The organism is Clostridium saccharoperbutylacetonicum N1-4(HMT) (assembly GCF_000340885.1).
GTDB lineage: Bacteria > Bacillota > Clostridia > Clostridiales > Clostridiaceae > Clostridium > Clostridium saccharoperbutylacetonicum.
On record NC_020291.1, the window covers coordinates 152501 to 209494 of the forward strand.

The following is a 56994-nucleotide window of genomic DNA, read 5'->3' on the forward strand; positions in this document are numbered from 1 at the left end:
TACCACTATCATCGTTAATATCGAGGGTGTGACGGAGAAGGATAGGATGTGCTAGCTATTGGATGCTAGTCTAAGCGTTTAGGGAGTTGGGATTGGCAAATCCGTTCCAACAATTCTGAGGCGTGATGGGGAAGGTTCTACGGAACCGAAGTATCTGATTCCATGCTTCCAAGAAAAGCATCTAGAGAGAGAAGTAGTGCCCGTACCGCAAACCGACACAGGTAGATGAGGAGAGAATCCTAAGGCCGACGGAAGAATTGCAGTTAAGGAACTAGGCAAATTGACCCCGTAACTTCGGGAGAAGGGGTGCCTGCGAAAGCAGGTCGCAGAGAATAGGCACAAGCAACTGTTTAACAAAAACACAGGTCTCTGCTAAAGCGAAAGCTGATGTATAGGGGCTGACGCCTGCCCGGTGCTGGAAGGTTAAGGGGAATACTTAGCAGTAATGCGAAGGTATGAACTTAAGCCCCAGTAAACGGCGGCCGTAACTATAACGGTCCTAAGGTAGCGAAATTCCTTGTCAGGTAAGTTCTGACCCGCACGAATGGCGTAATGACTTGTGCACTGTCTCAACTGCAAATCCGGCGAAGTTGTAGTGCGAGTGAAGATGCTCGCTACCCGCGATTGGACGGAAAGACCCCGTAGAGCTTTACTGTAGCTTAGCATTGAATTTCGGTATTGTCTGTACAGGATAGGTGGGAGACTGGGAAACTAGGGCGTCAGCTTTAGTGGAGTCGTTGTTGGGATACCACCCTGATAGTATTGAAGTTCTAACTGGATGCCATGAAACTGGTGACAGGACATTGTTAGGTGGGCAGTTTGACTGGGGCGGTCGCCTCCTAAAATGTAACGGAGGCGCCCAAAGGTTCCCTCAGAACGGTCGGAAATCGTTCGAAGAGTGCAAAGGCAGAAGGGAGCCTGACTGCGACACCTACAAGTGGAGCAGGGACGAAAGTCGGGCTTAGTGATCCGGTGGTACCTCGTGGGAGGGCCATCGCTCAACGGATAAAAGCTACCTCGGGGATAACAGGCTGATCTCCCCCAAGAGTTCACATCGACGGGGAGGTTTGGCACCTCGATGTCGGCTCGTCGCATCCTGGGGCTGAAGTAGGTCCCAAGGGTTGGGCTGTTCGCCCATTAAAGCGGCACGCGAGCTGGGTTCAGAACGTCGTGAGACAGTTCGGTCCCTATCCGTCGCGGGCGTAGGAAATTTGAGAGGAGCTGTCCTTAGTACGAGAGGACCGGGATGGACTGACCTATGGTGTACCAGTTGTTTCGCCAGAAGCATAGCTGGGTAGCTAAGTCGGGAAGGGATAAACGCTGAAAGCATCTAAGTGTGAAGCCCCCCTCAAGATGAGATTTCCCATAGCATAAGCTAGTAAGACCCCTTGAAGACTACAAGGTTGATAGGTCAGAGGTGTAAGTATGGTAACATATTTAGCTGACTGATACTAATAGGTCGAGGGCTTGACCAATAAGTTAAGTTGTAAAAAATACATTAATAATTATATGCAATTTTGAAAGAACATATCTTTCAAAAAACTGTTAACTGAATAAATCTCGTGATGATGGCATAGAGGTGACACTCCTTCCCATTCCGAACAGGAAAGTTAAGGTCTATAACGCTGATGGTACTGCATGGGAGACTGTGTGGGAGAGTAGGAAGTTGCGAGGTAAGATGGCTCGATAGCTCAGTCGGTAGAGCAGAGGACTGAAAATCCTCGTGTCACTGGTTCGATTCCAGTTCGAGCCACCATAATGGCGCTATAGCCAAGTGGTAAGGCAGAGGTCTGCAAAACCTTTATTCCCCAGTTCAAATCTGGGTGGCGCCTCCAAATTGTAAAAATAGCTTATATACTAACTTAAAAGAGTAGTATATAAGTTATTTTTTTGTTTCTGAAATAATAAATAGGACTCATAGTTAAAGCCATATGAATTTTACTTTCATATGGCTTTCTGCAAAATAAATTATATAGTATGTACTGTATTGAAAAATTCAGTTTTAACTTCTTTGAGTAATGATTCATTTTCTATTAAATCTATAGCAGTTAGTACAAGAGAAGTAGCAACAATATCACATTGTTTTAAAGCAAAAGTAGAAATAGTAGCTTTAGCAAACTCAATACTACCATATTTAATGGTCGTATCATTTATTATGGAGATATATGGATGTATGCAAGGAACTTTATGGCTTACATCACCAATGCTCAGTCCAGCATAAATATCTCGTGGTGGGTTTATGTTTATTATTCCACTTTCTTTTAAGTTATGACTAAATAATCGGTTTAATGTGCGATTTGTTACGAGTTCTTTATTAGGATACTCGTATAAGAAGAATTTGTTAGGAATATTCATAAGTTTAGTTACTATTCTGGCTATTTCTATTATCTTATTATGTGCATAGTTGGCTGTTGCTGTATTAGATGCTCTAATACATAATTTAATTTCAGTTTCCGATGGCAATAGTAAAGTTGTATATCCATTGTTTGAGATGACTGTATTTATATCTAAATTATCAGGAAATTCTTTTTTTATAGAGTTTAAAATATTAATAGTTAAAAGAGCAGCATCTAAAGATGTATATGAATCTTTATTTAGAAATGTCAATTTATTTTTACTCAGAAATTTCAGTCCTAATGGAATAATGGCCGATGAAGAGCCACTTTCACAGGTAGAAGTATCAGGATGTACTAACATTACAACATCTATATCATCAAATACACCTTGTTTAACCATAATTCCTTTAGTTCCACCAAGGTATTCGCCAGGACATCCAATTAAAATTACAGAACCTCCAATATCATTAATGATATTTCCTAAAGCTAAAGTAGCTGCAACAGACATCGCTGTAACCATATTATGTCCAGTAATATGACCTTCATTTTCTATTGAATCATATTCGCAGAGGTAACATATTTTGGGATGTCCTTTTCCTTTTTTTGCAATAAAAGCATTTTTTATATTTAAGAAATTTTTTTCTATTTGAAAATTATATTTATCTAACAAATCGCAAATATAGTTAGAAGCTTTTACTTCATTGTAACTACTTTCTGGGTGCTTATATAAGTAGCTGCACAAGTTTCTAATATCTTCATTGCATGTAGAGAGAAAAGAAATAATCTTTTGTTTCATAAACTTAAATTTTTTTACTTAACACAAACAAAATAAAACTAATAGACTATATGTAATATATAGATTTAACTATGTTTGTAGTAAAATCTCCTTTCATAATATTATTTTATTGATAGAGTGAAATATTATTTTTATTAATTATTAGTATTACCAAAAAGTAAAAAAATATTTGTTTAGATATTTTTAGTAGATATGTTTGTATTAAAGGCGTTTAATTTGTTAATAATTTTATAATATCAATGAAATTAGGAGGATAGAGTTATGAAAATTTTAAATAACTTATGTTTTATGTGTGGAGAAAGCACTAGTGATGGTATAATATTAAATGGAGAAAAGATTTGTAAGGCTTGTGAGGATAAAATTGTGAATATAACGCCGAAAAATTTGAATTATGATACTTATAAAGATCAAATTAAAATAATTTTGTTTAATCAACAAGTTTAAATCAAACTATTCTCAGATCAATATTCTTGAGAATGAGGTATTTGTTATGAAAAAAGGTTTATTTATAGTTTTTGAAGGGGGAGAAGGCTCTGGAAAAACAACAGCAATAGAAGAAGTATATAAATGGCTTATTGAGGAAGGAATAAAGTGCATACAAACAAGAGAACCTGGTGGCATTAAAATATCTGAACAAATAAGACAAGTTATATTAAACAAAGAAAATGTGATGATGGAAGCTCGAACAGAAGCATTACTATATGCCGCTGCAAGAAGACAGCATCTTGTAGAAAAAGTAATACCTGCCTTAGAAAAAGGAGTAATAGTACTTTGTGATAGATTCATAGATTCTTCATTAGCGTATCAAGGTTATGCAAGAAACTTAGGAATTGAAGAAGTCATGAGCATAAATAAATTCGCTATTGGAGAATATATGCCTGATATATCTATATTATTTGATCTTGATCCTAAAATTGGATTGGAAAGAATAAGCAATAATAATTCCAGAGAAATTAATAGATTGGATTTAGAAGAATTAGATTTTCATCAGAAGGTTAGAGATGGGTATAATATTGTTTATGAAAGAAATAAGGATAGAATCATAAAAATTGATGCAGAGCAATCAAAAGAAAATGTTATTAAGCAAATAAAATCTATATTAGATTCAAAAATAAAGTCATTGATTAACTAAATAATAAAAATGGTCATATTTGTGGTAAAATAATAATAAAAATAATAAATTATTATTTGAGGGTGGGGAATTATAATGAAGTTAGTAATTGCAATTGTTCAAGATGAAGATTCAATAGATGTTACAGAAGCATTAACAGAAGAAGATTATAGAGTTACAAAATTAGCAACAACAGGAGGATTTTTAAAATCAGGGAATACTACTTTAATGGTGGGAATAGAAGAAGAAAAAGTTCAAGCTGTTATTGATATTATTAAGAATATATGTAAAAAAAGAAAAGAAACAATAGTTACATCAAGTGCATTTGGAGGGAATGAAGGTGGGTATACACAGCAATATCCTATACAAGTTGATGTAGGTGGTGCAACTATATTTGTAATTGATGTAGATCAATTTGTTAAAATATAATTCCAAGGAGAGAGTGCATTGAGAAAAATAATAGGTCATAAAAATATTATAAACAATATAAATAGTAGGCAATTGAATGATTCGTTTTCTCATGCAAATTTGATAGTTGGAGATGATGGAATTGGAAAGAGTATAATAGCAAAATATCTTTCTAATGCTATTATAGAAGAGAAGAATAATGCAGAGAGTGTTGATATTGTAAGGTACTATCCTTCTTCAAGTTCTTTTGGAGTTGATGATGTAAGAAATATAATACTTGAGGTCAATAAAAAACCATATGAAGGAGATAAAAAAGTACTAATATTATATAAGTGTGATAAATTAACAATTCAAGCTCAAAATGCTTTACTTAAGACTATTGAAGAGCCACCTAGTGGCGTGTACTTAATATTATTAAGTGATTCTTTAGAAATAATATTAGACACTATAAAATCTCGTTGTCAAATATATAAGTTAACGCCATTGAAAAAAACAGAAATATCAAACTATATTGAGGATAATTATGCTAACTTAGATTCTGATATTAAAAAGTCTGCATTAGCTTATAGTGCAGGAATACCTGGGAATGTAGATAAGCTTATAAACGATGAAAAATTAAAAAAGCTAAGAGAAATATGCATTGAGATATTTGAAGACATTTTGAGTAGAGATCAAGGATATACATTAAAATATGGAGAATTATTAAAGAATGCTAAGGATGATAAGTTTGAATTATTAAATATACTTCTGTCATATTTGAGAGATATTATGCTTTTTAAAGAACTAAATAATGATGAACTTATTGTTAATTTTGATAAAGTAGATAAAATAAAGGATATATCGAGGAGAATATCTTATAAAAAGTTAAATAATATGTTAGAATACATAACAGAAGCTAGAATAAATTTTAATAGTAACACAAACTATTCAATGACCATAAGTGTTTTGCTTATGGGATTTGCGGAGGTATAATTGATGATAAAAGTTATAGGAGTAAGGTTTAAAAAGGCAGGAAAAATCTATTATTTTAGTCCATCAGAACTCAAGATTAATAAAGGTGACTATGTGATAGTAGAAACAGCTAGAGGAATAGAATTTGGCGAATGTGTTATAGGAATTAAAGATATAAACGAAGAAGATATAGTATCACCATTAAAGAATGTTATAAGAATTGCGGATGAAAATGATATAAAAAAACATAGAGAAAATAAAGATAAAGAAAAAGAAGCATTGGAAATATGTTTAGGAAAAATTCAAGAACATCAGTTAGATATGAAATTAATTGATGTTGAATATACATTTGATAATCATAAGGTTATATTTTATTTTACGGCTGATGGTAGAGTTGATTTTAGAGAATTGGTTAAAGATTTAGCTACAATATTCAAAACTAGAATAGAATTAAGGCAAATTGGTGTAAGAGATGAGGCTAAAATGATTGGTGGACTTGGACCATGCGGAAGATCAATGTGCTGCTCAACATTTTTAGGGGATTTTGCATCTGTTTCTATTAAAATGGCAAAAGAACAGAACCTTTCTTTAAATCCTACTAAGATATCAGGGATATGTGGAAGGTTAATGTGCTGCTTAAATTATGAGCAAACTACATATGAAAATATAAGAAAGAAATTGCCTAAGGTGGGATCTATAGTTAAAACTGAATTTGGGAATGGCGAAGTTATAGGCAATTCGATAGTTAAAGAAATAGTAAAAGTTAAAATTAAAAAAGGTGACGAAGAAGTAGTTGAAGAAATTAAGATAACAGATGTAGAACTTATTTCAGGAAAATATGAAGATACAATTGATGAAAATAATATAAAACTAGTAGTTGAATCAGAAGAAGATAAAACACTATTAAAAAATCTTATTAATGAAAAGTAGGAGGAATTTCTATGAAATCTGTTATTAAGATTTGTAATATGGAATCAAATAAAGATGCTAAGGTAATTCAAGAAATAATTGTTAATAATTCAGGTGTGATAGCTACAGAAATATCATTATCAAAGAAAGAAGTAACAGTAATATATAATGATAGTTTTTTGGCATTTGAAAAAGTTATAAATTCAATAGAAGACTTGGGATATATTATTATATAATTTAAATATTATTATATGTGAGAAAAAATAAATTTGTATCTGATATAAAATGCTTTAAAAAGATTAGAATACATGATAAAATGTAAGAGGTTAATCGCCACAATTTATTAGGAGGTGTTCTAGATGGCATTTGTTATTAATGATTCATGCGTTAGTTGTGGAGCATGTGCTGGAGAATGTCCAGTTAGTGCTATAACTCAAGGGGATACTCAATTCGTTATCGATGCAGATACTTGTATTGATTGTGGAAACTGTGCTAATGTTTGCCCAGTAGGAGCTCCAAACCAAGAGTAATAAAAAAAGATCGTCTTTTTAGACGATCTTTTTTATTTTTATAATTTATATAAAGTTTTAAAATTGCTTTTATGGGCATTTTAATAAAATACATTCTGGTTCGTAATTAGGATTTAAATTTGAAGTGTCTAAAATATTGGAATTAATTTTTTTCACATATTTTTGAGATAAAATAAAATTTTTAGGATCATCTAAATTTAAGGAAGTCTTATTGGTTTTATAATTCATTGGAATTATATATTTAGGTGAAATCAGTTTGCAGAGTTTTGTTGCTTCAAAACCATTTAGAGTAAAGTTACCATCAATTGGGATAAGCAAAATATCAATATTTTTTAAATTTTCTAATATAGATGAAGATGGGATATGACCCAAATGACCTAAATGACAGAGGGTATATTTATCTTCTTTAAATATATAAATAATATTAGAACCTCTTTTGTGCCCATTACACTTATCATGAAATGAATTAAACCCTTCTATTTTAATATAATTCATATCAAAGATTCCGGTTTGATTAATTAATTTAGTTGTATTGTTTGTAGTATTTAAATATGAAGTATCAAAATGATTATGACTAAATGTGATTAAATCACATTTTGGAAAAACATTTTCATATCCAAGGTTATTATCGAATGGATCGATTAAAATTCGTTTTCCAATAGATGTTTTTATTAGAAAGCAAGAATGTCCATACCAAGTTATTTGCATAAAACCACCCCCTACAAATTTTGGTCTATTGTATAGTATTAACACATAAAAATAGAAATAATCAATAATGTGTATTTACACTTTTAAAAATAAAATAAATATAGTATAATAATTATCACAAAGTCAAAGTAAGTCAAAAACAAAAATATTATTAAGGTTTAAGTAGGTGATTTTATGGCAAGACTTTCAGATATAATAGAAGAATTTATAAAACAAATGTTTAATGAAAATGCAAATAATGTGGTTTTTATACAAAGAAATGAATTGGCAGATCAATTTAGATGTGCACCATCTCAAATAAACTATGTACTAACAACTAGATTTACTTACGAAAGAGGATATTTAATAGAAAGTAAGAGGGGTGGAGGCGGTCATATTGCGATAAAACAATTGGAATATGACGATTTAAACAAAAGAGAAGAATTGATAAATCAAAGTATAGGAGATACAATAACATATCACAATGCAAATGCATTGGTCAATCACTTATTAGAATCTGGCATTATTGAAAAAAGAGAATGCGAGATAATGAAAATAGCAGTAAATGATAGAAGTTTAACTTCAGCAGATAATAAAAATAAAATAAGAGCCGATATTTTAAAAGGAATGATTATGATAATTTTATCTTAAAGGTGGGGATATATATGTTGTGTGAAAAATGTAGGAAAAATGAGGCGAAAATAAATTTAGTTACTATAATGAATGGACAAAAACAAGAAGTGTGGTTATGTGAGAATTGTGCAAAAGACATAGCAAATGTTCCATTTTTTAATCCTATATTAAAAAATATCAATTTGCCACTACAAGGAATGATTACAGAAATATTATCTAATGCAGATATGAATAAAAGTGATGTAGATAGTAATAAAATAAAAGAAACTGTTTGTTCAAATTGTGGATTAACTTATGATGAATTTAAAAAGTCAGGAAGGTTAGGATGCGCAAATTGTTACAAGGATTTTCAGGTTGTTCTTGAACCACGAATAAAGAGTTTGCAATTAGGGATAAAGCACATAGGAAAAATTCCTAAAATTAAGGGGAAAGAATTAGTTCAAAGACAAAGACTTAAAGGATTAAAGGAGGAAATGCAGCAATTAATATTGACGGAAGAATACGAAAGAGCTGCTATCATAAGGGATGAAATCAAAAAGTTGGAGTTATATATATTAGAAAATGGACTAAAACATGAATTTAATGTAAAGGAAGGTGAATGGAATGATTAATTATGAAGATGGACAAATAGGAATAGTATTAAGTAGTAAAGTATTACTTGCTAGAAATATTAATGATTTACCATTCCCGAATAAGTTGAATTACATTAAAGGGAGAGAGAATAGTAAAATAATATATAACACACTTAAAAACGAATTTATAGATGAAGAAATTACAATGCATGAAATTTGGAATACAAAAAATGATTTCAGTAAACAATATTTAGATAGGAATTTAATTAGTGAAGAACTATTAAAAAATTTTGATAAGGGTGCATTTATTGTTAATAAAAATGAAGATGTTAGTATTATGATAAATGAGAAGGATCATATAGGTATTCAATGTATTAGTGGAGGATTAAATTTAGACGAAGCTTTTAGCAGAGCATCAATCATTGATGATAAGTTAGAAAAGAATTTTGAATATGCGTTTGATGAAAATTTAGGATATTTAACAGCTTCACCAGAGAATGTTGGTACGGGAATGAAGGCTTCTGTGATATTGCATTTACCAGCAATTACAATGAGTGAGGAAATTAAAAATATCTCAAAAAATCTTAATGAAAGTGGGATGATAATAAAGGGTGTTTATTTGGATGGAAATAAGGTGCATGGAAATCTATATAGAATAGCAAATAAGGTATCATTAGGATTGACAGAAGAAAATATCATACGAAAATTAAAAGAAGCCGTTCTTAGTGTAATTACAGAAGAAAATAAATTTAGAGAGATACTACTTAGTAAATGCAGATATGAGCTAGAAGATAGAGTATTTAGAGCTTATGGAATATTAAAGAATGCAATTCTTCTAGACTTTAAAGAAACTATAGATTTATTATCTAATGTTAGATTGGGAGCAGAATTAGAGATTTTAAACATGAATAAAAATAAATTAGATAACTTATTCACACATGTAAGTGATTCAGCACTGCAAAATTACTTTGGAAAAGTTTTAGATGAAAAAGAAAGTAAGCATGAAAGAGCAAATTTTATAAAAGAAGTATTAGCCTGATGAAAGATAGGAGGTAAGTTATATGGAATATAATAAATTAACAGAAAGGGCTCAAGCTGTAATTTTAGAAGCTGAAAATGAATCTGAAAAATTTAAGCACGGATATGTTGGGACAGAACATATGCTGCTTGGAATATTAAAAGAAGATGGATATTCTGCAAAATTACTAAATAAACATGGCATTGATAGTGAAAAGATTAGAGCAATGATACATAGATATTTAGGATATGGTGATATTAAAAAAACAGATGATAATATATTACTAACACCAAGAACAAAAAGATTGGTTGATGAAAGTTTTGCAGCAGCTAAAAAATTAAATCATAAATATGTCAGTCCAGAACACATTTTGTTGGCGTTACTTAATCAAGAAGAGGGGATGGCTTATACAATTCTAAAAAGTTTAAATCTTAATTTTGCTATTATAAGTGAGGAGTTACTTGCATTTTTATCAGGAAATTATGAAGATAAAGTTAGTGATAAAAATACGATGGAAAATAAGAAGGCAGATACTCCTATGCTTGATAAGTATGGAAGAGATCTAACAGCATTATCAAAAGAACAAGGATTGGATCCTGTTATAGGAAGAGATAATGAAACTCAAAGGTTATTAGAAATTCTTTGTAGAAGGATTAAAAATAATCCATGTTTAATTGGGGAACCAGGAGTTGGTAAGACAGCGGTAGTAGAAGGATTGGCTCAAAGAATTGTTGAAGGAAATATTCCCGAAATACTAAGAAGTAAGAGAGTTATTTCTTTGGACTTAACGTCAATGATTGCAGGAGCAAAGTATAGAGGAGAATTTGAGGAAAGACTAAAAAAGACAATGGAGGAAATTATCAAAGATAAGGACATAATTATTTTTATTGACGAGATTCATACTATAATTGGTGCTGGAGGTGCCGAAGGCGCTATTGATGCATCAAATATACTTAAGCCAGCTTTGGCTAGAGGAGAGATTCAATGTATTGGAGCAACTACTATAGATGAGTATAGAAAATATATTGAAAAGGATTCTGCATTAGAGAGAAGATTCCAACCTATAGTAGTAGGGGAACCTTCAAAAGAAGAAACTTTAGAGATATTAAAAGGCTTAAGAGATAAATATGAAGCACACCATAGGGTTGAAATTACAGATGAGGCTCTAGAAGCAGCTGTTAACTTGTCAGATAGATATATAACAGATAGATTTATGCCAGATAAAGCTATTGATTTAATAGATGAAGGGGCTGCAAAAGTAAGAATACAAAGTTTGACAGCACCACCAGACCTAAAAGATTTAGAGGAAAGAATTGAAAATATAGGCAAGGAAAAGGAAGATGCTATTAGGGTACAAGATTTTGAAAGAGCAGCTAGTTTAAGAGATAAAGAGAGAGAGTTAAAAGATCAGCTAAACAATATGAAGAATAATTGGGACACACAAAATTCAATTAAGACACTAGTTGTGGATGCAGAAAAAATAGCAAGCGTAGTAGCATCTTGGACAAAAATACCAATAAGGAAATTAACAGAGTCAGAAAGCGAAAGATTATTAAATTTAGAAAACATACTACACAAAAGAGTTATAGGTCAAAATGAAGCTGTAAAATCTATAGCGAGAGCTGTAAGAAGAGCAAGAGTTGGCATAAAGGATCCAAATAGACCAATTGGAAGTTTCATATTTTTAGGACCAACAGGAGTAGGAAAAACTGAACTATCTAAGGCACTTGCAGAAGCTATGTTTGGTGATGAAAATAGTATTATAAGAGTAGATATGTCAGAATATATGGAAAGCCATTCTGTTGCAAGATTAATAGGTTCTCCTCCAGGATATGTAGGGTATGAAGAAGGTGGCCAACTTACAGAAGCTGTTAGGAGAAAACCATATTCAATAGTTCTCTTGGATGAAATTGAAAAAGCTAATCCAGAAGTATTTAATATATTGCTTCAAATTATGGAAGATGGAAGACTCACAGATGGTAAAGGAAAGGTTGTTAATTTTAAGAATACAATAATTATAATGACCTCAAATGTTGGAGCTCATCAAATTAAAAAACAAAAAAGCATAGGGTTCAGTAGTAATTCAAATAATAATGAAGAAACTGAATATGAGAAAATGAAGGAAAACATATTAGGGGAATTAAAACAAAAATTTAGACCTGAATTCTTGAATAGAATAGATGATACTATAGTATTCCATAAGCTAAGTGATGATGATTTAAATCAAATTATTGATTTGATGCTTGCATCAATCAAGGAAAGACTTGAAAGTAGGGATATCTATCTAAATTTTGAGGATAATAGCAAGAAGTTTTTGTTAAATAAAGGAATTGATTTGGATTATGGAGCAAGACCTTTAAGAAGACTTATTATTAAAGAAGTAGAAGATAAGCTAAGTGAAGAAATTTTACAAGGAAATATACGAATTGGAGATAGAGTTAGCGTAAGTCAATTAGAAAATAAACTTGTTTTTAGAAAATCTGTTAAAAATGATTTGGAGATGAATAGAAGCTAATCTGTAATTGATGGACTGTTTCAAGAATGAAATTTATCATAGACTGAAATGGTCCATTTTAATTAAAAGAAATTTATTTAGGTAGCATAAAGATATTTATAGGAGTGAATAAAAAAGGAGACATTATATGAAAAAGAAAACATTATATAGGTGTTCAAATTGTGGTTTTGAGAGTATAAAGTGGTTGGGGAAATGTCCAACATGTAGCAGTTGGAATACACTGGAGGAAATTACAGTTGAACTTAAAAATACAGATTCTAGAACACGCCAAACATCTAAAAAAAGTATAAAGAAGCTTTATGAGGTAGTATCTAGTAAGAGTAATAGGATAGTTACAGGTATAAATGAATTTGATCGTGTAATGGGTGGAGGAATTGTTAAGGATTCAATTTCTATTATAACAGCTAGACCAGGAGCAGGAAAATCAACACTGCTTTTACAAATTTCAAATTGCATTGCTAAAGAAGGATATAAAGTAATTTATGCATCTGGAGAAGAAAGTGATAGTCAGATAAAAAATAGAGCAGATAGGATTCTTGATAAAATTCATGAAAATATATGGGTATTACAAGAAAATAATCTTGATAATGTACTAGATGCTGTGGAAGAAATAGATCCTGATATGGTAATTATAGATAGTATCCAAACATTCACCATGGAAGCATCATTACCAGCAAGAGCAGGATCTCCAACTCAAACAATGGAATGTGCTAATGCGTTGCTTCATGTTGCAAAAAATGAGAAGAGGCCTAGAGCTGTTATTATAGTAGGGCAAATGACAAAAAATGATGAATTAGCTGGGTTACGAGCATTAGAACATTTAGTGGATACTGTTCTTATTATAGAGGATGATAATGATGAAGAATTACGTGTACTTGTAAGTTCAAAGAATAGATTCGGTGGAATTGAAAATGGATTCTTTCAAATGCGAGAGGAAGGAATTGTTTCAATAGATAATCCATCAGAATTTTTCATGACAAAACGTGAAGAAGGTGAAGTAATATCAGGGAGTGCATTGACTGTCATCAAGGAAGGGACAAGATGTATTATAACAGAGATAGAGAGTTTAGTATCTAAGAGTTTTACTCCATATCCAACTAGAATAGGTGAAACATTAGGTAAAGATAAGTTAAATACATTAATATCTATTTTAGAACAGCGAGGTAATATAAATTTATATGATAAAAATGTTATCATAAAAACTACAGGTGGTATAAAGATAAGAGAGCAAGGTATAAATTTAGCTGTAATAATGAGTATAGTTTCATCAGTGAAACAACAAGGGATAGAATCGAATATTGCTTTTATTGCTGATGTAGGATTAACTGGAGAACTTAAAAAAGTACCATCCTTAGAAAGTCGGATTAAAGAAATTGAGAGAATGGGATTCAAAAAGGTTTATGTGGCTTATGATTCATTTACAAAAACCAATAATTTTAAAAAAATACAAATATTCGAGCTAAAAACATTGATAGATGTAATAAAACATGTGTACAATTGTTAATATAATATTAAAAAAATAAAATTTGTATTTAGAAGATAAAAACATTTTTCTACAAAATAATTTATTATAATTTAATTTCATCAAATATCATTGAGAGATTATAGTTATTATAGTATTATAGTCTAAGAGATTTATATTTTAGTATTAATATTTCTAAGTGAAAAATAGTTTTAGAATGAGAGTTTTGTTAACGAGAGATAATAATTTTTTATGAAAATGGGTGAGTGTATGAGAATAGAAAAGGGAATAGGAATAAAGAATGTATTAAAAATAATGTGCCCAGGCACTCAACTAAGGGAAGGACTTGAAAATATATTAAGGGCAAAAACAGGTGGTTTATTAGTAATTGGTGATGATGAAGAAATTATGAAATTAGTTGATGGAGGTTTTTATATCAATTCAGAATATACTCCTTCATATGCATATGAGTTAGCTAAAATGGATGGTGCAATTGTAATTTCTGCTGATTTAAAAAGAATTGTATGTGCCAATGCTCAATTAATTCCGGATTCCTCCATACCAACATATGAAACTGGTACTAGGCATAGGACAGCTCATAGGGTAGCTAAACAAACTAATAATGTAGTTATTGCAATTTCTCAAAGGAGAAATATAATAACTATGTACAAAGGTGATATAAAGTACGTTTTGAGAGAGAGTAGTGTGATTTTAGGTAAAGCTAATCAAGCACTTCAAACATTAGAAAAGTATGTTTCTGTACTTGAAAGAGTTGTAAATAATTTAAATTTACTAGAATTTCAGGACTTAACAACTCTTTTTGATGTAGTTACAGCTGTTCAAAGAACTGAAATGGTAATGAGAATAGTTGAAGAAATTAATATGTATATATTAGAACTTGGAAATGAAGGACGATTAATATCTATGCAACTTAATGAGTTGGTGAAGCATATAGAGAGAGATGGAATATTACTAATTAGAGATTATTGTAAGGATGCATTACAATATAATGAGGTATATGAACATATTCAAAAACTAAATTCGTCAGAATTGTTAGATTTAGATGCAATTTCACGAGCATTGGGATATAGTGCAGTTCCACTGATGGATACATTAATATCTCCAAAGGGATACAGGGTGTTAAGCAAAGTTCCAAGGATACCATCTAATGTTATAGATAACTTAATTAAGGAATTTAAAGAACTTAGTAATATAATAGATGCTGATATTAATGAACTAGACAATGTTGAGGGAATCGGAGAAGCTAGAGCTACTGCAATCAAGGATGGATTGAAACGAATAAAGGAACAAGTATTATTAAAAAAAGAAATATAGTCTAGAATAGAACTGTCTTAAAATGAAAGTTGGTTAATAAATGAATCTATATATTTTAATTTATTACAGCTATGCTTTAGGTCAGTCTCTTTTTATAGGAGATTACTTCGTAAACTTAATAATTTATTCATTTTAGATATAGGATAATATATGTTATAATTAATATTGTTGAGATAATATATATAAAGTGATTAAAATATCACAAATGTGTAAATGATTAGAAGGAGGTGAAACATGTGTTAAAGAAATTAGTAAGAGGTATTTTTTTTATAATTGGAATTATAATAGGATACTTTATATCGGAACTATTATTAACGATACCACAAATTGAGAGTTTAAGCTATCTTTCAAGTACTGTAGGGATGGTTATATTTGTAATTGTTATATCTTTTCTTTTTGGACTTATATTTTATATTTTTTCACCTAATATATATAAAGGAATTGCTAATTTAATTGAGTATATTGAAAAAAGTATGCAGAAAATGAGCATAACAGAAATATTATATGGAACTTTTGGAGCAGTTATTGCTTTGATTCTTATGACTTTTATTGCAGAACCAATAAACAGTGTGCCTAAAGTAGGACCTATCATATTGATTTTATTAAATGTATTAGCAGCTGTGATAGGTGCAGAAATAATGATTAAAAAGAAAGATGATATAACTGCACTTCTTCTTAATTTTAAGAAGCCTGCAATTAAAGAAAAGAAAGCTAAGGAATCAGGTAAAGATTCTATAAAAGGAATACCAAAAGTATTAGATACATCAGTTATAATTGATGGGAGAATATTTGATATTTGTGAAACTGGATTTATTGAGGGTCCATTGGTGATACCTAATTTTGTGTTAGATGAGTTGAGACATATTTCTGATTCTTCTGATTCATTGAAAAGAAACAGGGGAAGAAGAGGCTTAGATATACTAAATAAAATACAAAAAGAATTATCAATTGAAACTCAAATTGTGGATGATGATTTCCCTAAGATTGCTGAAGTAGATGCAAAATTATTAAAATTAGCGCAAAAGATGGATGGAAAAGTTATAACTAATGATTATAATTTAAATAAGGTAGCTGAATTTCAAGGTGTTCCAGTATTAAATATAAATGAATTATCAAATGCAATAAAACCAGTAGTTCTTCCTGGGGAAGAAATGAGGATTGATATCGTTAAGGATGGTAAAGAGTCAAGCCAAGGGGTTGCGTATTTAGAAGATGGAACTATGATTGTTGTTGAGGGAGGAAGAAAATATATAGGACAAACAACCGATGTTATGGTTACTTCAGTTCTTCAAACGGCAGCAGGAAGAATGATTTTTGCAAAACCTAAAGAGAATTAAAATTAAGGAGATTTTTCAGGATGGTTAGCGCAATTGTATTAGCAGGTGGAAGAGGCAAGAGAATGGGATGCTCTAAAAGCAAGCAATATATTGAATTAGAAGGAAAGCCAATTCTTTATTATACATTAAAACAATTCATAGATAATAAATATATTGATAAAATTGTTTTGGTAGTTCCTGAAGATGAAAAAGAGTATTGTAAGAATGAAGTTTTGGACAAATATGGGCTCATAATTCATAAAATTGTTGTTGGTGGTAAGGAGAGGCAGGATTCGGTATATAACGCTTTAGATCAATTAAATGGATCGGATATAGTTTTAATACATGATGGCGCTCGACCATTTGTTTCACAAAGAGTCATAAATGATGCTATTAAATATACTAGAATTTATGGAGCGGCAGCTCCAGGTGTTAAACCTAAAGATACAATTAAAATTAGAGATGAAAAGAATTTTTCAGTAAATACCTTAGAAAGAGATAGTCTTGTTGCAATTCAAACTCCTCAAGCCTTTGACTTTAATCTAATATATGAATGCCATAAAAAGGTTAAAAAAAGTAAAATAGTAGTTACTGATGATACTGCTGTGGTAGAGAATTTTGGAAACAAAGTATATATATATGAAGGTGATTATACCAATATAAAAATAACAACTCCAGAAGATTTAGTTTTTGCAAAGCATTTTGCGAGAATGGTATAATTAGTGTGTATTGACAGGCAAAATCTGAGAAGTTATAATAAATTAAAATTAAATTAAGTTTATAAAGCGATGATGAAGAATAGTAGAAGTCATTTTTTATAAGAGAAAAAGTCCGTAGGCTGAAAGACTTTTAAGCAGAGCTTCGAACCAGCTTTTGAGCATAGATAAAAACTATCGGTTTAATACCGTTATCATTATTAGAGAACAAATTTAGGTGGTACCGCGATGATAAGTTCGCCCTAATATATTTATTAGGCGGACTTTTTTATTTTGGGAAATTATAAATTAAATGATAGTTTTACAAGCGATTAATAAAGTGAATTTTTAGGAGGAAATGTTCAAATGAAAATGTCTAATATGTTAATATCTACATTGAGGGAAGTGCCAGCAGAAGCAGAGATTGATAGTCATAAATTGATGCTGAGAGCAGGGATGATAAGAAAAATGGCAGCAGGTGTATATAATTATATGCCACTTGGATTAAGAGTATTAAAAAAAATAGAAGATATAGTAAGGGAAGAAATGAATGCAACAGGGGCACAAGAATTTTTGGCTTCAGCCATGATTCCAGCAGAATTATGGCAGGAGTCAGGTAGATGGGATGCTTATGGAGCAGAAATGTTCAGATTGAAAGATAGAGGGGAAAGAGATTTTTGTTTAGGACCAACCCATGAAGAAGTATTCACAGATATTGCTAGAAATGAAATTAAGTCTTATAAGCAATTACCACTAAATTTATACCAAATTCAAACTAAATATAGAGATGAACGCAGACCAAGATTTGGTGTTATGAGATCAAGGGAATTCGTAATGAAGGATGCATATAGCTTCGATAAAGATCAACAAGGATTAGATTTTGTTTATGACAAGATGCATGACGCATATGTTAAAATATTTAATAGATGCGGTTTAGATGCTAAGTGTGTTGCAGCAGATTCTGGAGCAATAGGAGGATCAAACTCAGCAGAATTTATGGTTAAATCAGAAGTTGGAGAAGATGATGTAGTATTCTGTACTGAATGTGACTATGCAGCTAATATTGAAAAAGCATCTTCTCCTGCTGAAAAAGAGGAAAAGCAAGAATTGATGGAAATAGAAAAAATAGCTACTCCTAATAGTAGAGGAATAGAAGAAGTATCAGCATTTTTAAATGTATCTTCAATAAAAACAGTTAAAACTTTATTATATAAAGTTGACGAAAAAATTATTGCTGTATTTGTAAGGGGAGACCGAGAAGTTAATGAAGTTAAAGTAGCTAATGCTGTTGATGCTTCAGGAGACATGGAGATGGCATCTCATGAAGAATATATAAATGCAGCTGGTTGTGATATTGGATTCGCTGGACCTGTCGGAATAAAAGCTGATATTGTGTTAGTAGATGAAGAAGTTAAAAATATGTACAATTTTATTTCTGGAGCTAATGAAACAGGATATCACTTGAAAAATGTAAATTATGGAAGGGATTTTGAAGGAATAGTTGGTGACTTTAGAAAAGTTGTTGAAGGCCAAAAATGTCCTGTTTGTGGTGGAATAGTTACTATTGCAAGAGGAACTGAAGTTGGGCATATATTTAAGCTTGGAACAAAATATTCAGAAGCTATGAATGCTAATTTCATAGATGAGGATGGGAAAGAAAAACCATTTATTATGGGGTGCTATGGTATTGGTGTTACTAGAACAATGGCGTCAATCATTGAACAACATCATGATGAGAATGGTATAATTTGGCCATTATCCGTTGCTCCATATCATGTTTCAGTTATTCCTGTAAATATTAAGGATGAAGAGCAAGTTGAAGTAGCTAAGAATATTTATGAAGATCTAGTAAATATGGGTATAGAAGTACTTTTAGATGATAGAAATGAAAGAGCGGGAGTGAAATTTAAGGATTCAGAGTTAATGGGAATACCGATGAGAGTAACTGTTGGTAAGAAAATTGGCGATGGAGAAATAGAATTTAAACTTAGAAATGGTGAAATGGAAGTGATGAAAATAAAAGATGTTTGTAATATAATAAAAACTGAGTTTGATAAAAATAATATAAAGTTAAAATAAATTTTTAGGAGGAAAGTTAATGAAGGTCTATAATACTTTAACTAAGCAAAAAGAAGAGTTTATACCGATTATCCCAGGTGAAGTTAAGATGTACGTGTGTGGGCCTACTGTATATAATTTCTTTCATATTGGTAATGGGAGGACATTTATAGTATTTGATACAATTAGAAGATACTTGGAATACAGAGGATACAAGGTTGAGTTTATTCAGAATTTTACTGACATAGATGATAAGATGATTAATAAGGCAAATGATGAAGGAATTACAGTAAAAGAACTAGGGGATAAATATATAAATGAGTACTACCAAGATGCAGATGCTTTAAATATTGAAAGAGCTAGTGTTAATCCTAGAGCAACGGAGTACATCAAAGACATAATAAAATTTGTTGAAGAACTAATTGCAGCAGATTTTGCGTATGAAGTAGATGGAGATGTATATTATAGCACAAAAAAATTCAGTAACTATGGACAATTGGCTGGTCAAAATTTGGAAGATCTACAAGCTGGAGCAAGGATTTCTGTTGATGAACGAAAAAAAGACCCAATGGATTTTGCTATATGGAAAGCACAAAAACCAGGTGAACCTGCATGGGAAAGTCCATGGGGATTAGGAAGACCGGGATGGCATATAGAATGTTCTTGTATGGCAAAGAAACTATTGGGGGACACTATTGACATTCATGCAGGTGGTATGGATTTGAAATTCCCACATCATGAAAATGAAATAGCACAAAGTGAAGCTGTAACAGGAAAGAAATTTGCAAATTATTGGTTACATGCTGCATTTGTTAATGTTGATAATAAAAAAATGTCAAAATCACTAAATAATTTTTTTACAGCAAGAGAGATTCTTCAAGAATATGATGCAGATGCAATAAGATTTTTAATGTTATCAGGACATTATAGAATTCAAATAAACTTTACAAAAGAACTTTTAGATTCTGCTAAAGCATCAATAGAAAGGTTATATAACTGTATAAATAATCTTGAGAATTTAAAGGATGAAGTTAGTAAAAAGACTATGGATAATGGGGAAGATGATTATTTAAAATCACTATCAAAATATAGAGAAAAGTTTATAGAGAAAATGGATGATGATTTTAATACAGCAGATGCAATTTCAGTATTATTTGATTTAGCTAAAGATATAAATAACAATGTAAATATAAATTCTTCAGCTGAATTATGTGAAGAGACAAAGAAATTAGTAAGAGAACTTGGAAAGCCGTTAGGGATTCTTCAGACATATATGAAAAAGGATTTAGAAGCTGAAATTCAAGAACTTATTGATAGAAGGCAACAAGCAAGAAAAGACAGAGACTTTGCTTTGGCAGATAAAATAAGGGATGATTTAAAGAGTAGAAATATAATTTTAGAGGACACACCACAAGGTGTTAGATGGAAAAAGATTGATTAATTAAAGAAAGGGTTGCAATTTTGCAGCCCTTATTTAAAAGGAGAATTAAAATGTTAGATGATTTAAGAATGAAGGAATTTTCAAAGGAGGAGGCAAGACTATTAAATCCACTTCAATTAGCATTAATAGGTGATGGTGTATATGAAATATTTATTAGAAATTATATTTTGACAAAAAATTCAGCATTGTCGGCTAATAAAATTCATATTAATGCAATAAAATATGTTAAGGCTAAAAGTCAAGCAAATATAATGCATGAAATTGAAAAAGATTTAGATGAAGAAGAAGAAGGAATTTATAAAAGAGGAAGAAATGCAAAGTCACAAACAGTCCCTAAGAATGCAGATGTAAGAGACTATAGAATGGCTACAGGATTTGAGGCATTAGTAGGATATTTATACTTAATAGGAAATAGAGAACGATTGAAAGCGATATTTAATCAATGTATTAACATAATAAAATGATTTCTATATTTTAGAAAAAAGGATGGGTGCATATGGAAGGGAAAACTAAGGAAATGAATGCAAAAGGCAAGTTTGATAAATTTGAAAAGAATAAAGGCAGATCTGAATTGAAGAATAATGATTTTACTAAAATAAAGAACAAGGATAGAAAAGAAGCAAGGAATGAAATTCAAGAAAGAGAAGATATAGTTATTGGAAGAAATGCTGTTATAGAAACTTTAAAAGGTGAAAGAACAATTGAAACCTTATACATATCAAATAGTAAATTAGAGGGATCTATAAAAACAATCGTTAGTTTAGCAAAAGAGAAGAGAATTTTAATTAAAGAAGTTGATAAAAGAAAACTTGATTCTATGTGTGAAGGAGAGGCTCATCAAGGAGTGATAGCTAAAATAACACCATACAGGTATTCTGAAGTGTCAGATATTCTAGCATTTGCAAAAGAAAAGGGAGAAAGCCCATTTATTGTAATATTAGATGAAATTGAAGATCCACATAATTTAGGTTCAATAGTAAGAACGGCAGAATTATTCGGAGTTCATGGGATTATTATTCCAAAAAGAAGAAGCGCATCTGTTAGTACAACGGTCTATAAATCATCAGTAGGTGCAATAGAACATGTTAAAATAGCTAAGGTTACTAACATAAATACAGTAATAGAAGAATTGAAAGAAAAAGGTATTTGGGTCTATGGTGCGGATATACGAGCTGATGAATATAGTTATCAAGTAGATTTTAGTGGCCCTTGTGCAGTTATAATTGGAAATGAAGGAAGAGGAATTTCTAAGTTAACAGTTCAAAAATGCGATAAATTAATAAAAATACCGATGGTAGGTAAGATTAATTCTTTAAATGCATCTGTAGCCGGTGGTATAATTATGTATGAGGTTTTAAAGGGACGATTAAAATAGAAAGAGGTATATCGTGAAAACTATTTTTGTAGATGGGTATAATGTTATAAACAGTTGGCCAAACTTAAAGCAAACCAAAGATTTTAGTTTTGAAGCTGCAAGACAAATTCTAATTGATAAATTACATAATTATGGAGTTTTTAAGGCTTGTAAGATAATTTTAGTTTTTGATGCTCACAAGGTCATAGGGAGTCTTGAAAAAAAAGAAGAAGTAAATAAAAATATTTCTGTAGTTTTTACTAAGGATGGAGAAACAGCAGATAATTATATTGAGAAAAAAGTTAATGTTCTAGGAAGAAAGCATGAGATTGTTGTTGTTACATCGGATAGTCTAGAACAGCAAATTGTTTTTCAGCGAGGTGCAGTTAGAATGTCATCCCTAGAATTTTACAATGAGGTGCTTAAGGTAGAAAAATCTATAAAAATAAAAGCTGACAAAAATAAAAATCAACATAGAAATAGTATAAGCGATAATATAGATGAAAGAACAGCAGAAATATTAGAACAAATTAGAAGAGGCAAGTAAATTCAGTTGACTAACTTAAATTAACTGGGGTATAATTGTTTAAATGATTGGTGAGTTTAATGCAGAAGAGAGTTGAGAATACGCAATTGGAAGGTTTTTTAGATTTTAAAGATAAGCTAGATGAAGAAATAGTCGTGAAAGCTAAAAATGGGGACAATAGAGCTCAAGAATATTTGATTTCAAAATATGAGAACTTTGTAAAATCAAAGGCTAAAGCATATTTTTTAATTGGAGCAGACAAAGAGGATATTTATCAAGAAGGAATGATAGGCCTATATAAGGCTATTAGAGACTTCAATCCAGAAAAGTCAACATCATTTAAGGCTTTTGCAGAAATATGTGTGGTTAGACAAATTATAACTGCAATAAAAACAGCTACAAGACAAAAACATATTCCATTAAATACTTATGTGTCATTAAATAAACCAATATATGAAGAAGAATCTGAAAGAACTCTTTTAGATGTATTAGTAGGATTAAAAATTTCAGATCCTGAAGAATTAATGATAAGTAAGGAACAAATGGATTATATTGAAGAAAAAATATCAAAGGTGCTTTCTGATTTGGAGTTAGAAGTTCTTACATCGTATTTAGATGGTAAATCATATCAAGAAATTGCAAGTAACTTAGAAAGACACTCAAAATCTATTGATAATGCATTGCAAAGAGTAAAGAGAAAATTAGAAAAATGCTTGGATTTAAAGTGAGAATTTATATTGACAAATATAAAGAAAAATAGTAAACTTTATAATTGGTATATCACAGAATATAGCAATTTTGAACGCTCACATAGCTCAGTCGGTAGAGCGTCACCTTGGTAAGGTGGAGGTCGTCGGTTCAATCCCGATTGTGAGCTCCAAACAATAAAAATAAAAAACACTAGGCTAAGTTTATCACATGATAATTAAGGGAGGAAAATTACAATGGCAAAAGCAAAGTATGAAAGAAGTAAGCCACACGTTAATATTGGAACAATAGGTCACGTAGACCATGGTAAGACAACATTAACAGCAGCAATAACAACAGTATTAGCAAACAAAGGATTTGCAGAAGCATTTAACTATGCAGATATTGATAAGGCTCCAGAAGAAAAAGAAAGAGGAATCACAATCAATACAGCACACGTTGAATACCAAACAGAAAACAGACACTATGCTCACGTTGACTGTCCAGGACATGCTGACTATGTTAAGAACATGATCACAGGAGCAGCACAAATGGATGGAGCTATCTTAGTTGTATCAGCAGCAGATGGTCCAATGCCACAAACAAGAGAACATATCTTACTTGGATCAAGAGTAGGTATCCAATATATCGTAGTATTCTTAAATAAAGCAGATATGGTAGATGATCCAGAATTATTAGAATTAGTTGAAATGGAAGTTAGAGAATTATTAAGTGAATATGACTTCCCAGGAGACGATATTCCAGTAATAACAGGATCAGCATTAAAAGCATTAGAAAACCCAACAGATGAAGAAGCAATTAAGCCAATCATGGACTTAATGGAAGCAGTAGATAGCTATATCCCAACTCCAGAAAGAGCAACAGATAAAGCATTCTTAATGCCAATCGAAGATGTATTCACAATTACAGGAAGAGGAACAGTTGCAACAGGAAGAGTTGAAGCTGGAATACTTCACGTAGGAGATGAAGTAGAAATCGTTGGATTATCAGAAGAAAAGAAGAAGGTTGTAGTAACTGGAATCGAAATGTTCAGAAAGTTATTAGACGAAGCGCAAGCAGGGGATAACATTGGAGCATTATTAAGAGGAGTTCAAAGAACTGATATTGAAAGAGGTCAAGTATTATCAAAACCAAATTCAGTACACCCTCACACAAAATTTGTAGGTCAAGTATACGTACTTAAGAAAGAAGAAGGTGGAAGACATACTCCATTCTTCGATGGATATAGACCACAATTCTATTTCAGAACAACAGACGTTACAGGATCAATCAAATTACCAGACGGAATGGAAATGGTAATGCCTGGAGATCACATTGATATGAATGTAGAATTAATCACTCCAATCGCAATGGATGAAGGATTAAGATTCGCTATCAGAGAAGGTGGAAGAACTGTAGGTTCTGGAGTTGTTACTAGTATAGTAGAATAGGGAACTAGAAATCATCACGATAGGGCTAAGTTTTATAACTTAGTCCTATTTAAAGGATGATTGACAATTGAAATATTCTATGATATTTTATAAAAGTGACATTTTAAACAATGCAAATTAGGGAAAAGCAAGAAAATAAATTTCTTGATTTAATATATGAAAAACTGGAGGTGCAGTCATGAGAACAAAAATAACTTTAGCATGCACAGAGTGTAAACAAAGAAATTATGATTCAATGAAAAACAAAAAAAATGATCCAGATAGATTAGAAATGAAAAAGTATTGTAAATTCTGTAAAAAGCACACTCTTCATAGAGAAACAAAATAATTAGCAGTAGTCATGACATATAGTTATTAAATTTAAGGATGTGAAGATATGTCAGTAAAAGATAATGCAAAGACTGAAAAAGCTGTTAAAAATAATGGTTTGCTTGGTTTTTTCCGAGAGGTTAAGGTAGAGGTTAAGAAGAAAATAACTTGGCCTTCGAAAGATGAGACAAAGAAAGCATTTATTGCAGTTATAACATTCACGCTAATGTATACAATATTAGTTGGTGGGTTTGATTTTATTTTCAGAAACCTCTTTGATATGTTTTTAAAATTAAAATAAAAGGAGGTTAGGGTGGTGTAAAACTGCCTGATAAGTATGAGTGATAGAGCAAGATGGTATGTAGTACATACATACTCAGGATACGAAAATAAAGTTAAGGCAAACTTAGAAAAAGCAATTGAAAACAGAAATCTTGAAGCATTAATCCATGATATACAAGTACCTATGGAAGAAGTGGTTGAAGAAAAAGATGGAAAACAAAAAGTTTCATTAAAGAAAAAGTTTCCTGGATATGTGCTTGTGAAAATGTTAATGGGTGATGAAGCTTGGTACGTTGTTAGAAATACTAGGGGCGTGACAGGATTTGTTGGTCCAGGATCTAAACCAGTTCCTCTGTCTGATGAAGAAGTTGAATCAATGGGTGTATTAGAAATGCCAGTTGATATTGATTTGGAAGTAGGGGAAAGCATAAGAATTATCTCAGGACCATTAAGAGATTCAGTGGCTACAATACAAGAGATAATTGTTGAAAAACATAAAGTGAAAGCTTTAGTAGAGATGTTTGGCAGGGAAACTCTTGCTGAATTAGACTTTAATCAAGTTGAAAAATTAGTTTAAATATAACTAATTTTAATTAAGTGGGAGAACTAAAAGTTCGTTATACCACAGTAATAGGAGGAATAACAAAATGGCTAAGAAAGTAACTGGAATGATTAAACTTCAACTTCAAGCAGGTAAGGCAACACCAGCTCCACCTGTAGGTCCAGCTTTAGGTCAACATGGTGTAAACATAATGGGATTCTGTAAGGAGTTCAATGCAAAAACTGCAAATCAAGCTGGTTTAATAATACCAGTAGTTATCACAGTTTACCAAGATAGATCTTTTAGTTTTATACTAAAGACTCCTCCAGCAGCAGTTCTAATCAAAAAGGAATTAGGGTTAGAAAGTGGTTCTGGAGTACCTAACAAAACAAAAGTTGGTAAATTAACACAGGATCAATTAAGAAAGATCGCTGAAACTAAGATGCCAGATTTAAATGCTGCAAATGTTGAATCAGCAATGAGAATGATTGCTGGAACAGCAAGAAGTATGGGCGTAACTATTGAAGAGTAATTCTTAAAAATAAGTGGGAGGTCAAAACCGTTAATACCACAGAGGAGGCAAATTATGGGAAAAAAATACATTGAAAGTGCAAAGCTTATAGATAAGAGTGCATTATATAATCCAGTAGAAGCATTAGACCTTACATTAAAAACTGCAAAGGCTAACTTTGATGAAACTATTGAACTACATGTAAGATTAGGTGTAGATCCAAGACATGCTGATCAACAAGTAAGAGGTGCTGTTGTATTACCAAACGGAACAGGGAAAACAGTAAGAGTACTTGTATTTGCAAAAGGTGATAAAGCAGCAGAAGCGCAACAAGCAGGAGCAGATTTTGTTGGAGCTGAAGAATTAGTTCAAAAAATTCAAAGTGAAAATTGGTTTGATTATGATGTTGTTGTTGCAACTCCAGATATGATGGGTGTTGTTGGTAGAATTGGTAGAGTATTAGGACCAAAGGGATTAATGCCAAATCCAAAATCAGGAACAGTAACATTTGATGTTGCTAAAGCGATTGAAGAAATCAAAGCTGGTAAAGTTGAATATAGAGTTGACAAAACAGCTATAGTTCACTGCCCAATTGGAAAGAAATCATTTGGAACTGAAAAGTTAAAGCAAAACTTTACAGCATTAATGGATGCTTTAGTTAAAGCAAAACCAGCAGCTGCAAAAGGACAATACTTAAAATCAGTATCAGTTTCAAGCACAATGGGACCAAGTGCAAAAATTAATCCTACAAAAGCTTTAGATTAATATTGACTTAATGGATATTAAGTAGTATAATCTTAATGTTGTAAAAAAGAGAATATTTTCCCCGTAGACAGTGGGTGCGAAAGCATAACGATATACTACCCACCTAGGTTGATTATAATAGATGTATTATAGACCTTCCTGTCTGCGGGAAGGTCTTTTTGATAAAAGAAGCAGTTTTAAACTGTGAGGAGGTGGACTACAATAATGAATAAAAACAGAGAACTTAAAGAAGCTAAAGTTGCTGAAATTAAGGAAAAATTAGAAAAATCAAAAGCTGTTGTTCTTAGTAAGTATCAAGGGTTAAATGTAGAAGAAGATACTGCTCTTAGAAAAAATTTAAGAGAAGCTGGCGTTGAATATAAAGTATATAAAAATACTTTGGTTATTTTAGCAGCTAAAGAATTAGGCTTAGATGGTATAGTAGAACATTTAGAGGGACCTGTATCTATTGCGTTTGGTTATGAAGATGTAACAGTAGCAGCGAGAGTTCTAAATGATTTTGCTAAAGATCACAAGAAGTTAGAATTAAAAGCCGGTATTGTAGAAGGTGAAATCTATGATGCAGATAAGATTAAACAACTTGCATCAATACCATCAAAAGAAGTTCTTATTGCAAAACTTCTTGGAAGTATCAAGTCTCCAATATCAAGCTTTGCACGTGTATTAAGTGCTATTGCTGATAGTAAGGGAACTGAATCTGCAGAATAATAAGCAGAAAAATAAAACAATAATTAATTTAAAAAAATTTCGGAGGTGCTATTAAAATGACAAGAGAAGATATAATTCAAGCAATAAAAGAAATGAGCGTTTTAGACTTAAACGAATTAGTAAAGGCTTGTGAAGAAGAATTTGGAGTAAGTGCTGCTGCTGCTGTTGTAGCTGGTGGAGCTGTAGCTGGTGGAGCTGCTGCTGAAGAAAAAACTGAATTCGACGTAATATTAGCTAGTGCAGGAGATAACAAGATTAAAGTTATCAAAGTAGTAAGAGAAATAACTGGATTAGGATTAAAAGAAGCTAAAGAAATAGTTGATGGAGCTCCTAAGACATTAAAAGAAGGCGTTTCTAAAGAAGAAGCTGAAGACATGAAAGCTAAAATAGCTGAAGTTGGAGCTACTGTAGAAATCAAGTAATTTATTTAATATAAAAAGGTGCTTTTTAAGCACCTTTTTTAAGCTGCATTTATAAAGCTATATAAAATGCTTTTTGTTTATGAGTATTTTATATAGCTTTATAAATTAAAAAAGATATAGTTAAGTGAATTAATGAAATAATATTTCTAGTGTTTTTTATAGTATTTCTTGACGAGATAAAATGCATATGGTATTATAATATAATGTATTATTCACTATGGGATATTATATGTTTATAGTGGAAATAAAGAGTATAACCTGGTGAATAATGGTTATACTATAAAAAGACGCTGTCCGAAAGCAAAAGTCCTTAGGGAAAGTATGCTTTTGGCTATTTTAGTTTATTTTATACAAGGGGTGAAAATTCATGGTACATCCTGTCAAAGTTGGAAAAAGAACAAGAATGAGTTTTGGTAAAGTTAATGACGTTACTGAAATGCCGAATTTAATTGAGGTACAATTAGATTCATATGAATGGTTTTTAAGAGAAGGGCTGCATGAAGTATTTGATGATATTAATCCTATCACAAACTTCACAGGGAATTTAGTGCTTGAGTTTGTAGATTACAAGCTTGATATGGAAAATATCAAGTATTCTGTTGAAGAATGCAAAGAAAGAGATTCAACATATGCAGCACCATTAAAAGTTTCGATTAGATTACAAAATAATGAAACAGGTGAAATTAAAGAACAAGAAGTGTTTATGGGTGACTTCCCATTAATGACAGAACAAGGTACCTTTTTAATTAATGGTGCTGAAAGAGTTATTGTAAGTCAGTTAGTAAGGTCGCCGGGAGTATATTACAATTACTCAATAGATAAGAGCGGTAAGAAATTATTTTCATCAACTGTAATCCCTAATAGAGGAGCATGGTTAGAATATGAAACAGATTCTAACGATATCATTTATGTAAGAATTGATAAAACTAGAAAATTATCGATAACTATTTTAGCAAGAGCAATGGGATTAGGAAGTGACCAAGAGTTATTAGACTTTTTTGGAGAAGAAGAAAGATTTAGAGCTTCAATAGAAAAGGATAATACTAAAACAAAAGAAGAAGCTTTACTTGAAATATATAAGAGATTAAGACCAGGTGAGCCACCAACTGTTGATAGTGCAATATCATTAATTGATACATTGTTCTTTGATGCAAAGAGATACGATCTATCTAGAGTTGGTAGATACAAATTCAATAAAAAACTTGCGTTGAATTTAAGAATTGCTAATCAAGTTGCAGCTACTGACATTGTTAATCCACAAACTGGTGAGATTATGGTTGAAAATGGCCAGAAGATAAGCAGATTAATGGCTGAACAAATTCAAAACGCTGGTATAAAATCTGTTGATGTATTAATAGAGGATAAAGTTATTAGAGTAATCAGCAATAATTTTGTTGATTTGAAGAAACAAGTTTCATTTGATGTTTCTGATTTAGGAATAAAAGAAATGGTACACTATCCAACATTAAAGGAAATATTAGATAATTTCTCAGATGAGAAAAGCATTAAAGAAGAAATAAAGAAAAATATTAATAAGCTTATTCCAAAACATATTATAAGAGACGATATATTTGCAACTATTAGTTATGAATTAGGATTAGCTTATGGAGTAGGTTATGTTGATGATATAGATCATCTAGGAAATAGAAGATTAAGATCTGTAGGTGAATTATTGCAAAATCAATTCAGAATTGGTTTATCTAGAATGGAGAGAGTAGTTAAAGAAAGAATGACTATTCAAGATCAAGAAGCAATAACTCCTCAAATGTTAATTAACATAAGACCAGTAGCAGCGGCTATTAAAGAATTCTTTGGTAGTTCACAATTATCGCAATTCATGGATCAAACTAATCCATTATCAGAACTTACACATAAAAGAAGATTATCAGCGTTGGGGCCAGGAGGTCTTTCAAGAGAAAGAGCTGGTTTCGAAGTAAGAGACGTTCACCATTCACATTATGGTAGAATGTGTCCGATTGAAACACCAGAAGGTCCTAATATAGGATTAATAAATTCATTGGCTACTTTCGCAAAGGTTAATGAGTATGGCTTTATTGAAACACCGTATAGAATTGTAGATAAAGAAAATTCGAGAGCTACTGATGAAATTAGATATTTTACAGCTGACGAAGAAGATCAATGCTTAATTGCTCAAGCAAAAACACCGATGGCTGAAAATGGTCAATTCATAGAAAAAAGGGTTACAGTTAGGCATTTAGATGATGTTTTAGTTGTCCCAGCAACAGAAGTTGATTTGATTGACGTATCTGCAAGACAAATGGTATCTGTAGCAACTGCTATGATTCCGTTCCTTGAAAATGATGATGCTACAAGAGCACTTATGGGATCTAACATGCAACGTCAAGCAGTTCCATTGTTAAATCCACAAGCACCAATTGTTGGAACAGGAATAGAGTTTAAAGCAGCTGTAGATTCAGGTGTATTGCCAAAGGCAAAAAATGCAGGTGTTGTTACTTATGTATCAGGTAGTGAAATTAGAATCAAAAGAGATTCTGATGGAGGAACTGATATATATAAGCTATTAAAGTTTAAGCGAAGTAACTCTGGAACATGTATAAACCAAAGACCTATAGTTGATTTAGGAGAATTGGTTTACAAGAACCAAGTAATTGCAGATGGTCCGTCTACAGATTTAGGAGAAATTGCACTAGGTAAGAATATAAGAATGGGATTCATAACTTGGGAAGGTTATAATTACGAAGATGCTATGCTTATTTCTGAAGAATTAGTAAGAGAAGATGTATTTACATCTATGCATATAGAAGAATATGAATGTGAAGCAAGAGATACTAAGCTTGGACCAGAAGAAATCACAAGAGATATTCCAAATGTAAGTGAAGATGCTCTTAAAGATGTAGATGATAGAGGTATCATAAGAATTGGTGCAGAAGTAAGATCAGGAGATATATTAGTTGGAAAAGTAACACCTAAGGGTGAAACTGAACTAACTGCAGAAGAAAGATTATTAAGAGCAATCTTTGGTGAAAAAGCTAGAGAAGTTAGAGATACATCTTTAAGAGTACCTCATGGAGAAGCTGGAATAATAGTTGATATTAAAGTTTTTACAAGGGAAAATGGGGATGAATTAAATCCTGGAGTAAATGAACTTGTAAGATGTTATATCGCACAAAAAAGAAAAATATCTGTAGGAGACAAAATGGCTGGGCGTCATGGTAATAAAGGGGTTATCTCTAGAATATTACCAGAAGAAGATATGCCGTTTTTACCAGATGGTAGACCGCTTCAAATATGCTTAAATCCACTTGGAGTACCTTCGCGTATGAATATCGGGCAAGTACTTGAAGTACATTTAGGTTGGGCAGCTAGTCATTTAGGTTGGCATATAGCTACACCAGTATTTGATGGAGCTACTCAAGAAGAAATTACAGAATGTTTGGTAAAAGCTGGATTTAATGCTAATGCTAAAACTGTATTATATGATGGTAGAACAGGAGAGCCTTTTGACAATCTAGTAACTGTAGGTATAATGTATATATTAAAACTTCACCATTTGGTAGATGACAAAATACATGCAAGATCTACAGGTCCATATTCACTAGTTACTCAACAGCCATTAGGAGGTAAAGCTCAATTTGGAGGTCAAAGATTTGGTGAAATGGAAGTTTGGGCTTTAGAAGCATATGGTGCGGCGCATACATTACAAGAAATATTGACTGTTAAATCAGATGATGTTGTAGGTAGAGTTAAGACATATGAAGCTATAGTCAAAGGTGAAAATATACCTGAACCAGGAGTTCCAGAATCATTTAAGGTTCTTATTAAAGAACTTCAAGCATTATGCTTAGATATTAAGGTTTTAAATGATGCAAATGAAGAAGTGACTTTAAAAGAATTTGTTGATGAAGATATGGCAAACCTGGAAGTTAACATAGAAGGTACTGAAGAAGTAATTATGCAAGAACCAGAAGGAACAATAGCTGATGATAGTTATGATCAAAATCCAGATGAAGATATAGATGATATTGATTATGATGAGAGTGTCGATATTGAAGAGCTTGAGACAGAATTAGAACTAGATGATTTTAATGATGAACACTAATATTGAAGGGAGGATTTACCCTTGTTTGAATTAAATAATTTTGATGCAATACAAATTGGCTTAGCATCTCCAGAGCAAATAAGACAATGGTCAAGAGGAGAGGTTAAAAAGCCTGAAACAATTAACTACAGAACTTTAAAGCCAGAAAGAGATGGTTTGTTCTGTGAAAGAATTTTTGGACCAATGAAAGATTGGGAATGTCATTGTGGAAAATATAAAAGAGTAAGATATAAAGGCATAGTTTGTGATAGATGTGGAGTTGAAGTCACAAAAGCTAAAGTTAGAAGAGAAAGAATGGGGCATATAGAATTGGCTGCCCCGGTATCTCACATTTGGTACTTTAAAGGAATTCCATCAAGAATGGGATTAATTTTGGATATGTCACCAAGAGCTTTAGAAAAAGTTTTATATTTTGCATCTTATATAGTAATTGACCCAAAAGAAACTCCGTTATTGAAGAAACAGCTTCTTAACGAAAAAGAATATAGAGAAGCTGTAGATAAATATGGAGATGAAAGTTTCGTAGCTGGAATGGGAGCAGAAGCTATTCAAGAATTGCTTAGAGAAATTGACTTGGAAAATGGTTCAAAGGAATTAAAGGAAGAACTTAAGCAAAGTACTGGGCAAAAAAAGGTTAGAATTATAAGAAGACTTGAAGTAGTAGAATCTTTTAGAAAGTCAGGAAACAATCCAGAATGGATGGTTGTAAATGTAATACCAGTAATACCACCAGACTTGAGACCTATGGTTCAATTAGATGGGGGAAGATTTGCAACATCTGATTTAAATGACTTATATAGAAGAGTTATTAATAGAAACAACAGATTGAAGAAACTATTAGATTTAGGGGCTCCGGATATAATAGTAAGAAATGAAAAAAGAATGCTTCAAGAAGCTGTGGATGCACTTATCGATAATGGTAGAAGAGGAAGACCAGTAACTGGACCAGGAAATAGACCTTTAAAATCATTATCAGATATGCTTAAAGGTAAGCAAGGAAGATTTAGACAAAACTTACTTGGAAAAAGAGTTGACTACTCAGGTAGATCAGTTATAGTTGTTGGACCAGAATTGAAAATGTACCAATGTGGATTACCAAAAGAAATGGCTATAGAGTTATTTAAGCCATTTGTAATGAAGAAGTTGGTTCAGGATGGAATTGCTCATAATATAAAGAGTGCTAAAAGAATGGTTGAAAGAGTATTGCCTCAAGTATGGGATGTTTTAGAAGAAGTAATTGCAGATCATCCAGTATTGCTTAACCGTGCGCCTACTTTACATAGACTAGGTATTCAAGCATTCCAACCAGTTTTAGTAGAAGGTAGAGCTATTAAGTTGCATCCACTAGCATGTACAGCTTACAATGCAGACTTTGATGGAGATCAGATGGCTGTCCATCTTCCACTTTCAGTTGAAGCACAAGCTGAAGCAAGATTTTTAATGTTAGCAGCAACAAACATTTTAAAACCATCAGATGGTAAGCCAGTATGTGTACCAACACAAGATATGGTTTTGGGATCATACTATCTAACTATGGATAGAAATGAAGCCAAAGGTGATGGTATGGTATTCTCTAGTAAAGACGAAGCTATAATGGCATATCAAGTTAAGGAAATTGACATCCATGCTCAAATAAATGTTAGAATGTTTAGAACTGTTGATGGAGTTTCAAAGTCTAAAATAATCAAAACAACTGTTGGAAAGATTATATTTAATGAATCTATACCGCAAAACTTAGGCTTAGTTAATAGAGAGAATGAAGAAGAAATGTTCAATTTAGAAGTTGATTTCTTGGTTACTAAAAAGTCTTTGGGAAAAATAATCGATCAATGCTATATGAAACATGGTCCAGTTAAGACATCTATAATGCTTGATAATATCAAAGCTTTAGGATATCATTATTCATCAATTGGAGCTGTTACAGTTGCATCATCAGATATAATAGTACCAGATTCTAAATATGAATTACTTAAAGAAGCAGATGAAACAATTGAAAAGATTGAAAAGATGTATAAAAGAGGATTCATTTCAGATGAGGAAAGATATGAACGAGTTATAGAAAAATGGACTCAAACTACTGAAGATGTTGCTAATGCATTAATGGATAGTCTTGATAAGTTCAACCCTATATATATGATGGCTGACTCAGGAGCCAGAGGATCAAAATCTCAAATCAAGCAATTAGCTGGTATGAGAGGACTTATGGCAAGTCCATCTGGTAAGATTATCGAGTTACCAATTAGAGCTTCATTTAAAGAAGGATTAGATGTTCTTGAATATTTCTCATCTACACATGGTGCTAGAAAAGGTAATGCAGATACAGCTTTAAAAACTGCGGATTCAGGATATTTGACAAGAAGACTTGTTGATGTATCACAAGATGTTATAGTAAGGGAAGAAGACTGTGGTGTAGAAGATGGAATTGTTGTAAGTGAAATAAAAGAAGGCAATGAAACTATCGAAGAATTAAGAGAAAGATTAATTGGAAGATATACTGCTGAAGATATTATTGATCCTAATAATGGAGATGTGATTTATCCAAGAAATGAATATATGGATCCATATGCAGCAGATAAGATTGTTTCAGCAGGAGTTAAGAAAGTAAAAATCAGATCAGTATTTACTTGTAAATGTAAAGTTGGAGTTTGTGCTAAATGTTATGGTATGAACATGGCTACTGCTAAAAAGATTGATATAGGTGAAGCTGTTGGAATAATAGCTGCACAATCAATTGGGGAACCAGGAACTCAGCTTACTATGAGAACATTCCATACAGGTGGAGTTGCTGGAGCAGATATTACCCAGGGGTTACCTAGAGTTGAAGAATTATTTGAAGCTAGAAAGCCAAAGGGACTTGCAATTGTAAGTGAAATTACTGGTAGTGTAAAAATGGAAGAAACGAAGAAAAAGAGAACAGTGATAGTTATGAGTTCAGATGGTGAAGAACGTAGCTATGATATACCGTTCGGTTCGAGATTAAAAGTGAATGAAGGAGATTACATTGAAGCCGGAGATGAAATTACAGAAGGTTCGGTAAATCCTCATGATATTATGAGCATAAAAGGTATAGATGGAGCAAGAAGATATTTACTTTCGGAAGTTCAGAAAGTTTATAGACTACAAGGTGTTGATATTAATGATAAGCATTTAGAGGTAGTTGTTAGACAAATGACTAGAAAAATAAAAATTCTTGAATCAGGAGATTCAGATTTATTGCCAGGAACTATGATTGATATGTTTGATTTTCATGAGGAAAATGCTAGAGTTAGAGAATTTGGCGGAGAAGAAGCAAAAGGAGAACAAACTCTACTAGGTATTACTAAAGCAGCATTAGCAACTGATAGTTTCTTATCGGCGGCTTCGTTCCAAGAAACCACAAGAGTATTAACGGAAGCAGCAATTAAAGGAAAAGTTGATCCTTTAGTTGGATTGAAAGAAAATGTAATAATTGGTAAGTTGATTCCAGCTGGTACTGGAATGATGAGATATAGATCTTTAAAAGTAGAAACAGATAACCAATTAGTAGAAGAAGCAGTTACAGAAGTGGTTGAAGAATAGAATTTAATTATATTGACATATATAATGTTAAATGATAAAATACAGTTTGTGTGATTTCATATGTGAGATCACGCAAATATGTGTTAATATAATAATTCTAATAGGTAAACTTTACATTACGTTGAACTGTTGGTTTAGTATGTATTTAATACATAACTATAATTTAATTATTTGCGTTTATCTTAATTTAAAAATAGATAAATAAATTATTGGGAGGTGAAAAGATGCCAACTATTAGCCAATTGGTAAGAAAAGGTAGAAAGACAACAGCAGTTAAGTCAACTGCACCAGCACTTAAAGAATGTCCACAAAAAAGAGGAGTATGTACAGTAGTTAAAACAACAACTCCTAAGAAACCTAACTCAGCGTTAAGAAAAATTGCCAGAGTAAGATTGACAAATGGATATGAAGTAACTGCATATATTGGTGGAGTGGGCCACAACTTACAAGAACATAGTGTTGTTCTAATAAGAGGTGGAAGAGTTAAAGACGTTCCTGGTGTTAGATACCATATTGTAAGAGGTGCATTAGATTGTGCTGGAGTAGCTAACAGATTACAAGGAAGATCAAAGTACGGTGCTAAGAAACCTAAACAAAAATAGGCTTTTTAATTAAAAATAGTGCTTATCTTCAACATGAGTTATAGATTTGAATTTCAGTTTATATAGATGTAAAAGATGTAGCGCTTTGCGGTGTTATAAAAATGCCGAGTACCGATGAACTTAAATTTAAAATGTTAAGGAGGGAAGAAAAGTGCCAAGAAAAGGACATATTGCAAAAAGAGATGTATTACCAGATCCAGTGTACAATTCAAAAGTTGTTACTAAATTTATAAACAGCATAATGGAAGATGGTAAGAAGGGTGTTGCCCAAAAGATATGCTATGAAGCATTTGAATTAATGGCAAAAAGAAGTGGAAAAGAAGCTTTAGAGGTATTTGAAGAAGCTATGAATAACGTAATGCCATTACTTGAAGTTAAAGCTAGAAGAATAGGTGGTGCTACATATCAAGTTCCAATAGAAGTTAGACCTGAAAGAAGACAGACATTAGGAATAAGATGGATGTTAATAGCAGCAAGAAAAAGAGGCGAAAAGCTAATGAGTGAAAGAGTTGCTGGTGAATTATTAGATGCATCTAATAACACAGGAGCAGCTGTTAAGAAGAGAGAAGATACTCATAAAATGGCAGAAGCTAATAAAGCATTTGCTCATTACAGATACTAATAAAAATAAAACTGTTTTGGCGTATGCTAAGGCAGTTTTGTCAAATTAAATTAAATTTACTCGTTGAGAGGAGGACAAATAAATGGCTAGAAAATATCCTTTAGATAAGTTTCGTAACTTTGGTATAATGGCTCATATTGATGCAGGTAAGACAACTACTACTGAACGTATATTGTTCTATACAGGAGTGAGTCATAAAATAGGAGAAGTTCATGATGGTGAAGCTACAATGGACTGGATGGTTCAAGAACAAGAAAGAGGTATAACAATTACTTCTGCAGCAACTTCATGTTTCTGGAAAGAACATGAACTTAATATTATAGATACTCCTGGTCACGTAGACTTTACTGTTGAAGTTGAAAGATCATTAAGAGTACTTGATGGAGCTGTTACAGTTCTTGATGCAAAGAGTGGTGTTGAACCACAAACTGAAACTGTTTGGAGACAGGCAGATAAGTATGGTGTACCAAGAATGATATATGTAAATAAAATGGATGCAACAGGTGCTGACTTCTTTAGATGTATTCAAACAGTTAAAGATAGATTGAAAGCAAATGCAGTACCAATTCAAATTCCAATAGGTAGTGAGCAAGGTTTCAAGGGAATGGTTGACCTTATAAAAAATGTTGCTTTTATATTTTATGATGATCTTGGAAAAGATATGAGAGAAGAAGAAATTCCAGCTGAATATGTTGAGCAAGCTGAAGAATATAGAAGTGCAATGATAGAAGCTATTGCTGAAACAGATGAAGAATTAATGGAAAAATATTTAGAAGGTGAAGAGCTTACAATTGAAGAGTTAAAAAATGCTTTAAGAAAAGCTACAATTGCTAACGAAATATATCCTTGTATTTGTGGTTCTTCATACAAAAACAAAGGTGTTCAAGAAATGATTGATGGAGTTGTAGATTACTTGCCATCACCATTAGATGTTCCAGCGATAAAAGGAACAACACTAGATGGAGAAGAAGATCATAGAAATTCTTCTGACTCTGAACCATTATCAGCTTTAGCATTCAAGATAGCTACTGATCCATTTGTTGGTAAATTAGCGTTCACAAGAATATATTCAGGTGTAATGCAAAGTGGTTCATATGTTCTTAACTCAACAAAAGGCAAGAAGGAAAGAATTGGTAGACTTGTTAAGATGCATTCAAATTCAAGATCTGAAGTTGAATCATTAGAAGCAGGGGAAATTGGTGCAGTAATTGGATTAAAGAACACTACAACAGGTGATACTTTGTGTGCAGAAAATAGTCCAATAATTCTTGAAGCTATGGAATTCCCAGAACCAGTTATAAATGTAGCTATTGAGCCAAAAACAAAAGATGCTCAAGAAAAGATGGGGATGGCATTAGCTAAGTTAGCAGAAGAAGATCCAACTTTTAAGACTTGGACTGACACAGAAACAGGTCAAACAATTATTGCAGGTATGGGAGAACTTCACTTAGAAATTATCGTTGATAGACTTCAAAGAGAATTTAAGGTTGAATGTAATGTTGGTGCTCCTCAAGTTGCATATAAAGAAACAATTAGAAGTGCTGTTAAAGCTGAAGCGAAATACGCTAAACAATCAGGTGGTAAGGGACAATACGGTCATGCTGTAATTGAAATGGAACCAACTGAAGGTGAATATGTATTTGAAAATGCAGTTGTTGGTGGTGCTATTCCTAAGGAATATATTCCAGCTATTGACAATGGTATTAGAGAAGCAGCTTTAAATGGTATTATTGCTGGATATAACGTTATTAACTTCAAAGTTAAGTTAGTACATGGTTCATACCATGAAGTTGACTCATCTGAAATGGCATTTAAGATTGCAGGATCTATGGCATTTAAGAATGCTATGGCGAAAGCAAGTCCAGTACTTCTTGAACCAATGATGAAAGTTGAAGTAACAGTTCCAGAAGAATATATGGGAGATGTTATTGGAGACATCAATTCAAGAAGAGGTAGAATGGAAGGAATGGAAGCTGTTAATGGAGCTCAAGTTATTAGAGCATTTGTTCCATTATCAGAAATGTTCGGTTATGCTACTTCATTAAGATCTAGAACTCAAGGTAGAGGAGTTTACTCAATGGTATTTGATCATTATGAAGAAGTACCAAAGAATATCCAAGAACAAATTGCTGGTAGCAGATCTAAATAATAAATGATTTTGTATCATGTTGTATAAAATTTTCTTGATTTTGAATAATTTTTATATAACATGATAAAAAACTGAATAATAGATATGGATATTAAAATATCTATAAGTTATAATATTTACGAAAAGATTCTTTAAATTAATGTCTATTAAGGGAGGAAAATTACAATGGCAAAAGCAAAGTATGAAAGAAGTAAGCCACACGTTAATATTGGAACAATAGGTCACGTAGACCATGGTAAGACAACATTAACAGCAGCAATAACAACAGTATTAGCAAACAAAGGATTTGCAGAAGCATTTAACTATGCAGATATTGATAAGGCTCCAGAAGAAAAAGAAAGAGGAATCACAATCAATACAGCACACGTTGAATACCAAACAGAAAACAGACACTATGCTCACGTTGACTGTCCAGGACATGCTGACTATGTTAAGAACATGATCACAGGAGCAGCACAAATGGATGGAGCTATCTTAGTTGTATCAGCAGCAGATGGTCCAATGCCACAAACAAGAGAACATATCTTACTTGGATCAAGAGTAGGTATCCAATATATCGTAGTATTCTTAAATAAAGCAGATATGGTAGATGATCCAGAATTATTAGAATTAGTTGAAATGGAAGTTAGAGAATTATTAAGTGAATATGACTTCCCAGGAGACGATATTCCAGTAATAACAGGATCAGCATTAAAAGCATTAGAAAACCCAACAGATGAAGAAGCAATTAAGCCAATCATGGACTTAATGGAAGCAGTAGATAGCTATATCCCAACTCCAGAAAGAGCAACAGATAAAGCATTCTTAATGCCAATCGAAGATGTATTCACAATTACAGGAAGAGGAACAGTTGCAACAGGAAGAGTTGAAGCTGGAATACTTCACGTAGGAGATGAAGTAGAAATCGTTGGATTATCAGAAGAAAAGAAGAAGGTTGTAGTAACTGGAATCGAAATGTTCAGAAAGTTATTAGACGAAGCGCAAGCAGGGGATAACATTGGAGCATTATTAAGAGGAGTTCAAAGAACTGATATTGAAAGAGGTCAAGTATTATCAAAACCAAATTCAGTACACCCTCACACAAAATTTGTAGGTCAAGTATACGTACTTAAGAAAGAAGAAGGTGGAAGACATACTCCATTCTTCGATGGATATAGACCACAATTCTATTTCAGAACAACAGACGTTACAGGATCAATCAAATTACCAGACGGAATGGAAATGGTAATGCCTGGAGATCACATTGATATGAATGTAGAATTAATCACTCCAATCGCAATGGATGAAGGATTAAGATTCGCTATCAGAGAAGGTGGAAGAACTGTAGGTTCTGGAGTTGTTACTAGTATAGTAGAATAGGAAATCTTATAAAAGCAAGGCATTTTACCTTGCTTTTATTTTACTAAAAATTGAAAAAATAAAAACAATCAATGTTAAGAGAATAAAGTCAAAAGTTGCTTGAAAATTACAGTAATCTGAATAAAAGTAGATTATAAAACAATAAATAAAAAAAGTTTATAAAATGTAAAAAAAAGCTTGAAAACACTATATAACAATAGTATAATTAAGAAGTTGCATAGCATACAGCTAAGAATTAAGAGGTTGCCGGGCTTCCGGGTAATTCTTAATGAGTAAGTTTGGATCTAGAATCCAACGACAGGGATTAAATCTGATGTCGGAGTGTTGCGAAACACCTGGAACAGTTTACAGAGGAATTGCTGTTGTGCGTTCGAAGTAAAACGTACATAAAAAGGAGGGAAATGAAATGTCAAAGCAAAAAATAAGAATTAGATTAAAAGCATTTGATCACACAATATTAGATCAATCCGCTGAAAAAATCGTTGAAACTGCTAAAACAACAGGCGCGAAGGTTGTAGGTCCAGTACCATTACCAACTGAAAAAGATGTTGTTACTATATTAAGAGCGGTTCATAAGTACAAAGATTCAAGAGAACAATTTGAGATAAGAACTCATAAGAGATTAATCGATATTGTTAATCCATCACCAAAAACTGTTGATGCATTAATGAGATTAAATCTTCCAGCAGGTGTTGATATAGAAATCAAGCTATAATACTGGAATAATATAAAAACGGCTAGTTATGATTGTTAACAGTCCGCTAATTAGTTTGGGAGGTGTAAATACATGAAAAAAGCTATAATAGGAAAGAAAATAGGAATGACACAGATTTTTGATGAAAAAGGAAAAGTGATTCCTGTAACTGTAGTTGAAGCTGGTCCATGTGTTGTTGTTCAAAAGAAAACATTAGAAAATGATGGTTATGAAGCAATACAAGTTGGTTTCGATGAAATTAGAGAAAAATTAGCTAATAAGCCAAGAAAAGGCCAATTTGCTAAAGCAGGAGTTAGCGTAAGAAGAACTCTTAAAGAATTCAGAATTGATGATATAAATCAATATGAAGTTGGAAATGAAATAAAAGCTGATGTATTTGAAGCTGGAGAAAAGGTTGATGTGTCTGCAGTATCTAAGGGAAAGGGTTTCCAAGGAGCTATAAAGAGATGGAATCAACATACAGGAGATATGACTCACGGTTCTAAGTTTAAGAGAGCACCTGGTTCAATGGGAGCTTCATCAGATCCATCTAGAACATTCAAAAATAAGAGAATGCCAGGACATATGGGATCTGTTAATACAACAGTGCTAAATTTAGAAGTTGTTAAAGTAATAGCTGAAAAGAATTTAATACTAATAAAGGGTGGAATCCCAGGGCCTAACAAAGGTACAGTAGTAATTAAAGATGCAGTTAAAGCTTAATTTCTGTAAGGAAAGGAGGAATTAGAATGCCTACAGTAGGAGTATTTAATAAAGAAGGAAACAAGGTTGCAGATATGGAACTTAATGAAAGTGTATTTGCAGCAGAAATCAATGAATATGCATTACATCAAGTAGTAGTTGCATTATTAGCTAACAAGAGACAAGGAACTCAATCAACTAAAACTAGATCTGAAGTTAGAGGAGGCGGAATCAAGCCTTGGAGACAAAAGGGTACTGGAAGAGCAAGACAAGGTTCTATCAGAGCACCACAATGGATCAAAGGTGGTATTGTGTTCGCACCAAAGCCAAGAGATTATAGAGTTTCAGTTCCAAAGAGCATGAGAAAAGTTGCTATGAAATCTGCTTTAACTAGCAAGGTTCAAGATAATCAAATGATCGTTCTTGATTCGTTGAATTTCGAAGCACCAAAAACTAAGAATATGGTTGAAATGTTAAAAGCTTTAGAAGCTAAGAAAGCATTAATTATAACAGCAGAATCTAATGAAGTTGTTTATAAGTCAGCAAGAAATATTCAAGGAATAAATATTATTCCAGCAAACAACATCAATGTATATGATTTATTAAAGTATGAAAAATTAATCATTACTAAAGATGCTGTATCAAAAATTGAGGAGGTGTACGCATAATGAAATTAACAAGCCATGATATAATAAGAAAGCCAATTATCACTGAAAAAAGTATGGCGTCTATGGCCGATAAGAAGTACACTTTCATAGTTCATGTTGATGCTAATAAATCTCAAATAAAGAGAGCTGTGGAAGAAGTTTTCAACGTTAAAGTTGAATCAGTTAATACTATAAACGGTATAGGTAAAACTAAAAGAATGGGCGTACATGTTGGTAAGAGAGCAGATTATAAGAAAGCTGTTGTTACATTAACTGAAGAAAGCAATGGAATTGAATTCTTCGAAGGAATGCAATAATAGTATAGTAAAGCCATTATTGGTGATAAACACCAGAGAAGCTTAAAGAAGGAGGGAATTTTAAATGGCAGTTAAAAAGTTTAACCCGATTACACCAGCAAGAAGACAAATGACTATGCCAACTTTTGAAGAAATAACTTCACAAGAACCGGAAAAGTCACTTCTTGTTGCGTTAAAAGTTAAAGCAGGTAGAAATAATCAAGGTAAAATCACTGTTAGACATCGTGGTGGTACCGTTAAAAGAAAATACAGAATAATAGATTTCAAAAGAAATAAAGATGAAGTTTCAGCAAAGGTTGCAACTATAGAATATGATCCAAACAGAACTGCATATATTGCACTTGTTGTATATGCAGATGGAGAAAAGAGATATATTCTTGCACCAGCAGGATTAAATGTTGGAGATGTTATTGAATCAGGAGTTAATGCTGATATCAAACCAGGAAATGCTCTTCCATTAAAGAATATCCCAGTTGGTACAGTAATTCATAATATAGAATTACAAAGAGGAAAAGGTGGCCAATTAGTTAGAGCAGCAGGAAATTCAGCTCAATTAATGGCTAAAGAAGGAGATTATGCAACTCTTAGATTACCATCAGGTGAAATGAGATATGTTAGAATCGAATGTAGAGCTACAATTGGAGCACTTTCTAATGCAACTAATGATATAGTTAATATCGGTAAAGCTGGTAGAAAGAGACATATGGGATGGAGACCAACAGTAAGAGGATCTGTAATGAACCCTAATGATCACCCTCACGGTGGTGGTGAAGGTAAATCACCAGTTGGTAGACCAAGTCCAGTTACTCCATGGGGTAAACCAGCACTTGGATATAAGACTAGAAAAACTAAAAAATATTCAGATAAATTTATTATCAAAGATAGAAGAACTAAGTAGTTTGAGGGGAATAATAAGTTCTCTTCAAAACTTAGAACTTAGTGCTTAGGAAGGGAGGCATATTAGTGAGTAGATCAACAAAGAAGGCACCTTTCGTTCATGAAGGGCTTTATAAGAAGATTGAAGAAATGAATGGTACTGGAGAAAAAAAGGTTGTTAAAACTTGGTCAAGAAGTTCAACAATTTTTCCACAATTTATTGGGCATACAATAGCTGTCCACGATGGAAGAAAGCATGTACCAGTATATATATCAGAAGATATGGTTGGCCATAAGTTAGGTGAATTTGTATTAACTAGAACTTATAAAGGTCATGAAGCAGATAAAACATCAAAAAGATAGCCTGGAAAGGAGGATCATAAATGGAAGCTAGAGCTATAGCAAAATATATCAGAATGTCTCCAACAAAAGTGGGAGTGATTCTTGATTTAATCAGAGGAAAACAAGTTAATGAAGCTTTTGCGATTTTACAATATACTCCAAGAGAAGCAGCAGTAGTAATAAACAAAGTTTTAAAATCAGCTGTTGCAAATGCTGAAAATAATTTGGAATTAAATGCTGATAACTTATATGTTTCAGAATGTTTTGTTGGTCAAGGATCAACATTAAAGAGATTCCAACCTCATGCTCAAGGTAGAGCATTTAAGATTTTAAAGAAAACAAGTAACATAACAGTAGTTGTTAAAGAAAGAGCATAATATAAAAGGAGGGAAAAGCAAGTGGGACAAAAAGTTAATCCTCATGGCCTTAGAGTAGGCGTTATCAAGGGATGGGATGCAAAATGGTATGCAAATAAAAAGAATTTTGCTGATAATCTTATTGAAGATAATAAAATTAGAAAATTTGTTAAAAAAGATCTTTTTGCAGCAGGTATTTCTAAAATTGAAATTGAAAGAGCTGCTAAGAGAGTTAAATTAAACATATATACAGCAAAGCCAGGTGTCGTTATAGGCAAAGGTGGATCAGGAATTGAGAATTTAAAGAATAAATTAACTCAATTTGTTGAGAGTAAAAATGTTTTAATAAACATAGTTGAAGTAAAAAGTGCAGAAGCTGATGCTCAATTAATGGCTGAAAATATTGCTGCACAATTAGAAAAGAGAATTTCATTCAGAAGAGCTATGAAGCAAACAATGCAAAGAGCTATGAAACATGGAATAAAAGGTGTAAAAACTTCATGTTCTGGTAGATTAGGTGGAGCTGAAATAGCAAGAACTGAACATTATCATGAAGGAACAATTCCACTACAAACATTAAGAGCTGATATTGAATATGGATTTGCTGAAGCAGATACAACATATGGAAAAATCGGAGTTAAAGTGTGGATTTATAATGGAGAAGTTCTTCCAACTAAGAAAGTAGAAAAGGAAGAAGCTAACGCATAGGAAAGGAGGAATAGATCATGTTAATGCCTAAGAGGGTAAAACATCGTAAGGTGCAACGTGGCAGAATGAAAGGTAAAGCAACAAGAGGTAATTTCTTAGCTTATGGCGATTACGGAATTCAAGCATTAAGCTGTGGATGGATAACTAGTAATCAAATTGAATCTGCCAGAATTGCTATCAATAGATACATTAAAAGAGGTGGAAAACTTTGGATAAAGATTTTCCCAGATAAGCCAGTTACAGAGAAACCAGCTGAAACAAGAATGGGTTCAGGTAAAGGATCACCAGAATACTGGGTTGCAGTAGTTAAGCCAGGTAGGGTTTTATTTGAATTATCAGGAGTACAAGAAGAAACTGCTAGAGAAGCAATGAGACTTGCTTCACACAAACTTCCTGTAAAGACAAAATTTGTTTCAAAAAGAGATTTTGAGGAAATGGGTGGTGAACAATAATGAAGGCTAGAGAATTAAAAGAATTGAAATCAAACAATCCTCAAGATTTAACAGTAAAATTGGGTGACCTTAAAGCAGAATTATTTAACTTAAGATTTCAATTAGCTACAGGACAATTAGAAAATCCAATGAGAATAAAAGAAGTTAAGAAATCTATAGCCCAAATAAAAACCATCTTAAGAGAAGAAGAATTAAAAGCATTGGAACAATAAAAGTTGGAAGGAGGTAAGCCCTAATGGAAAGATCATTAAGAAAGAAAAGAATTGGTAGGGTTGTTTCTGATAAAATGGAAAAGACTATTGTAGTTGCAGTTGAAACTAAGGTTAGACATCCGTTATATGGAAAAACAATTAATAGAACTACAAAGTTTAAAGTACATGATGAAAATAATGAAGCTAAAATTAATGATAGAGTATCAATAATGGAAACTAGACCTTTATCTAAGGATAAGAGATGGAGACTTGTTGAAATAGTTGAAAAGGCTAAATAAGCTTTAAAACTGAAAGGAGGTTAATGTAATGATACAACAACAAACCTTATTAAAGGTTGCAGATAATTCGGGTGCAAAGGAAATTATGTGTATCAGAGTCTTAGGCGGATCTAAAAGAAAGTTTGGTAATATTGGTGACATTATAGTAGCTAGTGTTAAAAGCGCAACACCAGGTGGAGTTGTTAAAAAGGGTGAAGTCGTAAAGGCAGTTGTAGTTAGATCAGTAAAAGGTGTAAGAAGAGTAGACGGTTCATATATTAAATTTGATGATAATGCAGCAGTTATAATCAAAGATGATAAGCAACCAAAAGGAACTCGTATCTTTGGACCTGTTGCTAGGGAGCTAAGAGATAAAGAATTTACTAAAATATTATCATTAGCACCAGAAGTTCTATAAGAGGAGGTGGCCAACTTGAAGATACATGTAAGAAAGAATGATACAGTTATTGTTATATCAGGAAAAGATAAAGGCAAAACTGGTGAAATATTAAAAGCATATCCAAAGACAGGAAAGATTCTTGTTCAAGGAGTTAATATAGTTAAGAAGCATCAAAAAGCAAATAAGGGTCAAGTTGAAAGCGCTATAATTGAAAAAGAAGCAGCAATCAGCAGCTCAAAAGTTATGTTATATTGTAACAAATGTAAGAATGCAACTAGAATTAGTAACAAAATCTTAGATGATGGTACTAAAGTTAGAGTATGTAAAAAATGCGGAGAAACATTCTAAAATTTGAAAGGAGGTAACTAATATGACAAGACTTCAAGAAAAATATCAAAAAGAAGTAATTCCAGCTATGATTGAGAAGTTTGGATACAAAAATATAATGGAAGTTCCAAAGCTAGAAAAGATCGTAATTAACATGGGCGTTGGAGAAGCTAAAGAAAATCAAAAGGTATTAGAATCAGCTGTTAATGATTTAACTTTAATAGCAGGTCAAAAGCCTATATTAACAAGAGCTAAAAAATCTGTAGCTAACTTTAAAATTAGAGAAAACATGCCTTTAGGCTGTAAAGTTACTTTAAGAAAAGCTAAAATGTTCGAATTTGCTGATAAGCTAATGAGCATTGCTTTACCAAGAGTTAGAGATTTTAGAGGAGTATCTTCTAAAGCTTTTGATGGTAGAGGAAATTATTCATTAGGTATTAAAGAACAATTAATATTCCCAGAAATAGAATATGATAAGATAGACAAAGTTAGAGGGATGGATATTATCTTCGTTACAACAGCAAATACTGACGAAGAAGCTAGGGAATTATTAAGATTCCTTGGAATGCCATTCGCTCAATAATAAGGAGGGAAACACATTGGCACGTAAGGCTATTATAGAAAAGTGGAGCAAAACTCCTAAATTCAAAACACAAGCTTATACAAGATGTAGAATATGTGGAAGACCACATGCCGTATTAAAAAAATATGGAGTATGCCGTATTTGTTTTAGAGAACTTGCTTATAAGGGCGAAATTCCAGGTTGTAGAAAAGCAAGTTGGTAATATATACAATGTACGAAAGGAGGCACATTTAAATGGTTATGACAGATCCTATAGCAGATTTATTAACTCGTGTAAGAAATGCTAATGCTGTAAGACATGAAATGGTAGAAGTACCTTCTTCAAATGTTAAGAAGGAAATAGCAAATATATTATTACAAGAGGGTTATATAAAAGAAATTAATGAATATAACGATGGAGTAGTTCCAATGTTAAGATTAGCTCTTAAATACGGTGCTAACAAAGAAAGAGTTATAACTGGTATTAAGAGAATTTCTAAGCCAGGATTAAGAGTTTACTGTAAGAAAGATGAAGTACCAAAGGTTCTTAATGGTTTAGGTATTGCTGTTGTTTCAACTTCAAATGGAATAATGGTAGATAGAGAAGCTAGAAAGAACGGATTAGGTGGAGAAGTAATCTGTTACGTTTGGTAATATTTCAGATAAATAAAACTAAAAAATTGCAAAATGCGATTTTAAAATAATACAGGAGGTGCAATTATGTCAAGAGTAGGTAGATTACCAATAGCTATTCCTGCTGACGTAACTGTTACTGTAACACCAGACAACGTTGTTACAGTTAAGGGACCAAAGGGTGAATTAGTTAAGACTATGCATAACGATATAAGTATAGTTGTCGAAAACAATGAAGTAATTGTTACTAGACATAGTGAACAAAAAGATCACAGAGCTCTTCACGGTTTAACAAGAGCATTAATTAATAATATGGTAATTGGAGTAAAACAAGGTTACCAAAAGACTTTAGATTTAGTTGGTGTTGGTTATAGAGCTCAATTACAGGGTAAAAAACTTGTAATGAACCTTGGATATTCACATCCAGTTGAAATTGAACCTATTGACGGAATCACATTTGAAACTCCAGCTGCAACTAGAGTAATAGTTAGTGGAATCGACAAAGAAAAAGTTGGATTTGCTGCAGCAGATATAAGAAAATGGAGAGTACCAGAACCATATAAGGGTAAAGGTATTAAGTATGAAAATGAAGTGATTAGACGTAAAGAAGGTAAGACTGGTAAGAAATAATAGAAAGGAGTGAGTTTTATGTTCAAGAAGGTAGACAAAAAGGCAAGCAGAGAAAAACGTCACCTAAGAGTTCGTAAAAAAGTTTTTGGTACTACAGAAAGACCAAGACTTTCAGTTTTTAAGAGCGAAAAGAATATTTATGCACAAGTAATTGATGATATAAATGGTGTTACATTAGTAGCTGCTTCAAGTTTAGATAAAGATTTCGCTGCTAAAGGTGGAAATAAAGAAGGTGCTAAACTTGTAGGTGAAGCTATCGCTAAAAGAGCAGTAGAAAAAGGAATTGATACAGTGGTATTTGATAGAGGTGGATACATATATCACGGAAGAATTCAAGAATTAGCACAAGCAGCTAGAGAAGCAGGCTTGAAATTCTAATAAACAAGGAGGGAAATAAATGAGAATCGATCCTAGTACACTAGACCTTAAAGAAAAGGTTGTTTTCATAAACAGAGTTACTAAGGTTGTTAAGGGTGGTAGAAACTTCAGATTCAGCGCTCTAGTTGTTGTCGGTGATGAGAACGGACACGTTGGAGTTGGAATGGGTAAGTCAATCGAAATCCCAGAAGCAATTAAAAAAGGAATAGAAGATGCTAAGAAAAACTTAGTAAGTGTTGCAATGGTAGGAACAACAATTCCTCATCAAGTTAACGGTAAGTTTGGAACAGCTAATGTTTTAATAATGCCAGCTAAAGAAGGTACAGGAGTTATCGCTGGAGGTCCAGCAAGAGCTGTACTTGAATTAGCAGGATTAAAGGATGTTAGAGCTAAATCATTAGGTTCAAACAATCCAAATAACATGGTAAGTGCTACAATAAACGGATTAGCAAGTTTAAGAACAGCTGAAGATATAGCTAAATTAAGAGGCAAATCTGTAGAAGAAATATTAGGTTAGGAGGTATTGCAATGGCAAAATTAAGAGTTACATTAGTAAAGAGCTTAATAGGCAGAAAAAAAGATCATATCGCTACTGCAAATGCTCTTGGACTTAAAAAAATAGGAAAAACAGTAGAACCTGAGGCAACACCTCAAGTACAAGGTATGATTAAGAAGATTGAATATCTATTAAAAGTGGAAGAAGTATAAGAATAAGGAGGTGCACTGAATATGAAACTTCACGAATTAAAGCCAGCAGCAGGTAGCAAAAAAGCGCCTAAAAGAATTGGTAGAGGTACTGGTTCTGGATTAGGAAGAAACGCTGGTAAAGGTGAAAAAGGTCAAAATGCAAGATCAGGTGGTGGTGTAAGACCTGGTTTTGAAGGAGGTCAAATGCCTTTATATAGAAGACTTCCTAAGAGAGGTTTTACAAACATTTTTGCTAAAAAATATGTTAGTATAAATCTTGATAGATTAAACATATTTGAAAATGGTACTGAAATTACTCCAGAAGTATTACTTGAAAGAAGAGTAGTAAGTAAAGTATTAGATGGAGTAAAAATTCTTGGAAACGGAACATTAGAAAAAAGCTTAACAGTTAAAGGATGTAAGTTCTCTAAGTCTGCTATAGAAAAGATTGAAGCAGCTGGGGGAAAAGTTGAGGTGATGTAAAGTGCTTCAAACTCTACGTAATGCATTCAAGGTTCCTGAACTTAGGAAAAAGATTTTATGGACAATATTATTAGTTGCAGTATTCAGGATGGGAAGTCATATTCCTCTTCCTGGAATTAATTCTGATTACCTAAAAAATTTATCCCAATCTGGAGGTTTATTAGGTTTTTATGATATGCTTTCAGGAGGTGCTTTTAGCAGATCCAGTATATTAGCACTAGGAGTTATGCCGTATATTAATGCATCAATCATAGTTCAATTGCTAACTGTTGCTATACCACAATTAGAACAACTTTCAAAAGAAGGAGATACGGGTAGGAAAAAGATACAAAATGCAACACGTTACGTATCTTTTGGAATTTCATTCGTATTAGCTTATGGAATTTTTGCAACTATTTCAAGTAGTGGAGCGACAGGTGGATTAAATTTTATCCAAAAAGGAATAATTGTTTTTGCATTAGTAGTTGGAACTACATTCTGTATGTGGTTAGGTGATCAACTTACCGTTAAAGGTATTGGTAATGGAACTTCTATACTAATATTTGTAAACATAATTTCAAGAGTTCCAATGACAATTGCTTCCATGATGACACTTAAGGAAGCTGGAAGTGCAAGTATTGTAGAAATTGTATTATTTGCAGTATTTGTTGTATTATTACTTGCAACTATATTATATTTTTCTTTATCAGAAAGAAGAGTACCAGTGCAATATGCAGGTAAATTTGCAGCAGGAAATAGCAGTATGGTAAAATCACAATCAACACATATTCCATTAAGCATAATTGGCTCGGCAGTTCTTGCAATCATATTTTCTATGTCAGTAATGGATTTTCCGAAGACAATAGCACAGCTGTTTGGTGGAGATAAAGAGTGGGCGAAGTGGATATTGACTAATCCTACATGTGTTTTCAACCAAAAAAGTTGGATGTATTTAGTATTGTATGCAATATTAACAATATTCTTTAACTGGTTCTATACTCAAATTACTTTTAAACCAGATGAAATGTCTGAAAACTTACACAAGTCAGCAGGTTTTGTACCAGGAGTAAGACCAGGAGAAGAAACAACAATATTTTTTGAAAAAGTTCTAAATAGAGTATCATTTATTGGTGGAATATTAGCAGCAATATTAGCAGTTACCCCAGTACTTGTACAAAATTATACTGAGTTTCAGAATATATCTTTTTCAGGAACTGGATTATTAATTGTAATAAATGTTGCATTAGATTTTACTAGAAAAGTGGAATCACAAATGGTGGTTAGACACTATAAAGGATTTCTTAAATAGATTAGAATAAATGGAGATGAAGCCAGTGAAGATAGTATTACTAGGTCCTCCTGGAGCTGGAAAAGGAACACAGGCTAAATCAATCAGTAATAAATATTCAATACCACATATTTCTACAGGAGACATTTTTAGAAAAAACATTTCTGAAAACACTCCTTTAGGAATAGAAGCAAAAAGTTATATGGATAACGGACAGTTAGTTCCTGATGAAGTAACTATCAACATGGTAAAGGATAGATTACAACAGGATGATTGTAAAGTTGGATATTTACTAGATGGTTTTCCAAGAACTGTGGCACAAGCAGAAGCTCTTAACAACTTTCTTATGGAAAGAGGAGAACAATTAGATACTGCACTATTAATTAAAGTACCTAATGAGTTTATCCTTGAAAGAATGACTGGTAGAAGAGTATGTCCATCATGTGGAGCAAGTTATCATGTTAAATTTAATCCTCCAACAAATGAGGGAAAATGTGATTTGTGTGGAAGTGAAGTTATACAAAGAAAAGACGATACAGTTGAAACTGTAAAAGAGAGATTGGATGTATATCAAAGAGAAACACAACCATTAATTGAATTTTATAGTGAAAAAAACTTGCTTTCGGAAGTCGATGGTACAAAAGCTATTAATGAAGTTTTCAGGGGAATATGCGAAATGTTAGGTAACAATAAATAATGATTATTATAAAAAATCATGAAGAAATTGCCATAATGAGAAAAGCAGGTAGAATAGTAGGAGAAACTCTACTATTGCTTGAAAAAGAAGTAAAACCTGGTATAACAACTGCAAATTTAGATAGAATGGCAGAAGAATTTATAACTAAGCATGGAGCAAAACCTTCATTTAAAGGCTTATATGGTTTTCCTTCGTCACTATGTATTTCAGTAAATGAGCAAGTAATACATGGATTTCCAGGATCATATGTTCTTAAAGAAGGGGATATAGTAAGTATAGACTGTGGAGCATCGTTTGATGGATATCATGGTGATGCTGCAAGAACCTTTCCAGTTGGAAATATTTCAGTAGAAGCTCATAAATTGATTGATATAACAAAAGAAAGTTTTTTCCAAGGTATAAAGTTTGCAAAAACAGGAAATAAATTAACTGATATATCACATGAGATACAAAGCTACGTAGAAGCTGCAGGTTTCTCAGTTGTAAGAGATTTTGTAGGGCATGGGATTGGACGAAGAGTTCATGAAGATCCCAATGTACCCAATTTTGGTAAATCTGGTAGAGGTCCTAAATTGGTTGAAGGTTTGGTATTAGCAATAGAACCTATGGTTAATATAGGAACTCACAAGGTTAAAACATTAAAAGATGGATGGACAGTTGTAACGGCAGATTTTTCTCTATCAGCACATTATGAGAATACAGTTGCAATTTTATCAGATGGACCTGAAATATTAACACTGATTAAGTAGAAAAAAGAGTGTTGCTTAGTTATAAATTTGCATAATACCATTATGGTGATGCTAATTTATACTAAGGTAATCATAGAGGTGAAAAATTTGCAAAACAATGACTTGATTGGAAAAGTGGTACTCTCAAAAGCAGGAAGAGATATAAATGATTTGTATGTTATTGTTAGGCAGATAGATAATAATTATGTATTACTGGCTAACGGAAATACAAGATTAGTCGAAAAGCCTAAAAAGAAGAAAATTAAGCACTTAAGTATTTTAGAAGATATAGATGACGAATTATTATTATTAATACAATCATGCAATAAGAGTACTAATTTAAAAATTAAGAGATTTCTAAAACTTAGAGGCATTGTTAAGGAGGGTTGATTACCTTATGTCAAAAGATGATGTAATAGAAATGCAAGGAACAGTACTAGAATCTTTACCTAACGCTATGTTTCAAGTTGAACTTGAAAGTGGTCATAAGATTTTAGCACATATATCAGGTAAATTAAGAATGAACTTCATAAGAATTTTACCAGGAGACAAAGTTACTGTAGAACTTTCTCCTTATGATTTAACAAGAGGTAGAATTACATGGAGAGCTAAATAAGTTGATAAAACTTATTTAATATCTATCGTAAAAGTAATATGAGGAGGGTTAGCTATGAAAGTAAGACCATCAGTTAAGCCTATTTGTGAAAAGTGCAAAGTAATTAAAAGAAAAGGTAAAGTCATGGTAATCTGTGAAAATCCTAAGCACAAGCAAAAACAAGGCTAGTTATCTAATGTACAATATAATTTGTATTAAAATAAATGTAAATTATATTGACATTTTAGCAAAAGTCAAATATGATTATATAGTCGTTTAATTAATCAAAAATAAATTTTAGGGCGGCTGGCAATAGAATTTATTCTATTGACCTAAAATTTTATTATAAATAAAATCAACTTTTATACATTTCAATTATCAGGAGGTGTAAATTTTAATGGCAAGAATATCAGGTATTGACCTACCAAGAGAAAAAAGAGTTGAAATAGGTTTAACTTATATATATGGAATAGGATTATCAACTTCACAAAAAATCTTAGCTTCAACAGGAATTAATCCAGATACAAGAGTTAAAGATTTATCAGAAGAAGAAGTTAATGAAATCAGAACTTATATCAACAAAAACTTAATGGTTGAAGGTGACTTAAGAAGAGATGTTGCTTTAAACATTAAGAGATTAGTAGAAATTGGATCATACAGAGGAATTAGACATAGAAGAGGTCTTCCAGTAAGAGGACAAAAGACTAAGACTAATGCAAGAACTAGAAAAGGTCCTAAGAAGACAATAGCAAATAAGAAGAAATAGTAAGGAGGGAAGATAATGGCAGCTAAAGCAGTTAAGAAGACTAGAAGAAAAAAAGAAAGAAAGAATGTTGAGCATGGTGCTGCACACATTAAGTCAACTTTTAATAATTCTATAGTTACTTTAACAGATGCAGTAGGAAATGCTTTATCATGGTCAAGTGCTGGAGCACTAGGCTTTAGAGGATCAAGAAAAAGCACACCATTTGCAGCACAAATGGCAGCAGAAACTGCAGCTAAAGTAGCAATGGAACATGGCTTGAAAAGCATAGAAGTTTATGTTAAAGGACCTGGTTCTGGAAGAGAAGCAGCTATAAGATCCTTACAAGCAGCAGGTTTAGAAGTAACTTTAATTAAAGATGTTACTCCAATTCCACATAATGGTTGTAGACCACCAAAGAGAAGAAGAGTCTAATATAATCGTAGTAATAGGAGGTGTAATTTAATGGCAAGATATACTGGCGCTACATGTAGATTATGTAGAAGAGAAGGTATGAAACTTTTCCTTAAAGGTGATAGATGTTTTACAGATAAATGTGCTTTTGTAAGAAGAAGCTATGCACCAGGACAACATGGAGCTAGCAAGAAGAAGTTATCAAACTATGGTGTTCAATTAAGAGAAAAGCAAAAAGCAAGAAGAATTTATGGCGTTTTAGAAAGCCAATTTAGAACATATTATGAAAAAGCTGAGCATATTAAAGGTATAACAGGTGAAAACTTACTTAGATTACTAGAAATGAGACTTGATAATGTAATTTATAGATTAGGTTATGGTGCATCAAGAAGTGAAGCAAGACAATTAGTAACTCACGGGCATTTCTTAGTAAATGGTAAGAAGGTTGACATTTGTTCATACCATGTTGCAGTTAATGATGTGATTACAGTATGTGATAAAAGTAGATCAAGTGAGAAATTTAAGACTTTTGTTGAAAATCCAAAAACTTTACCAAAATGGTTAGAAGCTAATGTTGATAACTATGAAGGAAAAGTAGTTGCAGAGCCATCAAGAGAAGATATAGATGTGCCTGTTAATGAAACACTTATTGTTGAGTTATATAGTAAATAGTATATTTATATTTGTTAGAGAAATTTATCACAATATATGCAAATATAGAATCAGTTGCCCTCATAATAAGGTTGCCATTTATAAAATAAGGAGGGTTTGTCAATGTTAGAAATCGAAAAGCCAATAATAGAATGTATAGAAGCTAATGAAGATGGTACTTATGGTAAGTATGTTGTTGAACCACTTGAAAGAGGATATGGTATTACATTAGGAAATGCCTTAAGAAGAATATTATTATCTTCTCTTCCAGGAGTTGCTACAACCTCTGTCAAAATTGATGGAGTACTTCATGAGTTTTCTACTGTTCAAGGGGTTAAAGAAGATGTTACAGAATTAATTCTTAACATTAAATCATTAGCTCTTAGAATGAGTGGTGAAGGTCCAAAGGTTATTTATATTGATGCTAAAGGACCTGGAGAAGTTACTGGAGCAGATATAAAGACTGATGGAGATGTTGAGGTTGTTAATAAGGATCTACATATTGCAACTTTAGACAACGATGGAAGACTTTATATGGAATTAACAGTTAATAAAGGAAGAGGTTATGTTACTCAAAATAAAAATAAGAGTGATGAATTACCTATTTCAGCTATAGCGGTTGATTCTATTTATACACCAGTAAAAAGAGTTAATTTTACTGTTGACAATACAAGAGTTGGTCAAATTACTGATTATGATAAATTAACTTTAGAAATTTGGACTAATGGTACTATAAAAATAGATGAAGCTATTAGTTTATCAGCAAAAATACTTATTGAACACTTTAAATTATTCATGTCATTAACAGATAATACTAATGATGTTGAAATAATGATAGAAAAAGAAGACGATAAAAAAGAAAAAGTCCTAGAAATGACTGTAGAAGAACTTGACTTATCAGTTAGATCATATAACTGTTTAAAGAGAGCCGGAATTAATACAGTCCAAGAACTTGCTACAAAATCTATGGATGATATGATGAAAGTAAGGAATCTAGGAAAGAAATCTTTAGAAGAAGTTGAAAGAAAGCTTAAAGAATTAGGTTTAGCCCTAAAACTAAGCGAGGAGTAAGGAGGTAAATCCATGGCAGGTTATCGTAAGTTAGGTCTTCCTACAGACCAAAGAAAAGCTATGTTAAGAAATCTTGTTACTAGTCTATTAAAGCATGGTAAAATTGAAACAACTGAAACAAGAGCTAAAGAAACTAGATCAATAGCAGAAAAAATGATTACTCTTGGTAAAAGAGGAGATCTTCATGCTAGAAGACAAGTCTTATCTTATGTTCAAGAAGAATTAGTTGTTAAGAATTTATTTGATAATGTAGCTCCTAAGTATGCTGAAAGAAATGGCGGATATACAAGAATGATTAAAAAAGGTCCTAGAAGAGGGGACGGAGCTGAGATAGTAATACTTGAATTAGTATAATAATACTAATGGGGGATTAAGTTTGTACTTAACCCCCTTTTTTAGTATAGAAAATTATAATATGAGGTTTAGTATATTCTAGAGAAGTTTTATTTTATATTAATTTTTTGTT

69 protein-coding genes, 3 tRNA genes, 2 rRNA genes and 2 other annotated features (1 of these 76 running past the window's edge) are annotated in these 56994 nt (G+C 32.2%); of the genes, 72 read left to right on the forward strand and 2 right to left on the reverse strand.

Features of this window, described 5'->3' with window-relative positions:
* The 4 genes from CSPA_RS00710 to CSPA_RS00725 all read left to right on the forward strand — a co-directional run.
* Positions 1-1475: ribosomal RNA gene (locus tag CSPA_RS00710) — 23S ribosomal RNA — on the forward strand; it begins 1435 nt to the left of the window's first position.
* Positions 1476-1558: 83 nt separating this feature from the next.
* Positions 1559-1675: ribosomal RNA gene (gene rrf / locus CSPA_RS00715) — 5S ribosomal RNA — on the forward strand.
* Positions 1676-1680: 5 nt separating this feature from the next.
* Positions 1681-1756, forward strand: a tRNA-Phe gene (locus CSPA_RS00720).
* 4 nt (positions 1757-1760) lie between these two features.
* Positions 1761-1835 (forward strand) — tRNA-Cys (locus CSPA_RS00725).
* A gap of 133 nt (positions 1836-1968) precedes the next feature.
* Here CSPA_RS00725 and CSPA_RS00730 read toward each other — a convergent pair.
* Positions 1969-3132 carry a zinc-binding metallopeptidase family protein gene (locus CSPA_RS00730; protein ID WP_015390304.1) on the reverse strand — a complete coding sequence of 388 codons (1164 nt, stop codon included), beginning with the start codon at positions 3130-3132 and terminating at the stop codon, positions 1969-1971.
* Between the two features lie 261 nt (positions 3133-3393).
* Between CSPA_RS00730 and CSPA_RS00735 the strand changes: the two genes are divergently transcribed.
* The 7 genes from CSPA_RS00735 (at position 3394) to CSPA_RS00765 (ending at position 7041) form a co-directional block, all read left to right on the forward strand.
* A complete protein-coding gene (locus CSPA_RS00735) occupies positions 3394-3576 on the forward strand; it encodes a sigma factor G inhibitor Gin (protein WP_015390305.1) in 183 nt (60 codons plus the stop codon).
* Positions 3577-3622: 46 nt separating this feature from the next.
* Positions 3623-4264: a dTMP kinase gene (tmk, locus tag CSPA_RS00740; protein ID WP_015390306.1), complete on the forward strand. Its 642-nt coding sequence runs from the start codon at positions 3623-3625 to the stop codon at positions 4262-4264.
* A gap of 75 nt (positions 4265-4339) precedes the next feature.
* On the forward strand, positions 4340-4672 hold the full coding sequence (locus tag CSPA_RS00745) for a cyclic-di-AMP receptor (RefSeq protein ID WP_015390307.1): 333 nt from the start codon (positions 4340-4342) through the stop codon (positions 4670-4672).
* 18 nt (positions 4673-4690) lie between these two features.
* Positions 4691-5623 (forward strand): DNA polymerase III subunit delta', encoded by a 933-nt coding sequence (locus CSPA_RS00750; RefSeq protein ID WP_015390308.1) that lies wholly within the window; start codon positions 4691-4693, stop codon positions 5621-5623.
* A 3-nt stretch (positions 5624-5626) separates the two neighbouring features.
* Positions 5627-6532 (forward strand): PSP1 domain-containing protein, encoded by a 906-nt coding sequence (locus CSPA_RS00755; RefSeq protein WP_015390309.1) that lies wholly within the window; start codon positions 5627-5629, stop codon positions 6530-6532.
* Positions 6533-6543: 11 nt separating this feature from the next.
* Positions 6544-6747 carry a heavy-metal-associated domain-containing protein gene (locus tag CSPA_RS00760; RefSeq protein ID WP_015390310.1) on the forward strand — a complete coding sequence of 68 codons (204 nt, stop codon included), beginning with the start codon at positions 6544-6546 and terminating at the stop codon, positions 6745-6747.
* A 123-nt stretch (positions 6748-6870) separates the two neighbouring features.
* Positions 6871-7041 carry a DUF362 domain-containing protein gene (locus CSPA_RS00765; protein ID WP_008426524.1) on the forward strand — a complete coding sequence of 57 codons (171 nt, stop codon included), beginning with the start codon at positions 6871-6873 and terminating at the stop codon, positions 7039-7041.
* 69 nt (positions 7042-7110) lie between these two features.
* Here the strand turns inward: CSPA_RS00765 and CSPA_RS00770 are convergent, their stop codons facing one another.
* On the reverse strand, positions 7111-7749 hold the full coding sequence (locus tag CSPA_RS00770; RefSeq protein WP_015390311.1) for an MBL fold metallo-hydrolase: 639 nt from the start codon (positions 7747-7749) through the stop codon (positions 7111-7113).
* A gap of 174 nt (positions 7750-7923) precedes the next feature.
* Here CSPA_RS00770 and CSPA_RS00775 point away from each other — a divergent pair, with 174 nt between their 5' ends.
* The 61 genes from CSPA_RS00775 to rplQ all read left to right on the forward strand — a co-directional run bounded on the left by CSPA_RS00775 (position 7924) and on the right by rplQ (position 56882).
* A complete protein-coding gene (locus CSPA_RS00775) occupies positions 7924-8379 on the forward strand; it encodes a CtsR family transcriptional regulator (protein WP_015390312.1) in 456 nt (151 codons plus the stop codon).
* A gap of 14 nt (positions 8380-8393) precedes the next feature.
* Positions 8394-8972, forward strand: coding sequence for a UvrB/UvrC motif-containing protein (locus tag CSPA_RS00780; RefSeq protein WP_015390313.1), 579 nt, complete (start codon positions 8394-8396; stop codon positions 8970-8972).
* The gene (locus CSPA_RS00785) at positions 8965-9972 is read left to right on the forward strand and encodes a protein arginine kinase (RefSeq protein WP_015390314.1); all 1008 of its coding nucleotides are present in this window, start codon (positions 8965-8967) and stop codon (positions 9970-9972) included. Before CSPA_RS00780 ends, CSPA_RS00785 begins: the two co-directional genes overlap by 8 nt.
* Before the next feature lie 22 nt (positions 9973-9994).
* A complete protein-coding gene (locus CSPA_RS00790) occupies positions 9995-12466 on the forward strand; it encodes an ATP-dependent Clp protease ATP-binding subunit (RefSeq protein WP_015390315.1) in 2472 nt (823 codons plus the stop codon).
* A 127-nt stretch (positions 12467-12593) separates the two neighbouring features.
* Positions 12594-13970 carry a DNA repair protein RadA gene (radA, locus tag CSPA_RS00795; protein ID WP_015390316.1) on the forward strand — a complete coding sequence of 459 codons (1377 nt, stop codon included), beginning with the start codon at positions 12594-12596 and terminating at the stop codon, positions 13968-13970.
* Positions 13971-14198: 228 nt separating this feature from the next.
* Entirely contained in the window at positions 14199-15263 is a 1065-nt protein-coding gene (gene disA, locus CSPA_RS00800; RefSeq protein WP_042314966.1) for a DNA integrity scanning diadenylate cyclase DisA, read from the forward strand.
* Between the two features lie 236 nt (positions 15264-15499).
* Positions 15500-16600 (forward strand): PIN/TRAM domain-containing protein, encoded by a 1101-nt coding sequence (locus CSPA_RS00805; RefSeq protein WP_015390318.1) that lies wholly within the window; start codon positions 15500-15502, stop codon positions 16598-16600.
* A gap of 20 nt (positions 16601-16620) precedes the next feature.
* The gene (ispD, locus tag CSPA_RS00810; RefSeq protein WP_015390319.1) at positions 16621-17298 is read left to right on the forward strand and encodes a 2-C-methyl-D-erythritol 4-phosphate cytidylyltransferase; all 678 of its coding nucleotides are present in this window, start codon (positions 16621-16623) and stop codon (positions 17296-17298) included.
* Positions 17299-17358: 60 nt separating this feature from the next.
* Positions 17359-17543, forward strand: a binding site (T-box leader).
* A gap of 97 nt (positions 17544-17640) precedes the next feature.
* A complete protein-coding gene (locus CSPA_RS00815) occupies positions 17641-19353 on the forward strand; it encodes a proline--tRNA ligase (RefSeq protein ID WP_015390320.1) in 1713 nt (570 codons plus the stop codon).
* A 19-nt stretch (positions 19354-19372) separates the two neighbouring features.
* On the forward strand, positions 19373-20773 hold the full coding sequence (gene cysS, locus CSPA_RS00820; RefSeq protein ID WP_015390321.1) for a cysteine--tRNA ligase: 1401 nt from the start codon (positions 19373-19375) through the stop codon (positions 20771-20773).
* Positions 20774-20823: 50 nt separating this feature from the next.
* A complete protein-coding gene (locus CSPA_RS00825; protein ID WP_015390322.1) occupies positions 20824-21237 on the forward strand; it encodes a Mini-ribonuclease 3 in 414 nt (137 codons plus the stop codon).
* 32 nt (positions 21238-21269) lie between these two features.
* Positions 21270-22148 carry a 23S rRNA (guanosine(2251)-2'-O)-methyltransferase RlmB gene (gene rlmB / locus CSPA_RS00830; protein ID WP_015390323.1) on the forward strand — a complete coding sequence of 293 codons (879 nt, stop codon included), beginning with the start codon at positions 21270-21272 and terminating at the stop codon, positions 22146-22148.
* A 13-nt stretch (positions 22149-22161) separates the two neighbouring features.
* Positions 22162-22674: an NYN domain-containing protein gene (locus CSPA_RS00835; protein ID WP_015390324.1), complete on the forward strand. Its 513-nt coding sequence runs from the start codon at positions 22162-22164 to the stop codon at positions 22672-22674.
* A 59-nt stretch (positions 22675-22733) separates the two neighbouring features.
* A complete protein-coding gene (gene sigH / locus CSPA_RS00840) occupies positions 22734-23381 on the forward strand; it encodes an RNA polymerase sporulation sigma factor SigH (RefSeq protein ID WP_017810875.1) in 648 nt (215 codons plus the stop codon).
* A gap of 76 nt (positions 23382-23457) precedes the next feature.
* Positions 23458-23533 (forward strand) — tRNA-Thr (locus tag CSPA_RS00845).
* A 64-nt stretch (positions 23534-23597) separates the two neighbouring features.
* On the forward strand, positions 23598-24791 hold the full coding sequence (gene tuf / locus CSPA_RS00850; protein WP_015390326.1) for an elongation factor Tu: 1194 nt from the start codon (positions 23598-23600) through the stop codon (positions 24789-24791).
* 178 nt (positions 24792-24969) lie between these two features.
* Entirely contained in the window at positions 24970-25119 is a 150-nt protein-coding gene (gene rpmG / locus CSPA_RS00855) for a 50S ribosomal protein L33 (protein ID WP_015390327.1), read from the forward strand.
* Positions 25120-25167: 48 nt separating this feature from the next.
* On the forward strand, positions 25168-25401 hold the full coding sequence (secE, locus tag CSPA_RS00860) for a preprotein translocase subunit SecE (protein WP_015390328.1): 234 nt from the start codon (positions 25168-25170) through the stop codon (positions 25399-25401).
* A 36-nt stretch (positions 25402-25437) separates the two neighbouring features.
* A complete protein-coding gene (gene nusG, locus CSPA_RS00865; protein WP_015390329.1) occupies positions 25438-25959 on the forward strand; it encodes a transcription termination/antitermination protein NusG in 522 nt (173 codons plus the stop codon).
* 70 nt (positions 25960-26029) lie between these two features.
* Positions 26030-26455, forward strand: coding sequence for a 50S ribosomal protein L11 (gene rplK / locus CSPA_RS00870; RefSeq protein WP_009167802.1), 426 nt, complete (start codon positions 26030-26032; stop codon positions 26453-26455).
* Positions 26456-26509: 54 nt separating this feature from the next.
* The gene (gene rplA / locus CSPA_RS00875; RefSeq protein WP_015390330.1) at positions 26510-27199 is read left to right on the forward strand and encodes a 50S ribosomal protein L1; all 690 of its coding nucleotides are present in this window, start codon (positions 26510-26512) and stop codon (positions 27197-27199) included.
* 43 nt (positions 27200-27242) lie between these two features.
* Positions 27243-27369, forward strand: a sequence feature (ribosomal protein L10 leader region).
* A 34-nt stretch (positions 27370-27403) separates the two neighbouring features.
* Positions 27404-27907: a 50S ribosomal protein L10 gene (gene rplJ, locus CSPA_RS00880; protein WP_015390331.1), complete on the forward strand. Its 504-nt coding sequence runs from the start codon at positions 27404-27406 to the stop codon at positions 27905-27907.
* Between the two features lie 56 nt (positions 27908-27963).
* Complete coding sequence (gene rplL / locus CSPA_RS00885; protein ID WP_015390332.1) at positions 27964-28329, forward strand: 50S ribosomal protein L7/L12; 366 nt, start codon at positions 27964-27966, stop codon at positions 28327-28329.
* Between the two features lie 367 nt (positions 28330-28696).
* Positions 28697-32410, forward strand: coding sequence for a DNA-directed RNA polymerase subunit beta (rpoB, locus tag CSPA_RS00890; RefSeq protein ID WP_015390333.1), 3714 nt, complete (start codon positions 28697-28699; stop codon positions 32408-32410).
* Between the two features lie 21 nt (positions 32411-32431).
* Positions 32432-35968, forward strand: a complete 3537-nt coding sequence (gene rpoC, locus CSPA_RS00895; RefSeq protein WP_015390334.1) for a DNA-directed RNA polymerase subunit beta' — start codon at positions 32432-32434, stop codon at positions 35966-35968.
* A gap of 224 nt (positions 35969-36192) precedes the next feature.
* A complete protein-coding gene (gene rpsL / locus CSPA_RS00900; protein WP_015390335.1) occupies positions 36193-36570 on the forward strand; it encodes a 30S ribosomal protein S12 in 378 nt (125 codons plus the stop codon).
* Positions 36571-36721: 151 nt separating this feature from the next.
* The gene (gene rpsG, locus CSPA_RS00905; RefSeq protein ID WP_015390336.1) at positions 36722-37192 is read left to right on the forward strand and encodes a 30S ribosomal protein S7; all 471 of its coding nucleotides are present in this window, start codon (positions 36722-36724) and stop codon (positions 37190-37192) included.
* Positions 37193-37274: 82 nt separating this feature from the next.
* Positions 37275-39341: an elongation factor G gene (gene fusA, locus CSPA_RS00910; protein WP_015390337.1), complete on the forward strand. Its 2067-nt coding sequence runs from the start codon at positions 37275-37277 to the stop codon at positions 39339-39341.
* Positions 39342-39506: 165 nt separating this feature from the next.
* Positions 39507-40700, forward strand: coding sequence for an elongation factor Tu (tuf, locus tag CSPA_RS00915; protein WP_015390326.1), 1194 nt, complete (start codon positions 39507-39509; stop codon positions 40698-40700).
* 406 nt (positions 40701-41106) lie between these two features.
* Complete coding sequence (rpsJ, locus tag CSPA_RS00920; RefSeq protein WP_008426564.1) at positions 41107-41415, forward strand: 30S ribosomal protein S10; 309 nt, start codon at positions 41107-41109, stop codon at positions 41413-41415.
* Between the two features lie 72 nt (positions 41416-41487).
* Complete coding sequence (rplC, locus tag CSPA_RS00925; protein WP_015390338.1) at positions 41488-42117, forward strand: 50S ribosomal protein L3; 630 nt, start codon at positions 41488-41490, stop codon at positions 42115-42117.
* A gap of 26 nt (positions 42118-42143) precedes the next feature.
* The gene (gene rplD, locus CSPA_RS00930; protein WP_015390339.1) at positions 42144-42764 is read left to right on the forward strand and encodes a 50S ribosomal protein L4; all 621 of its coding nucleotides are present in this window, start codon (positions 42144-42146) and stop codon (positions 42762-42764) included.
* Entirely contained in the window at positions 42764-43060 is a 297-nt protein-coding gene (gene rplW, locus CSPA_RS00935) for a 50S ribosomal protein L23 (RefSeq protein WP_015390340.1), read from the forward strand. The genes rplD and rplW overlap by 1 nt, the downstream gene beginning before the upstream one ends.
* 64 nt (positions 43061-43124) lie before the next feature.
* Entirely contained in the window at positions 43125-43958 is an 834-nt protein-coding gene (gene rplB / locus CSPA_RS00940) for a 50S ribosomal protein L2 (RefSeq protein ID WP_015390341.1), read from the forward strand.
* A gap of 65 nt (positions 43959-44023) precedes the next feature.
* Positions 44024-44299: a 30S ribosomal protein S19 gene (gene rpsS, locus CSPA_RS00945; RefSeq protein WP_015390342.1), complete on the forward strand. Its 276-nt coding sequence runs from the start codon at positions 44024-44026 to the stop codon at positions 44297-44299.
* 20 nt (positions 44300-44319) lie between these two features.
* Entirely contained in the window at positions 44320-44655 is a 336-nt protein-coding gene (rplV, locus tag CSPA_RS00950; RefSeq protein ID WP_009167817.1) for a 50S ribosomal protein L22, read from the forward strand.
* 21 nt (positions 44656-44676) lie between these two features.
* On the forward strand, positions 44677-45342 hold the full coding sequence (rpsC, locus tag CSPA_RS00955; protein ID WP_015390343.1) for a 30S ribosomal protein S3: 666 nt from the start codon (positions 44677-44679) through the stop codon (positions 45340-45342).
* Positions 45343-45359: 17 nt separating this feature from the next.
* A complete protein-coding gene (rplP, locus tag CSPA_RS00960; protein ID WP_015390344.1) occupies positions 45360-45794 on the forward strand; it encodes a 50S ribosomal protein L16 in 435 nt (144 codons plus the stop codon).
* A complete protein-coding gene (rpmC, locus tag CSPA_RS00965; RefSeq protein ID WP_015390345.1) occupies positions 45794-46006 on the forward strand; it encodes a 50S ribosomal protein L29 in 213 nt (70 codons plus the stop codon). The genes rplP and rpmC overlap by 1 nt, the downstream gene beginning before the upstream one ends.
* A gap of 23 nt (positions 46007-46029) precedes the next feature.
* Positions 46030-46284 (forward strand): 30S ribosomal protein S17, encoded by a 255-nt coding sequence (gene rpsQ, locus CSPA_RS00970; protein WP_015390346.1) that lies wholly within the window; start codon positions 46030-46032, stop codon positions 46282-46284.
* 28 nt (positions 46285-46312) lie between these two features.
* The gene (gene rplN, locus CSPA_RS00975) at positions 46313-46681 is read left to right on the forward strand and encodes a 50S ribosomal protein L14 (protein WP_015390347.1); all 369 of its coding nucleotides are present in this window, start codon (positions 46313-46315) and stop codon (positions 46679-46681) included.
* A 15-nt stretch (positions 46682-46696) separates the two neighbouring features.
* Entirely contained in the window at positions 46697-47011 is a 315-nt protein-coding gene (gene rplX, locus CSPA_RS00980; protein ID WP_015390348.1) for a 50S ribosomal protein L24, read from the forward strand.
* Between the two features lie 22 nt (positions 47012-47033).
* Positions 47034-47573: a 50S ribosomal protein L5 gene (rplE, locus tag CSPA_RS00985; protein WP_015390349.1), complete on the forward strand. Its 540-nt coding sequence runs from the start codon at positions 47034-47036 to the stop codon at positions 47571-47573.
* A 16-nt stretch (positions 47574-47589) separates the two neighbouring features.
* Positions 47590-47775, forward strand: a complete 186-nt coding sequence (locus CSPA_RS00990; RefSeq protein WP_015390350.1) for a type Z 30S ribosomal protein S14 — start codon at positions 47590-47592, stop codon at positions 47773-47775.
* 32 nt (positions 47776-47807) lie between these two features.
* Positions 47808-48206, forward strand: coding sequence for a 30S ribosomal protein S8 (rpsH, locus tag CSPA_RS00995; RefSeq protein WP_015390351.1), 399 nt, complete (start codon positions 47808-47810; stop codon positions 48204-48206).
* Positions 48207-48272: 66 nt separating this feature from the next.
* Positions 48273-48815, forward strand: coding sequence for a 50S ribosomal protein L6 (rplF, locus tag CSPA_RS01000; RefSeq protein WP_015390352.1), 543 nt, complete (start codon positions 48273-48275; stop codon positions 48813-48815).
* An 18-nt stretch (positions 48816-48833) separates the two neighbouring features.
* The gene (rplR, locus tag CSPA_RS01005; RefSeq protein ID WP_015390353.1) at positions 48834-49193 is read left to right on the forward strand and encodes a 50S ribosomal protein L18; all 360 of its coding nucleotides are present in this window, start codon (positions 48834-48836) and stop codon (positions 49191-49193) included.
* Positions 49194-49212: 19 nt separating this feature from the next.
* Positions 49213-49710 carry a 30S ribosomal protein S5 gene (gene rpsE, locus CSPA_RS01010; RefSeq protein ID WP_009167829.1) on the forward strand — a complete coding sequence of 166 codons (498 nt, stop codon included), beginning with the start codon at positions 49213-49215 and terminating at the stop codon, positions 49708-49710.
* A gap of 11 nt (positions 49711-49721) precedes the next feature.
* Positions 49722-49901, forward strand: a complete 180-nt coding sequence (gene rpmD / locus CSPA_RS01015) for a 50S ribosomal protein L30 (protein ID WP_008426606.1) — start codon at positions 49722-49724, stop codon at positions 49899-49901.
* 21 nt (positions 49902-49922) lie between these two features.
* A complete protein-coding gene (rplO, locus tag CSPA_RS01020; protein ID WP_015390354.1) occupies positions 49923-50363 on the forward strand; it encodes a 50S ribosomal protein L15 in 441 nt (146 codons plus the stop codon).
* Between the two features lies 1 nt (position 50364).
* Positions 50365-51651: a preprotein translocase subunit SecY gene (secY, locus tag CSPA_RS01025; protein ID WP_015390355.1), complete on the forward strand. Its 1287-nt coding sequence runs from the start codon at positions 50365-50367 to the stop codon at positions 51649-51651.
* A gap of 25 nt (positions 51652-51676) precedes the next feature.
* Complete coding sequence (locus CSPA_RS01030; RefSeq protein WP_015390356.1) at positions 51677-52327, forward strand: adenylate kinase; 651 nt, start codon at positions 51677-51679, stop codon at positions 52325-52327.
* Positions 52327-53076, forward strand: a complete 750-nt coding sequence (gene map, locus CSPA_RS01035; protein ID WP_015390357.1) for a type I methionyl aminopeptidase — start codon at positions 52327-52329, stop codon at positions 53074-53076. Before CSPA_RS01030 ends, map begins: the two co-directional genes overlap by 1 nt.
* Before the next feature lie 87 nt (positions 53077-53163).
* Positions 53164-53445: a KOW domain-containing RNA-binding protein gene (locus CSPA_RS01040; protein WP_015390358.1), complete on the forward strand. Its 282-nt coding sequence runs from the start codon at positions 53164-53166 to the stop codon at positions 53443-53445.
* Between the two features lie 7 nt (positions 53446-53452).
* Positions 53453-53671: a translation initiation factor IF-1 gene (infA, locus tag CSPA_RS01045; RefSeq protein ID WP_002582630.1), complete on the forward strand. Its 219-nt coding sequence runs from the start codon at positions 53453-53455 to the stop codon at positions 53669-53671.
* 54 nt (positions 53672-53725) lie between these two features.
* Positions 53726-53839, forward strand: coding sequence for a 50S ribosomal protein L36 (gene rpmJ / locus CSPA_RS01050; protein ID WP_002509257.1), 114 nt, complete (start codon positions 53726-53728; stop codon positions 53837-53839).
* Positions 53840-54047: 208 nt separating this feature from the next.
* Positions 54048-54416, forward strand: a complete 369-nt coding sequence (gene rpsM / locus CSPA_RS01055) for a 30S ribosomal protein S13 (protein ID WP_015390359.1) — start codon at positions 54048-54050, stop codon at positions 54414-54416.
* Between the two features lie 15 nt (positions 54417-54431).
* Entirely contained in the window at positions 54432-54827 is a 396-nt protein-coding gene (gene rpsK, locus CSPA_RS01060) for a 30S ribosomal protein S11 (RefSeq protein ID WP_008426625.1), read from the forward strand.
* Between the two features lie 30 nt (positions 54828-54857).
* The gene (rpsD, locus tag CSPA_RS01065) at positions 54858-55478 is read left to right on the forward strand and encodes a 30S ribosomal protein S4 (protein ID WP_015390360.1); all 621 of its coding nucleotides are present in this window, start codon (positions 54858-54860) and stop codon (positions 55476-55478) included.
* A gap of 102 nt (positions 55479-55580) precedes the next feature.
* Positions 55581-56528 (forward strand): DNA-directed RNA polymerase subunit alpha, encoded by a 948-nt coding sequence (locus CSPA_RS01070; protein WP_015390361.1) that lies wholly within the window; start codon positions 55581-55583, stop codon positions 56526-56528.
* A 12-nt stretch (positions 56529-56540) separates the two neighbouring features.
* A complete protein-coding gene (gene rplQ / locus CSPA_RS01075) occupies positions 56541-56882 on the forward strand; it encodes a 50S ribosomal protein L17 (RefSeq protein ID WP_015390362.1) in 342 nt (113 codons plus the stop codon).
* Positions 56883-56994 lie beyond the last annotated feature (112 nt).

Excerpts from the sequence above, each read along its gene's own strand:
- rplE (WP_015390349.1), top strand. The coding sequence starts at position 47,034 with ATGACAAGACTTCAAGAAAAATATCAAAAAGAAGTAATTCCAGCTATG.
- CSPA_RS00770 (WP_015390311.1), bottom strand. The coding sequence starts at position 7,749 with ATGCAAATAACTTGGTATGGACATTCTTGCTTTCTAATAAAAACATCT.
- rplJ (WP_015390331.1), top strand. The coding sequence starts at position 27,404 with ATGAATAAAAACAGAGAACTTAAAGAAGCTAAAGTTGCTGAAATTAAG.
- fusA (WP_015390337.1), top strand. The coding sequence starts at position 37,275 with ATGGCTAGAAAATATCCTTTAGATAAGTTTCGTAACTTTGGTATAATG.
- secE (WP_015390328.1), top strand. The coding sequence starts at position 25,168 with ATGTCAGTAAAAGATAATGCAAAGACTGAAAAAGCTGTTAAAAATAAT.
- CSPA_RS00780 (WP_015390313.1), top strand. The coding sequence starts at position 8,394 with ATGTTGTGTGAAAAATGTAGGAAAAATGAGGCGAAAATAAATTTAGTT.
- CSPA_RS00775 (WP_015390312.1), top strand. The coding sequence starts at position 7,924 with ATGGCAAGACTTTCAGATATAATAGAAGAATTTATAAAACAAATGTTT.
- rplR (WP_015390353.1), top strand. The coding sequence starts at position 48,834 with ATGTTCAAGAAGGTAGACAAAAAGGCAAGCAGAGAAAAACGTCACCTA.
- rplP (WP_015390344.1), top strand. The coding sequence starts at position 45,360 with ATGTTAATGCCTAAGAGGGTAAAACATCGTAAGGTGCAACGTGGCAGA.
- CSPA_RS00735 (WP_015390305.1), top strand. The coding sequence starts at position 3,394 with ATGAAAATTTTAAATAACTTATGTTTTATGTGTGGAGAAAGCACTAGT.
- rpsD (WP_015390360.1), top strand. The coding sequence starts at position 54,858 with ATGGCAAGATATACTGGCGCTACATGTAGATTATGTAGAAGAGAAGGT.
- CSPA_RS00785 (WP_015390314.1), top strand. The coding sequence starts at position 8,965 with ATGATTAATTATGAAGATGGACAAATAGGAATAGTATTAAGTAGTAAA.
- infA (WP_002582630.1), top strand. The coding sequence starts at position 53,453 with ATGTCAAAAGATGATGTAATAGAAATGCAAGGAACAGTACTAGAATCT.
- rplN (WP_015390347.1), top strand. The coding sequence starts at position 46,313 with ATGATACAACAACAAACCTTATTAAAGGTTGCAGATAATTCGGGTGCA.
- CSPA_RS00745 (WP_015390307.1), top strand. The coding sequence starts at position 4,340 with ATGAAGTTAGTAATTGCAATTGTTCAAGATGAAGATTCAATAGATGTT.
- rplO (WP_015390354.1), top strand. The coding sequence starts at position 49,923 with ATGAAACTTCACGAATTAAAGCCAGCAGCAGGTAGCAAAAAAGCGCCT.
- rplK (WP_009167802.1), top strand. The coding sequence starts at position 26,030 with ATGGCTAAGAAAGTAACTGGAATGATTAAACTTCAACTTCAAGCAGGT.
- rplD (WP_015390339.1), top strand. The coding sequence starts at position 42,144 with ATGCCTACAGTAGGAGTATTTAATAAAGAAGGAAACAAGGTTGCAGAT.
- sigH (WP_017810875.1), top strand. The coding sequence starts at position 22,734 with ATGCAGAAGAGAGTTGAGAATACGCAATTGGAAGGTTTTTTAGATTTT.
- rpsL (WP_015390335.1), top strand. The coding sequence starts at position 36,193 with ATGCCAACTATTAGCCAATTGGTAAGAAAAGGTAGAAAGACAACAGCA.
- nusG (WP_015390329.1), top strand. The coding sequence starts at position 25,438 with ATGAGTGATAGAGCAAGATGGTATGTAGTACATACATACTCAGGATAC.
- rpsM (WP_015390359.1), top strand. The coding sequence starts at position 54,048 with ATGGCAAGAATATCAGGTATTGACCTACCAAGAGAAAAAAGAGTTGAA.
- CSPA_RS01070 (WP_015390361.1), top strand. The coding sequence starts at position 55,581 with ATGTTAGAAATCGAAAAGCCAATAATAGAATGTATAGAAGCTAATGAA.
- rplV (WP_009167817.1), top strand. The coding sequence starts at position 44,320 with ATGGAAGCTAGAGCTATAGCAAAATATATCAGAATGTCTCCAACAAAA.
- tuf (WP_015390326.1), top strand. The coding sequence starts at position 23,598 with ATGGCAAAAGCAAAGTATGAAAGAAGTAAGCCACACGTTAATATTGGA.
- rpmC (WP_015390345.1), top strand. The coding sequence starts at position 45,794 with ATGAAGGCTAGAGAATTAAAAGAATTGAAATCAAACAATCCTCAAGAT.
- rpmD (WP_008426606.1), top strand. The coding sequence starts at position 49,722 with ATGGCAAAATTAAGAGTTACATTAGTAAAGAGCTTAATAGGCAGAAAA.
- tuf (WP_015390326.1), top strand. The coding sequence starts at position 39,507 with ATGGCAAAAGCAAAGTATGAAAGAAGTAAGCCACACGTTAATATTGGA.
- CSPA_RS00765 (WP_008426524.1), top strand. The coding sequence starts at position 6,871 with ATGGCATTTGTTATTAATGATTCATGCGTTAGTTGTGGAGCATGTGCT.
- rpoB (WP_015390333.1), top strand. The coding sequence starts at position 28,697 with ATGGTACATCCTGTCAAAGTTGGAAAAAGAACAAGAATGAGTTTTGGT.
- rplF (WP_015390352.1), top strand. The coding sequence starts at position 48,273 with ATGTCAAGAGTAGGTAGATTACCAATAGCTATTCCTGCTGACGTAACT.
- CSPA_RS00755 (WP_015390309.1), top strand. The coding sequence starts at position 5,627 with ATGATAAAAGTTATAGGAGTAAGGTTTAAAAAGGCAGGAAAAATCTAT.
- rpsE (WP_009167829.1), top strand. The coding sequence starts at position 49,213 with ATGAGAATCGATCCTAGTACACTAGACCTTAAAGAAAAGGTTGTTTTC.
- rlmB (WP_015390323.1), top strand. The coding sequence starts at position 21,270 with ATGGAAGGGAAAACTAAGGAAATGAATGCAAAAGGCAAGTTTGATAAA.
- tmk (WP_015390306.1), top strand. The coding sequence starts at position 3,623 with ATGAAAAAAGGTTTATTTATAGTTTTTGAAGGGGGAGAAGGCTCTGGA.
- CSPA_RS00825 (WP_015390322.1), top strand. The coding sequence starts at position 20,824 with ATGTTAGATGATTTAAGAATGAAGGAATTTTCAAAGGAGGAGGCAAGA.
- rpsK (WP_008426625.1), top strand. The coding sequence starts at position 54,432 with ATGGCAGCTAAAGCAGTTAAGAAGACTAGAAGAAAAAAAGAAAGAAAG.
- rplC (WP_015390338.1), top strand. The coding sequence starts at position 41,488 with ATGAAAAAAGCTATAATAGGAAAGAAAATAGGAATGACACAGATTTTT.
- map (WP_015390357.1), top strand. The coding sequence starts at position 52,327 with ATGATTATTATAAAAAATCATGAAGAAATTGCCATAATGAGAAAAGCA.
- rpsQ (WP_015390346.1), top strand. The coding sequence starts at position 46,030 with ATGGAAAGATCATTAAGAAAGAAAAGAATTGGTAGGGTTGTTTCTGAT.
- rpsH (WP_015390351.1), top strand. The coding sequence starts at position 47,808 with ATGGTTATGACAGATCCTATAGCAGATTTATTAACTCGTGTAAGAAAT.
- CSPA_RS00815 (WP_015390320.1), top strand. The coding sequence starts at position 17,641 with ATGAAAATGTCTAATATGTTAATATCTACATTGAGGGAAGTGCCAGCA.
- rplQ (WP_015390362.1), top strand. The coding sequence starts at position 56,541 with ATGGCAGGTTATCGTAAGTTAGGTCTTCCTACAGACCAAAGAAAAGCT.
- CSPA_RS00730 (WP_015390304.1), bottom strand. The coding sequence starts at position 3,132 with ATGAAACAAAAGATTATTTCTTTTCTCTCTACATGCAATGAAGATATT.
- rplA (WP_015390330.1), top strand. The coding sequence starts at position 26,510 with ATGGGAAAAAAATACATTGAAAGTGCAAAGCTTATAGATAAGAGTGCA.
- rplB (WP_015390341.1), top strand. The coding sequence starts at position 43,125 with ATGGCAGTTAAAAAGTTTAACCCGATTACACCAGCAAGAAGACAAATG.
- CSPA_RS00760 (WP_015390310.1), top strand. The coding sequence starts at position 6,544 with ATGAAATCTGTTATTAAGATTTGTAATATGGAATCAAATAAAGATGCT.
- radA (WP_015390316.1), top strand. The coding sequence starts at position 12,594 with ATGAAAAAGAAAACATTATATAGGTGTTCAAATTGTGGTTTTGAGAGT.
- cysS (WP_015390321.1), top strand. The coding sequence starts at position 19,373 with ATGAAGGTCTATAATACTTTAACTAAGCAAAAAGAAGAGTTTATACCG.
- disA (WP_042314966.1), top strand. The coding sequence starts at position 14,199 with ATGAGAATAGAAAAGGGAATAGGAATAAAGAATGTATTAAAAATAATG.
- rplW (WP_015390340.1), top strand. The coding sequence starts at position 42,764 with ATGAAATTAACAAGCCATGATATAATAAGAAAGCCAATTATCACTGAA.
- ispD (WP_015390319.1), top strand. The coding sequence starts at position 16,621 with ATGGTTAGCGCAATTGTATTAGCAGGTGGAAGAGGCAAGAGAATGGGA.
- rplL (WP_015390332.1), top strand. The coding sequence starts at position 27,964 with ATGACAAGAGAAGATATAATTCAAGCAATAAAAGAAATGAGCGTTTTA.
- rpmJ (WP_002509257.1), top strand. The coding sequence starts at position 53,726 with ATGAAAGTAAGACCATCAGTTAAGCCTATTTGTGAAAAGTGCAAAGTA.
- rpmG (WP_015390327.1), top strand. The coding sequence starts at position 24,970 with ATGAGAACAAAAATAACTTTAGCATGCACAGAGTGTAAACAAAGAAAT.
- CSPA_RS00790 (WP_015390315.1), top strand. The coding sequence starts at position 9,995 with ATGGAATATAATAAATTAACAGAAAGGGCTCAAGCTGTAATTTTAGAA.
- rpsJ (WP_008426564.1), top strand. The coding sequence starts at position 41,107 with ATGTCAAAGCAAAAAATAAGAATTAGATTAAAAGCATTTGATCACACA.